This is a genomic window from Caulobacter sp. 602-2 (assembly GCF_011043625.1).
Taxonomy (GTDB): Bacteria; Pseudomonadota; Alphaproteobacteria; order Caulobacterales; family Caulobacteraceae; genus Caulobacter.
On record NZ_JAAKGT010000012.1, the window covers coordinates 1 to 56,226 of the forward strand.

A 56,226-nucleotide genomic window follows, 5' to 3' on the forward strand; every position below is an offset into this window, starting at 1 on the left:
GGGCGCGATGATCATCTTGATCAGCCGCAGGAAGATGTCGGTGATCAGCGACAGGCCCGAGGCGGCCGACTTGGCCCCTTCGGCGTCCAGGAACTGGTTGCAACCCCAGCCGACGAGCACCCCCAGCACCATCGCGCCGACGATCAGATAGGCGAAGCGTTTGTTCATAGGGTCTTCCGTTCCCCCTCGGCCGCGTGGCGACCGGGCCTGCTGAAGCGCCCTCCCAGCAGGCGCATTCGTTTCATGGACGCCCCGAGAGGGGGCATGTGGCGCCCCTTTTGGCCGAGCGTGGCGGCTTCGTCCATGCCCGGGGCGTCACAAAGGCGCAGGCTGGGGGCGCTATGCTCGCCCCAGGGCCGGGCCGCGCCCCGCTCTGGTCAGGCTGCGGCAAGGCTGATATAGGACGCCATGTCTAACCAAGAAAAAGCGATCGCCGTCGTCGAACGGCTCAACTCCGAATACGAACGCGCCGTCGAGGCGCTGCGCACCGCCCTTCGGGCCTATCTCGAAAATGGAACCCGCCCCGACCCGCAGATGCGGTTCGACGGCTCGTTCACCTATCCCGAGCTGCGCCTCACCTACGACCCCGAGGCCCTGCCGCCCAAGCTGGCGCGCTCGTTCGCCCGGGTCAGCCGTCCCGGCGTCTACTCGACCACGGTCACCAAGCCGGCCCAGTTCAAGGACTATCTGGTCGAGCAGCTTTCCCTGCTGATGGACGACTTCGACGTCGAGATCGAAGTCGCCCGCTCCGAGCAGGAGATCCCCTATCCCTACGTGCTGGACGCCAGCATCGACCTGAACCAGGCCGATGTGCGCAGCGAGGACATCGCCCGCTTCTTCCCGACCACGGACCTGGCCTTCATCGGCGACGAGATCGCCGACGGCGTCTGGAGCCCGGTGCTGGAAGACACCCGGCCGCTGGCCCTGTTCGACGGCCTGCGCACCGACTTCTCGCTGGCCCGCCTGCGCCACTACACCGGCGCTCCGGCCGAGCACGTGCAGCCGTTTATCCTGTTCACCAACTACCACCGCTACGTGGACGAGTTCGTCCGCTGGGGCGTGGAGCAGCTGAAGAAGCCCGATAGTCCGTACACGGCGCTGTCGTGCTCAGGCGGCGTGGTGGTCACGGCCGAGACGCCGAACGCCGAGCAGGCGATCGCCGACGGCGCCTGGCGCAAGCACCAGATGCCGGCCTACCACCTGATCGCCCCGAACGGTCAGGGCGTCAGCCTGGTCAACATCGGCGTCGGCCCGTCCAACGCCAAGACCATCTGCGACCACCTGGCGGTGCTGCGCCCGCAGGCCTGGCTGATGATCGGCCACTGCGGCGGCCTGCGCGACACCCAGACCATCGGCGACTACGTGCTGGCCCACGCCTATCTGCGCGACGACCACGTGCTGGACGTGGTGCTGCCGCCGGAGATCCCGGTGCCGTCGATCGCCGAGGTGCAGCGCGCCCTCTACGACGCGGCCAAGGCGATCAGCGGCGACACCGGCCAGGAGCTGAAGAAGCGCCTGCGCACCGGCACCGTGGTCACCACCGACGACCGCAACTGGGAACTGCGCCACAGCCTGTCGGCCCTGCGCTTCAACCAGAGCCGCGCGGTCGCCATCGACATGGAAAGCGCCACCATCGCCGCCCAGGGCTATCGCTTCCGGGTGCCGTACGGGACGCTGCTGTGCGTGTCGGACAAGCCGCTGCACGGCGAGATCAAGCTGCCGGGCCAGGCCAACGCCTTCTACGAGCGGGCGATCAGCCAGCACCTGCAGATCGGCATCCTGACCTGCAAGCTGCTGCACGAGGAAGGTCCCAACCTGCACTCGCGCAAGCTGCGCGCCTTCGACGAGCCGCCTTTCCGGTAAGGATCGGCGTCCGTCTGAAAACGACGAAGGGGCGGTGGTCATCCACCGCCCCTTTTTGCTGGTTGTCGCCCGAACCTACTGCGGGACGGAGAAGAGGATCGGGATCGTCACCTGGCCGCCGGCGGTGGGCTGGCCGTCCAGGGTCTTGGGCTGCATGCGGAAGATCTGGCTGAGCTGCATCGCCGCCTCGCCGAAGGCGTAGGGGCTGTCGCTCTGCCCCAGGACCCGGCAGTTCTCGAGATTGCCGGCGATGGCGACGGTGCAGGTGATGGTCGCCCGGCCGCCGGCCTTGGCCGTCACGGCGTCGGCCGGATAGAAGCGGGCCAGGTCGTTGGCGTCAGGCTTCTGTGCCCAGTCGGGGCGGGTGATCACGGCCGGTTCCAGGGCGGGGGCGGCGGGATTGGCGGCCCAGACCGCGCCGGCGGCCGTGGAGGCCAGCAGGGCGACGAGGGCCAGGCCCGCCTTGCGGCGCAGAGGGGTGACGGAGGCGGCGTTCAGCATGGTCAGTCTCTCCTTCAGGGGATGGGGCCCCGCCGCCGGCCAATGGCAGCCGAGCGGGGCGGTGTCGGCCGTCAGCACGGTGCTGAGCAGCGTTTCGGCATAGAGGCGGCGGGCGTGCGGATGGCGCTCGATCACCGCCGCGTCGCAGGCGATCTCCTGGTCGACCCGCAGGGCGCGGGCGGCCATGTGGACCAGCGGGTTGAACCAGCACAGGCATTGCAGGGCCACGGCCAGGCCGTTGATCGTGGCGTCGCCGCGCCGCAGGTGGACGTCCTCGTGAGCCAGGACCAGGGCGCGGGCCTCGCCTTCGAAACGGTCGGCGAAGTCGGCCGGCACGACGATGCGCGGCCGCAGCCAGCCCAGCACCAGCGGGCCCGCGTCGACATGCTGGCCGCGCAGCACCGAGGGGCTTTCATCGAGCGGCGTCAGTCGGCCGACGGCGCGCACGAAGCGGGCCTGGCGCACGGCAAACAGGCCCAGCGTCAAGACCACGCCGATCTCCCAGGCGACCAGGGCGATTGTGGTCAGGGCGGGGGCCTTGGCGGCCATCGGCGCGACGGCCTTGCCGGCGGTCGCGGCGAACGCCAACGCCGGCGCCATCACCGTGGTCGGCGCGGGGATCGGGATCAGGCTGACCAGGGCGCACAGCGGCGCGGCCAGCCACAGGGCGTAGGCCGCCAGCGGTCCGAAACGGCGGCGGACGGGCTTGCGCAGCAGCATGATCGCGACGATCGCCACGGCCAGAGCGAGGTTGGCGCGCAGAAGCGCCTCCAGGATCGCGCCGCTCATTTGGCGATCCTTTCGACCAGCGCCTTCAGTTCGGCGATGTCCTCGTCGGTCAGCTTGCCGGCGTCGGAGAACTGGGTGACCAGCGGCGCCAGGCGGCCCTCGAACAGCCGGTCGAGCAGGCCCTGGCTCTCGGCCTCGACATAGGCCCCGCGCGCGACCAGCGGCGCGTACTGGTAGCGGCGGCCCTCGGGCGTGGCGCCCACGGCCTTCTTCTTCACCAGGCGGCTGAGCAGCTGCTTGACCGTGCCTTCGGTCCAGCCGTTCGGCTCGCCGACCTCGGCGATGATCGCTTCGGAGGTCAGCGGGTTCTTCCGCCATAACGCCTCCATGATGACGCTCTCAGCCGTGCTGATCTTCATGGCCTCGCCCCTCCTTGTGGTCGATGACATCTGTCAACGTCGTAATCGTTGACAGATGTCATCGATGTGGTCAACCGGCGTTTTTCGAGGGGGCTAGAGTGCGCTCGCGGTGGACAGGGCCAGCATCAGGACCGGCAGCGCGACGCAGACGAGGAACCGCAGATCGTGCACGCCGAATTGATGCGCGCATAACGGGGTTACGCCAAGGGCGCTCGCGTGGCGGGAAGCGTTCGGCGCCGCGCCGGCGCCCTGCCTAGCGCGACACGCGATCTAGGAAGCCGACGATCCCCGCCGCCAGGCTCGGCTCCATCACCGCGCTCATGTGGTCGCCGGGCACGCGCTGGGCGCGGCCGTTGGGCAGCATGCCGGCCAGGGCCTCGGCCGAGCCGTTGTCGTCGTCGCGCTGGCCGGCGATGACCAGGGTCGGAACCTCGATGCGGGCGATGTCTTCCGCCGAGGTCGGGACGAAGGCGTTGAGCACGCCCAGCATCGCCTCGGGCTTGAGGTCGCTCGCCGCCATCATCGCCCGCACCCGGCGGCCGGCGCGGGGATCCTTGGCCTGGTCGCCGTTGCGGATGGCGTCCTCGAACATGGCCGCCCGTTCGCCCGCGCCCATCAGGCCCGAGGCGCCCATGCCCGCCAGGACGAGCCGTTCGGGGCGGGCGCCGCGCACCATCATCCGCACCGCCGTGCGCGCACCCAGCGAATAGCCGACCAGGTCGTAGTCGGTCAGGTGCAGGTGGGCGATCAGGGCCTGCTGGTCCATGGCCAGCACGTCGGCGGGCCAGGCGGCCGGATCGGTCGGCGCGTCCGAGCGGCCGTGGCCGCGCAGGTCGGGGGCGATCACCTTGCGACCGGCGCCGACCAGGGCCTGGACGATGCCGGGCAGGAACCAGTTGCTCTCGGCGCTGGCCAGGAAGCCGTGCAGCAGCAGGGTCGGCCAGCCCTCGCCCAGGGTGCGGTAGGCGATGGAGACGCCGTCGAAACTCTGGAATCGCTGGACCGCAAGCATGGCGGCACAATCTGCGCGGACGCACGATCCGTCCAGAGCCTTTAGCCTCACATGAGATCATGTGAGGCGTGAAAAAGGCTCTGAATCAAATACTTGCGGCGTGGCGTCCGCCGAAGCCGCTCATACTTTCGGCTGCCACGCCGTAGACTCTCGATTTCGTCACACGGTGCGACTACATGCACGCCATGACCCGTCACATCCCCCTGCAAGGCGTCGAGAACTTCCGCGACTATGGCGACTACGCCGCCGGGGCGGGGCGGTTGAAGAAAGGGCTGCTGTTCCGCGCCGCCCACCAGGCCGACGCCACCGACGAGGATCTGGCCGCGATGGCGGGCCTGGGCATCGTCACCATCGTGGATCTGCGCCGCGCGCCCGAGCGCCAGCGCGAGCCGTCGCGGCGCTGGAGCGGTTTCTCGGCCCAGGTGATCGACAACGACCTGGGCGGCGAGGGCGACGATCCCTGGCAGACCTTCCTGCGCGGCTGGGACCATTCGGAAGGCCCGCTGCGCGGCTACATGGTCGAGTCCTATCGCAGGAAGCCGTTCACCCCGCGCCACGTCGACCTCTTCAGGCGCTACTTCGCGGCGCTGGCCGAAGCCAAGGGGCCGGTGCTGATCCACTGCGCGGCCGGCAAGGACCGCACGGGGCTGCTGGCCGCGCTGACCCACCACCTGGCCGGCGTGTCGCGCGATGACCTGGTCGAGGACTATCTGGCTACCAACGATCCCGAACGCTACGCCCGCATAGGCGAGCGGATCGGCCGCTACCTGGCCGGCTACACCGGCTCGGTCCCGCCCGAGGCGGCGATCCGCGCGGCCCTGGCGGTGGAGGCCGAGTACATCCTGGCCTCGATCGAGGCCATCGAGGCCGCCCACGGCAGCATCGACGCCTATCTGGAGACGGTGCTGGGCGTGGATGCGGCGACCCGCGAGGCGATCCTGGCCCACATCCTGGACTGAGGCTTGGCGCCCCGCGCGATCTGGGATTTCGTGCCGGGATGCGCATCGAAACCCTTATCGACGGGCTGATCGCGGCCGCGCCGGAACTGGCGCCGAGGCTGGCCGAGCACTACGCCGACTACGACGAACGGCTGGACTACGTCTTCTTCTCCCACGACGTCGTTGCGCAGGCGATCGCCCTGCGCCGGGGCTCGCACGAGGATCGGGTTCGGCTGGCCGCCATGCTGGCGCTGATGGAGCAGGCCTGGGCGGAGGAAGGCGTCAGCCACGTCGACGCCGAGACGGTGGCCGTCATCGCGTTGTCGTTCCTGGAAAGCCTGGGTGATGAAGAACTGCAGGCCCTGAGGCCGATGCTCGGGCCCGAGATGGGGCGGGCGGCGGATCGCCATTATCTGCCGCAGCCTCCGCCCACCCTGCGCCAGCGGGGTGTGATGCTCCTGCATCGGATGTTCCTGGGGTTTCCCAAGAAGGCGTGACAAACGCTCGTTCGCGAGCGAGGCTCCGCTTCAGGGCTGCGTCAGACGGCCCGCAGCAGGGCGGACACCATGAGCGAGGTCTTGGACGGCGCGCCCGCGCGCCTGGGCGTCGAGTCGAAACCGGCGCGAAAACCGCTGACCCGGGGCGGGTGGTCCTGGGTGCTGCACCAGGGCTCGCGCGACGTCTATGTGGTGCTGGTCACCATCTACATCTTCGCTCCCTATTTTTCCGGCGTGCTGGTCGGCGACCCGGTGCGGGGCCAGGCCATGATGGCCCAGATCGCCACCACCTACGGCCTGATCGTCGCCCTGACCGCCCCGATCCTCGGCGCGGCGGTCGAAAAGTACGGCCCGCGCAAGCCGCTGGCCGCGACCCTGCTGACCCTGATGCTGCCCATGCTGATCGTGCTGTGGTGGGCGACGCCGGCCGGCGGACTGCCGCTGGCGGCGACGGCCGGGGCGCTGATCGTGCTGGGCGTGGCCTACAACTGGGGCGACGTGGCCGCCAATTCCCTGCTGCCCCGCGCCGCCGCCGAGCCCGGCCAGGCCTCGCTGCTGTCGGGGCTGGGCTATGTGTTCTCCAACGGCCTGTCGGTGCTGATGCTGATCCTGATGCTCTGGGGCTTCGTGCTGCCGGGGCAGGTCGACTGGCCGGGGATCCCCCAGGCGCCGCTGCTGGGGCTTTCGACCGGTCACCATGAGCCCAGCCGCCTGTCGGGGCCGCTGTCGGCGCTGATCATGGCGCTGGGGGCGATCCCGTTCCTGCTGTGGACGCCGGACGCGCCGCGCACCGGGCTTGGCGTCGGCGCGGCCTTCAAGGCGGGCCTTGCCCTGCTGCGCGACACCTTCGCCAACCTTCGCGGCCATCGCGACGTGGCGACCTTCCTCGCCGCGCGGATGCTCTATTGCGACGGGATGACGGCGCTTCTGGTGTTCGGCGGCCTGTTCGCGGCCGGGGTGATGGGCTGGGGCGCGCTGGAGATGCTGGTCTACGGCGTGTCGCTGAGCCTGGTCGGCGCGTTGGGCGGCTTCCTGGCGCCCAGGCTCGATCGCGTGCTGGGGCCCAAGCGCGCCGTGCAGATCGAGATCGCCGGCTGCCTGGCGGCGCTGATCTGCCTCTTGGGCATGCGGCCCGACCGCATCCTCTACGTCTTCGCCTATGACCCGGCAGGCCCCGCAGCGTGGGACGGACCGATCTATCGCACCTTGCCCGAGCTCTTCTATGTGGGCCTGGGCCTGATCATCGCCGTCTGCGTCACCGCCCAGTACGCGTCGAGCCGCACCTTGTTGGTGCGCCTGGCGCCGGCCGATCGCACGGCGGCCTTCTTCGGCCTCTACGCCCTGTCGGGCACGGCGACGGTGTGGCTGGGCTCGGCCCTGGTGGCGGCGGCGACGACGCTGTTCCACAGCCAGGTGGCGGGCTTCGTGCCGATCGTCGCGCTGATGGCCATGGGCGCCCTTGGCCTGTTCGCCGTCCGCGGCGGCGGGCGCGAGGCTTGAGGCGGGCCACGGACGCGCCTATCACCCCGCGATGCGCGACGTCGCCCTCATCGCCGCTCCCTGGCGCGACCCCCTGTGGGCCGCGGCTCCCTTTCGGGACGAGCCGTTCGCCTGCGCCCTGCTGTCGGGCGGTCCGGGCGAGCGGTGGTCCTATCTGCTGCGTGCGCCAGACCAGACCCTGGTCCTGGAGGCGTCCGATCGGCGCGATCCGTTCGCGGCCCTGGCCGACATGGTCGGACCCGCCCTGCCGGCCGATCCGGAGGGCCCGCCCTTCCAGGGCGGCGCCGTGGGCCTGGCCGCCTATGAGCTGGGCGACCGGGTCGAGGCCCTGAACCTGGCGCGGGGCGACTGGCCCGACCTGGTCTGCGCCCGCTATCCGGCCCTGCTGGCCTTCGACCACCTGCAGCGCACGGTCGTCGCCGTCGGTCGCGGCGAGGGAAGGGCGCAGGCGCAGGGCCGCGCCCGCGAGGCCCTGGCCTGGCTGGACGCACCGGCCCGCGACCCGTTCGAGGGACGTCTGTGCCAGGCGCTCGAAGCCGAGCCCCCGGCCGACTACGAGGCGGCGGTGGCCCAGGTGGTCCAGCGGATCCTGGACGGCGAGATCTTCCAGGCCAACATCGCCCGGGCCTGGCGCGGCCGCCTGGCGGGCGAGGCCGACCCCTTCGACCTGTTCGCCCGCCTGCGCGGCGCCAGCCCCGCGCCGTTCTCGGCCTATCTGCGCCTGCCGGGCCGGGCGATGGTGTCCAACTCGCCCGAGCGGTTCCTGAAAGTGCGCGGCGGCGAGATCGAGACCCGCCCGATCAAGGGCACCCGGCCGCGCGGCGCCAGTCCCGCCGAGGACCGCGCCCTGGCGTTCGAGCTGTCGGCCAGCGCCAAGGACCGGGCCGAGAACCTGATGATCGTCGACCTGATGCGCAACGACCTGGCCAGGGTCAGCCCGCCGGGCAGCGTGCGCACGCCGCAGCTCTTCAAGGTCGAGACCTTCGCCAACGTCCATCACCTGGTCTCGACGGTGGAGGGCCGGCTGAAGCCGGGCCTGGGCGTTTCCGACCTGCTGCAGGCGACCTTTCCGCCGGGCTCGATCACCGGCGCGCCCAAGGTGCAGGCGATGAAGGTGATCGCCCAGCTGGAGGGGCCGCGCGGGCCCTATTGCGGCTCGCTGTTCTGGGCCGGGTTCGACGGCGCCTTCGAGTCCAGCGTGCTGATCCGCACCGTGGCCCTGGCGCAGGACGACCAGGGCTGGCGGCTGGAGGCCAAGGCCGGGGCGGGCATCGTCGCCGACAGCGATCCGTTGTCCGAGCGGCTGGAGACCGAAGCCAAGATCGACGCCCTGCGCCGGGCGCTGACGGGGGAGGGGGCATGATCGCGCTGACCGACCGGGGCCTGCTGCTGGGCGATGGCCTGTTCGAGACCCTGCTGGCCGTCGACGGCCAGGTCCGTCACCTCGAAGCGCATCTGGACCGCATGGCGTCAGGCTGCGCGGTGCTGGGCCTGCCGGTCCTCGACCGCGAACAGGCCCGCGACCTGGTTCTCGCCGCGCCGGACAAGGCCGGGCTGACCGCCGGACGCGCCGCCGTGCGCCTGACCCTGACCGCCGGTTCGGGCGGGCGCGGCCTGGATCGGCCCGAGGCGCCGGCCTGCGTGCTGTTCGCCGCCGCCGCGCCCGCGCCGCCGGCCGGCGCGCCGGCGTCGGCCATCCTCGCGTCCGTGCGCCGCAACGAGGGCTCGCCGGCCTCGCGGCTGAAGACGCTGGCCTATCTCGACAACGTGCTGGCCCGGGCCCAGGCGCGCAACGCCGGCGCCGACGAGGCCCTGATGCTGGACAACCAGGGCCGCCTGGCCTGCGCCTCGGCGGGCAATCTGTTCTGGCTGGACGGGGACGTGCTGGCGACGCCGGCGCTGGACTGCGGCGTGCTGGCGGGGCTGGCGCGGGGGCGGGTGATGGACGCGGCCGCTCGCCTGGGGCTGAAGGTGCGCGAGGTCCACGCCGGGATCGAGGCCCTGGCCGGCGCCGATGCGGCCTTCCTGACCAACAGCCTGACGGGCGTGCGGCCCCTGGTGTCGCTGGACGGCCGCGCCCTCGGCGTCGATCCGCGCGTGGCGGCCCTGGCCGACGCGCTGGCCTAGGTCTTGAGCCACTCCACCGTTTCGGTGCGGCGCGGGCGCAGGAAGTAGGTCCGCCGGAAGGTGAACGAGGCTTTGTTCAGGCTGGTGGCGGGCGTGTAGTTGTAGCTGGTGGTGCTGACGATGACGCTGCTGCCGGCGGGCAGCACGCTGTCGGGGACGTTGGTCACCACGGCGGCGGCGGCCGGGCAGTCGGTCGGGCTGTTCTTGGGGGCGACCCAGGCCACGGTGTCCTTGCCCTTGCTGTCTGACACCACGCTGTAGAGGCACAGGCGCATGGGCGAGGCCGGGAACGGCTTCATCACCGCCAGGCTGATGTTGTAGATGTCGTTGACCCGGGTCTGGTTGATCTGGCCGTTCTGGGCGGCCATGTCGCCGATCAGCGAGGTGGCGTGGAACAGGCGTCGCTGGGCCATCATCGCCTGGGTCAGCTCGGCCATGCCGAAGTAGAACAGCAGCAGCAGCGGGGCCAGCAGGGCGAACTCGACGGCGACCGCGCCACGGACGTCGCGGGTGAAGCGGGGACGGCGCGGGGTCATGTGGGGCAGCTCACGGCGACGACGGCTTCGTTGTTGAACGGCTCGTTGGCGAAGGCGGTGGTGAAGCCGAGCGTCTTCTTGCCCTTCGAGGTCTCGATGACCGAGGCCAGCAGCGGCGTGATCACCGGCCAGTCGTAATAGGCGCGCACGACGACGAGCGAGCTGGCGCCGCCGGGATCCCAGCACATGGTGTTGGGCGTCGTCAGGCTGCTGGTCGAGGTGAAGGTCGACACCGTGCGCACGTCGACGCGCAGGCGGGTGCTGCAGTTGTCCTGCAGCCAGCTCATGCGCTGGCAGACCTTGGTCTTGAAGGCGGTGGCCGAGTTGTCGCTAGAGGTCTGGACTTGGCCCGTGCGGATCTCGCGGCCGGCGTCGATGACTGCGTTCTCCAGCATCATCGAGACGAAGAACACCAGCGCCAGTTCGATCAGGCCGAAGAACAGCAGCAGGAACGGCGCCAGCAGCAGGGCGAACTCGACGGCGGTCGCGCCGTCCTGCGCGCGCGCGAACCGGTGCAGCCGGCGGCGGACGGCCTGCCTCAGGCGGGCGTTGAGCGTGGCGGGAGGCTTCCCCATGGAGCGGTCCGAGTTTGCGACGAGGCCGACCATAGCGGCCGCTCCCTAACCGCGTCCTAAGCCGCTCCACGCGCGCTCATGCGTGCGTGGAGTCGTCTGATAAGGGGTCAGGGCTGGCCGGGCGCCGGGGCCGGCGCCGGTTCGGCGGCGGTCAGGGCGGTGCAGCGGCCGTCGCAGGCGTAGGCGGAAGCGTTCACGCCGCGCTGGACGGTCACGGCGTCGGCGGTGACGTCGGTCACCAGCACCTGGCCGCCGGCCAGCGGGCGGCCCTGGGCGTCGAAGGCGAACAGGGTGGTCACGCCCACGCGCTTGCCCAGGATCACCAGAGTGCGGTCGTTGATGACGCTGACGTCGGCGATCTGCGGGTCGCCGACCACGATCTCGCGGGCGGGCCCGCCGAGGGGCACCGTCGTCGCCTGGCCGGCGGCCACGGTCATGGTGCGGGTGGGCGCGGAGGCGGTCGGCGCGGCCGCCTGGGCCGCCACGGCGGCGCCGAAGAGGCTGAAAACGGCGGCGATGGCGAGCGAGAGGCGGCGCATGGCGGTCCTGTCGGAGCGAAATCTATGACTTCACCCTGACGAAGAATGGTCAATAAAAACCTAAGATCGGCCAGGGTGCGACAAGCTGCGCATCTGCGAATTCCTTGAGAATCAACGGGTTTCCGCGCTCGAATGGTGACGTGGTTAAGAGTTGATAATGGTAAACTTGAGTAAACCAAAAGAAAAATCGGCAGAATGTCTCGGTGTTTACTGCCGATTAATCGAGGTGGGCGAAATTGATCGTGTTTTCGGGGGTGAACAAGTCGCCATGGCTTGCAGGCCCAGCCAAGTTTTCTCAGCAGGAGATCAAGTCATGTCGAAGTTTGTCACGCGCTTCCTGAAGGACGAGTCGGGCGCCACGGCCATCGAATACGGCCTCATCATCGCCCTGATCGCCGTCGTCATCGTCGCCGCTTTCGGCGTCCTGCGTCCGGCCATCGAAGGCGCCTTCGAGCGTACCGCTGGTCAGCTGGACGCCGCCCAGTAAGGCTTGGACCGCTCAAGGGAGACGGCCGATGGTCGCCTTTATCGATCGTTTTCTGAATGACGAACGAGGCGCAACGGCCATCGAGTACGGCCTGATCGCGGCTCTGATGAGCCTGATCGTGGTCGCCGCCGTCCCCGTGCTTCGCGAACCCCTGCTCGGCGCTTTCGACCGGGTGCGGGGCCACCTCGACGCCGCAGGCAACTAGCGGCGAAGAGGCGGGAAGCCCAAAGGTCTTGAAGGGCCGCGACGTTCCGACGTCGCGGCCCTTCTTCTTTTCTGGTCTCGAATACAGAGAACACTGCGGCCAAGCCCGGCAACGATTGCTTCATCGGCGCCGGGATAGATTGGCGCAAGTCGAGGTTAGAGGCCCTGCCATGCAGACCCTGCAGATCCTTCCGCTGATCGTCTTCGCCGGCCTCGCCGTCGTCGCGGGCCTGAAGGACGTCACCAGCTACACCATTCCCAACTGGATCTCGCTGGCGCTGATCGCGGCCTTTCCGCTGGGCGCGGCGATGGGCGGGATCGGCTGGGCTTCGGCGGGCCTGTCGCTGGCCGTGGGTTTCGGCCTGCTGGTGGTCGGCATGATCATGTTCGCCCTGCGCTGGGTCGGCGGCGGCGACGCCAAGTTCCTGGCCGCCTGCGCGCTGTGGATGGGCGTGCCCGGCATCGCGCCGTTCCTGCTGACCACGGCCCTGGCCGGCGGCGCGCTGACCGTGGGCCTGATGAGCCTGCGCTCGGGCTGGCTGGCGCCGGTGATCGCCGGCGGTCCGGCCTGGGTGCGCCGTCTGGGCGACAAGAAGGGCGACGTTCCCTACGGCGTGGCGATCGCCGCCGGGGCCCTGGCCGCCCTGCCGCAAAGCGTCATCGGCCAAGCTTTGCTCAACTAGCTGCGGACCGCTCCCGGCTTTCGGGAGTCCGCGTCAGGCTGTCGCGGCTCGAAACGCCGTGGCGGCCTACTTCCTTTAGTGGCTGTTAACCATGGGCGCCGCAGTTTGCGATGCGGCCAGAACGGCTGTTCGATCCCTGCGTCCGGCGGAGTGAAGCTCTCCAGGCGCGCCGAACCCGTCCTGCCGACGCCAGAGCTCCGCCGCGCATGAACCCTGTCAGAATCATCATCGTGCTGGTCGCCGCCGTTTCGGCGATCGGCCTGGCCGTGCTGATGCAGAAAGCCCTGGGCGGCAAACCCGCCAAGTCGGAAGCGGTGGCTTCGGCGCCTGCGCCCACCCTTGACGCCAAGCCGATGACCCTCGTTCTGGTCGCCAAGCGCGACCTGGCGATCGGCACGCGCCTGACCAAGGACGACGTGGAGTGGAAGGCCTGGCCGGCCGACGCCGTCAGCCCCGTCTATCTCACCAACGGCGCGGCCCCGGTCGAACCGGCCAATGGCGCGGCCAAGGCGGTCAAGACCGTCGGCGAGGCCGCCGGCGTGCTGGGCGGCGGACCGCCCGAAGCCAGCGTCGAGGGCGCGATCGTTCGCGACCCGCTGCTGGCCGGCGAGCCCATCGTGGCCCGCAAGATCGTTCGCGGCGGCGAGGGCGGCTACCTCTCCGTCGTGCTGTCGCCCGGCGCCCGCGCCATGGCCGTTCCCGTCACCTCCGAGACCGCGGCCGGCGGCTTCATCCTGCCCGGCGACCGCGTCGACGTGCTGATGAGCCGCGACGCGCCCAACGCCGACACCAACGGCGGCGGCAAGCAGGTGGTCGCCGAGACCGTGCTGCAGAACATCCGCGTCCTCGCCCTCGACCAGGCCACCGCCGCCGAGAAGGACGCCAAGACCATCGTCGCCGCGACGGCCACCCTCGAGGTGCGACCGGCCGAGGCCGAGGCCCTGACCCGCGCCAAGGCGTCGGGCCCCGTCACCCTGGCGCTGCGCGCTTATACCGACCTGGGCGGCCCCTCCGGCGTCGCCGCCCCCACCCAGGACTCCACGGTCATCCGCATCAATCGCGGCGGACAGACCTCCAGCATCGCGGTGCGCCAATGATCCGCCGATCCGCCCTCGTCTCCCTCGCCGTCCTGGCGGCCCTGGCCCCGGCGGCCGCGGCTCATGCCGACGGCTATGCCGGCAACCGGGTCTACCGTCCGGCCCGCGCCGCGCCGCGCGCGCCGGCCCCGGTCGTCACCTATGCGCCGCAACCGGTCGCCGACCAGGTGCTGCGCGTCGACCTGACAGCCGGCCCCGACGCTCGGGTCCTGAACCTGCCGCGCGGCAAGTCGGCGATCATCGAGCTGCCGGTCGACGTGCGCGACATGCTGGTCACCAACCCGCAGGTGGCCGACGCGGTGCTGCGCAATCCGCGCCGCATCTACGTGCTGGGCGTGGGCAAGGGCTCGACCGACGCGGTGTTCTTCGACGCCGCCGGCCGCCGCCTGCTGTCGCTGGCCATCCGGGTCGACGAGGATTCCGGCCTGCTGCAGGACACCCTGCGCAAGGTGCTGCCCGACGCCCGCATCGAGGTGCAGCCGGTGCGCGACAGCGTGATCCTGACCGGTACGGTGGCCAACGCCTCTGACTCCAGCAAGGCCGTGCTGGTCGCCCAGCAGTTCGTCTCCAAGCCCGAGCAGGTGGTCAACATGCTCAGCATCGCCGGCAAGGACCAGGTGATGCTCAAGGTGCGGGTCGTCGAGGTCCAGCGCAACATCATCAAGCAGCTGGGCGTGTCGACCAGCAACCTGCTCAACGACGGCTTCAAGACCTATGGCCTGGGCCGCGAGAACACCTTCGCGGTCAACGGCGGCATGGTCGGCGGCGCCGACCTCTGCTACGGCCGCAACAACGTCCGCACGACGAACTACACCAACAACGCCTCGCTGACGAACAACGGCAGCGTGACGAGCGGCTCGACCGGGTCGACGACCGCCACCACCTCGACCAGCGTCAGCGTCACCGATCCGGTGACCGGCGCGGTCACCACCACGACCACCTCGTCGGGCAACAGCGGAACCTCGGGCAGCAGCAACTCGCTGACCGGCCTGGTCTCCAGCGCCGCCAGCACCGCCTACAGCATGGCCACCGGCAACAACCTCAACGCCTGTCTGCAGGCGTTCGAGCGGGTGGGCTTGATCCGCACCCTGGCCGAGCCGAACCTGACGGTCGTCTCCGGCGAGGCCGGCAAGTTCCTGGCCGGCGGCGAGTTCCCGGTGCCCACGGGCAGCGACGAGAACGGCCGCGTGACCATCGAATTCAAGCCCTACGGCGTGGGCCTGGGCTACACCCCGGTGGTGATGTCGGGCGGCCGCATCTCGCTGAAGCTGTCGACCGAGGTCTCGGAGCTGTCGAGCCTGGGGGCCTTCACCGTCTCCACCGGCACCAGCTCGACCCTGGTGGTGCCTGGCCTGTCGGTGCGCCGCGCCGAGACCACCGTGGAGCTGCCTTCGGGCGGCGCCCTGATGATCGCGGGCCTGCTGCACCAGCAGACCAAGGAGAACATCGACTCCCTGCCGGGCATGACCTCGCTGCCGATCCTGGGCTCGCTGTTCCGCTCGCGCGATTACCTGAATGGCGAGACCGAGCTGGTGGTGATCATCACCCCCTACATCGTCGACCCCACCCGGCCGCAGGATCAGCAGACGCCGGCCGACGGCCTGCAGATCGCCGGCGACATGAGCACCGTGCTGCTGGGCCGCCTGAACAAGGTGGTCAAGGCCCCCGCGGGCGCCAACGTCGAGCGGACCTACCAAGGTCCGGTCGGCTACGTGATCGAATAAGGACGCGGACCATGACGCGAGCCAAAACCTTCCGCGCCATCCTCGCCGGCGCCGGCCTTGCGGCCCTGGCCGCCTGCGCGTCGACCGAACGCGCGCCGCCGCCGGCCGCGGTGGCGATCACCCCGACCGAGCAATGGACCGACAAGGTCAAGGTCAGCGCCGCGCCCGACGAGGTGCTGCTGGCCGTGCACCCCGAGGGCCTGTCGCCGACCCAGGTGCGGGCGCTGGACTCGTTGCTGGCCCGGTTCACCGAGGCCGAGGCCAAGGAGCTGGTCGTGCTGGCGCCGGTGGGCGGACCCGAGGCCCCGGCCGCCGGCCGCATGGCCGCCGCCGCCCGCGCCTACCTCATCGACGCCGGCGCGCCGCGCTTCGCCGTCCGCATCGACTCCTACCCGTCCGACGGCGACAAGGCGCCGCCGCTGCGCGTGGGCTACCTGCGCCATGAGGTCGAGGTCCCGCGCTGCGGCTCCTGGGACAACCTGACAGCCACGCAGAGCAACCAGGCCTACGCCAACTTCGGCTGCGCCGTGACCGCCAACATCGCCTCGCAGGTGGCCAATCCCGCCGACCTTCAGGGCCCGCGCCGCGAGGACGCGGCCGACGCCATGCGCCGCGGCGTGGTCATGGGCAAGTATCGCGCCGGCGAGCCGACCGCGTCGCAGAAGGACACCCAGTCCGACGGCGCCGTTTCTCGGGTGGTGAAATGACGACCTTCCGGACCACCGATCCCGATCCCTTCGACCTGGGTTTCGAGGCCGACGACGAGTTCGCGCCGGTCGGCGGCGATCCGTGGCGCACGGCGCCCGCCCCGGCGGCGGCGGCCAGCGACCCGTTCGCCGACTTCCCGCCCGCCCGGCCTCGGCCGGAGAGCCGGCCCGAGCCCGCCCCGGGCCTCGCCAGCCTGGCGTCCAACCCGTTCGCCGACCTGGCCCCGCCGGTCCAGGAGGCGCCGCGCCCGGCGCCCGTGGCCGCGCCCGAGCCGGCCGCGATGGACTGGGGCGTCTCGGCGCATGACGAGATCCTGCCCGGCGTCGAGGCCGGCGTCGAGGCCGGCGTCGGCGAGGCCAGCGTGCCGCGCATCGCCATCCACGCCTTCGGCGTCCGCGCCGAGACCCTGGCGGTGATCGAGGCCGCGGCCGCCGATCGCCGGATGAACCGCGCCTCGGTCGTCACGCGTTCGGGCGGCCTGGAGGCGGCGGTCGACTTCTACCAGAACCAGCCGACCCCCTCGCTGGTGCTGGTCGAGACCATGGACTCGGCCCAGCGCATGCTGGCGCTGCTGGATGGCCTGGCCCAAGTCTGCGACCCCGGCACCAAGGTCGTGGTCATCGGCCAGACCAACGACATCGCCCTCTATCGCGAGCTGATGCGTCGCGGGGTCAGCGAGTACCTGACCCAGCCCAAGAGCCCGCTGCAGGTGATCCGCGCGGTCACCGCGCTCTATTCAGACCCGTCGGCGCCGTTCGTCGGCCGCCAGGTGGCCTTCGTCGGGGCCAAGGGGGGCGTTGGTTCCTCGACCCTGGCCCACAACTTCGCCTGGTCGATGGCCGAGCGGATGGAGGCGGCCACGGTCATCGTCGACCTGGACCTGCCGTTCGGCACCGCCGGCCTCGACTTCAACCAGGATCCGCTGCAAGGCGTGCTCGACGCGCTCAGCCAGCCCGAGCGCCTGGACCCGGTGCTGATGGACCGGATGATGGTCCGCTGCGGCGACCGCCTGTCGCTGCTGGCCGCCCCGGCCACGCTGGAGCAGGACTACGACATCGGCGCCGACGCCTACGAGGAAGTGACGCAGAAGATGCGCGGCGCCGCCCCGTTCGTGGTGCTGGACCTGCCGCACAGCTGGGCGCCCTGGACCCGCAAGGTGCTGGTCGGCAGCGACGACCTGGTCATCGTCGCCACGCCGGACCTGGCCAGCCTGCGCAACGCCAAGAACATCGTCGACCTGGTGCGCCAGGCGCGTCCCAACGACATCCCGCCGCGGCTGGTGCTGAACCAGGTCGGCGTGCCGGGGCGTCCGGAGATCCCGGTCAAGGACTTCGGCGAGGCGCTGGGCGTGACGCCGTCGCTGGTGCTGCCGTTCGATCCCAAGCTGTTCGGCCAGGCCGCCAATAACGGCCAGATGGTCGCCGAGGTGGCCCCCAAGTCGAAGGCGGCCGAGGGCGTCGATCACCTGGCGCGGCTGATCAGCCGTCGCGAGGCGCCGGCGGCCGCCAAGTCGGCCTCGATCCTGTCGGGTCTGTTCAAGAAGAAGTAGGGGCGAATGTTCGGCAAGCGCGATCAGGCCACCGTCACCGAGCGCCAGGCGCCGCCTCCCGCCCCCACCGGCGGGACGGCCATCGCCACGCGCCCGCAGCGCGTCGATCCCGCCGCGGCGCCGGCCGCCGCGCCCGCCAAGCCGTCCGCCGCGCCCAAGGCCACCCAGGGTCTGGAGCAGTTGCGCGCCGCCCAGGGGCAGCAGCAGACCACCACGATCGTCCGTGAGCAGAGCGACTACTACCACGCCACCAAGACGACGATCTTCAACGCCCTGCTCAACACCATCGACCTGTCGCAACTGGCCCAGCTGGACCAGAAGGCGGCGGCCGAGGAGATCCGCGACATCGTCGCCGAGCTGGTGGCGATCAAGAACGTCTCTATGTCGGTGTCCGAGCAGGAGCACCTGGTCCAGGACATCATCAACGACGTCCTCGGCTACGGCCCGCTGGAGCCGCTGCTGGCCCGCGACGACATCGCCGACATCATGGTCAACGGCGCCCACCGGGTGTTCATCGAAGTCGCCGGCAAGGTGCAGCTGACCAACGTCCGCTTCCGCGACAACCTGCAGCTGATGAACATCTGCCAGCGGATCGTCAGCCAGGTCGGCCGCCGGGTCGACGAAAGCTCGCCGATCTGCGACGCCCGCCTTCCCGACGGCAGCCGCGTCAACGTCATCGCGCCCCCCTTGGCGCTGGATGGTCCCACCCTGACCATCCGGAAGTTCAAGAAGGACAAGCTGACGATGAAGAACCTGGTGGAGTTTCTCTCCATCAGCCCCGAGGGCGCGCGCGTCCTCGGCGTCATCGGCGCCTGCCGCTGCAACGTCATCATCTCGGGCGGCACCGGCTCGGGCAAGACCACCTTGCTCAACACCATGACCGCCTTCATCGACCCCACCGAGCGGGTCGTGACCTGCGAGGACGCGGCCGAACTGCAGCTGCAGCAGCCGCACGTGGTGCGTCTGGAAACCCGTCCGCCCAACCTGGAAGGCCAGGGCGCGGTGACGATGCGCGATCTGGTCAAGAACTGCCTGCGGATGCGTCCCGAGCGGATCATCGTCGGCGAAGTCCGCGGCCCCGAGGCGTTCGACCTGCTGCAGGCCATGAACACCGGCCACGACGGCTCGATGGGCACGCTGCACGCCAACAGCCCGCGCGAGGCCATCAGCCGCGTCGAGAGCATGATCACCATGGGCGGCTACGGCCTGCCCTCGAAGACCATCAAGGAGATGATCGTCGGCTCGGTCGACGTGATCATCCAGGCCGCCCGCCTGCGCGACGGCAGCCGTCGCATCACCCACGTCACCGAGGTCGTCGGCCTGGAAGGCGACGTCATCGTCACCCAGGACCTGTTCGTCTACGAGATCACCGGCGAGGACGAGAACGGCAAGGTGCTGGGCAAGCACCGCTCGACCGGCATCGCCCGGCCGCGCTTCTGGGACCGCGCCCGCTACTACGGCCTCGAGCGCGAGCTGGCCGAAGCGCTGGACGCGGCGGAGTAGGGCGCGGCGATGTTCATCCTGATCGCGGTCCTCGGCTTCATCACCATCGCCGGGCTCGGCTTCGTGCTGACCGGCGGGGGCGAAAGCGCGGGCGCCAAGGCGGCCAAGCGCGCCCAGGTGATCGTCGGCGGCGGCGAGCGCCAGGCCGCGGCGCGGGCCAAGGTCGCGGCCAACACCCCCGACGCCCGCCGCAAGCAGATCCTCAAGACGCTCAAGGAGCAGGACCGCAAGCAGAAGAAGGCGACGCTGACGATCGCCGCCCGCCTGCGGGCCGCAGGTCTCGGCGAAAACGCCAAGATGTTCTGGATCATCAGCGGCGGGCTGGGGCTGTTCGTCACCCTGTTTCTGCTGATGCTGCGCCAGATGCCCCTGGTCGCCCTGGGCGCCGGCTTCGCCGCGGGCTTTGGCCTGCCGCGCTGGGTGATCGGCTTCATGGGCAAGCAGCGCACCAAGAAGTTCATCGACGCCTTCGCCGACGCCATCGACATCATCGTGCGCGGCATCAAGTCGGGCCTGCCGGTGCACGACTGCCTGAAGATCATCGGCAAGGAGAGCCCCGAGCCCCTGGCCGGCGAGTTCCGCACCCTGACCGAGAACATCGCCATGGGCATGCCCCTGGATACGGCGCTGGAGCGGCTCTACGAGCGCATGCCCACCGCCGAGGTGCGGTTCTTCGCGATCGTGCTCAACATCCAGCAGAAGACCGGCGGCAACCTGGCCGAGGCCCTGGGCAACCTCTCGACCGTGCTGCGCTCGCGCAAGCTGATGGCCGAGAAGATCAAGGCGCTGTCGGCCGAAGCCGTGGCCTCGGCCTTCATCATCGGCTGCCTGCCGCCCGGCGTGATGATCCTGATCACGGTCATCGCCCCCGAATACATGAGCACCCTGTTCACCGACCTGCGCGGCCGCCTGATGCTGCTGGCCGCGGCGATCTGGATGAGCATGGGCATCTTCATCATGCGCCGCATGATCAACTTCAAGTTCTAGGGAGGCGCGCGCATGGTCCAGATGCTGACCGATCCCTCCAACCTGCTGACCGCCTTCGTGGCGGTGGTGGTGTTCGCCACCATCATCACCCTGGCCGCGCCGGTGATGAACAGCAACGGCCTGGAAAGCCGCCTGAAGTCGGTGGCCAACCGTCGCGAGGAGCTGCGCCGCCGCTCGCGCGCGGCCATGGCCCAGAAGGGCGCCTCCGGCTCCAGCCTGCGCCACACCGACGAGGGCCTCTACAAGACCATCGTCGACCGCCTGCAGCTGTCGAAGCTGCTGGAGGACCCGAAGGTCGTCGACAAGCTGGCCCAGGCCGGCTTCCGCGGTCCCAAGCCGGTGTCGACCTTCTACTTCTTCCGCTTCGTGATGCCGTTCGTCTTCGCCCTGTTCGCGGCGGTCTACCTGTTCGGCATGAACGGGCTGGGCCTGCAGACGATCCAGAAGGTGGCGATCTGCGTCGGCGCGCTGACCGTCGGCTACTACGCGCCCAACCTCTACATCCAGAACGCCGCCCAGAAGCGGCGCGAGTCGATCGTCGCGGCCTTTCCCGACGCGCTGGACCTGCTGCTGATCTGCGTCGAGAGCGGCATGTCGATCGAGGCGGCCATCCAGAAGGTCAGCAACGAGGTCGGCGCCAGCTCGATGGAGCTGGCCGAGGAGCTTTCCCTGCTCACCGCCGAACTGTCCTACCTGCCCGACCGGCGCCTGGCCTATGAGGGCCTGGCCCGGCGCACCAACCATCCGGGCATCAAGTCGGTGGCCACGGCCATGATCCAGGCCGAGCGCTACGGCACGCCCCTGGGCGCGGCCCTGCGGGTGATGGCCAAGGAAAACCGCGAACTGCGCCTGTCGGCCGCCGAGAAGAAGGCGGCCAGCCTGCCGCCGAAGCTGACCGTGCCGATGATCGTGTTCTTCCTGCCGGTGCTGTTCATCGTCATCCTCGGCCCGGCGATCCTGAAGATCTCCGACACCATGGCCAAGAAGCCGGTCGGCTGAGCCTCCCCGAAAAGGCGACCCTCGCCGGCGCAGGTTCCGGCGAGGGTCAGTCAGGGGAAGGGGATCAGCCCGCCAGGCGCGGCTCGGGCTCGGCTTTCACGCCGGCCAGGAAGGCGGCGTGGCCGGGTAGGGACGCCGCCGTGCGCTCGGCGATGCGCGCCAGGTCATCCAGCCAGCCGTCGACCTGGGCGTCGGCGACCACTGCGGTCATCGGGTGGGGCGCGGCCGGGCTCAGGCCCTGGCCCAGCAGCACCTGCACCCAGCTGCTTTCCTTGAAGAGGTCCTCGTCGCGGCTGAACACCCGGCCGGAGCTGGCGAACAGCGCCATGCGTTCGGCCAGGCTTTCGGGGACCTCCATCGCCTTGCGGCTGGCCCAGAACGGCGTGTCCTCGCGCTGCGTGGCCTTGTAGTGCAGGACGAGAAAGTCACGGATGCAGGCGTACTCCTGCTCGGTCTGGCGGTTGAATTCGGCGGCCAGCAGCGGGTCGAAGCCCTGATCGGGAAACAGCGCCAAGAGGCGCGCCAGGCCCGATTGCACCAGGTGGATGCTGGTCGACTCCAGCGGCTCCATGAAGCCGGAGGCCAGGCCCAGGGCCACGACGTTGCGGTTCCAGCTTTTCTTGCGGCGGCCGGTGACGAAGGTCAGCAGGCGCGGCTCGGCTAAGGCCTCGCCCTCCAGGTTGTCCATCAGCGTGCGGGCCGCGGCGTCCTTGTCGGTCCAGGCGCTGGAGAACACGTGGCCGTTGCCGGTGCGGTGCTGCAGGGGGATGCGCCACTGCCAGCCGGCGTCGCGGGCGCAGGCGCGGGTGTAGGGAACCGGCGGGGCGGGATCGCGGCTGGGAACGGCCCAGGCGCTGTCCATCGGCAGCCACTTGCGCCAGTCCTCGTAGCCGGACTTCAGCGCCTCCTCGATCAGGAGGCCGCGAAAGCCCGAGCAGTCGATGAAGAGCTCGCCTTCGACCCGCCGCTCGCCCTCCAGGGTCACGGCGCGCAGGAAGCCGGTCTCGCCGTCCTGGTCGACGCCGACGATGCGGCCCTCGACGCGGCGGACGCCCCGCGCCTCGGCATGGGCGCGCAGGTGGCGGGCGTAGAGGGCGGCGTCGAAATGAAAGGCCCAGGTCAGGGGCTCGGCGCCGGCCGCGCTGGCGGCGCGTCCGAAGCGTTCGGCGCGGGCGGCCAGGGCGTTGGCCGACCAGGCCCAGAAGTCGTCGCTGGCGGTTCCGCGCCGGCGGGCGTCCAGCCAGTAGTGGTGGAAGGGCGTGACGCCCAGCGGCCGGCCGACGGGGCCGAAGGCGTGCATGTAGCGATGGCCGGGCGCCAGCCAGTCGACGAACTCGATGCCCAGCTTGATCGTGCCTTCGGTGGCGCGAAGGAAGGCGTCCTCGTCGAGGCCGATGAAGGCGTTGAAGTTGCGCAGCTGCGGGATCGAGGCCTCGCCGACCCCCACCGTGCCGATGGCCTCGGACTCCACCAGGCTGATGGCGACCGTGGGCCCCAGGGCGCGCGACAGCATCGCCGCGCTCATCCAGCCGGCCGTGCCGCCGCCGACGATGACGATCCTGCCGATGCGGTTTTCCGCCATGGCCTTGCGTCCTTGTCTCCCTACTAAAAGCAAAAAGCCCCGCCGGCGGACCGGCGGGGCTCTTCGAAGACGTGTTCGGGGCCTTAGAACTTGTAGGCGACGCCGAACATGTAGGTGGTGCCGTACTTCTGGTAGTCGATGGTCCGGCGCTTATCGCCGTTCTCGTAGGTCTTGAACGGCTCGTCGGTGATGTTGTTGGCTTGCAGCATCAGCGACAGGCCCTCGAGGCGGCCTTCGCGGAACTCGTAGCCGATCTGGGCGTCGAGCACCGATTCAGCGTCCACCGTACGGTAGATGCGCGAGGCCGACAGGCCGGCCACCTCGCCCAGGAACTTGCCGCGGTAGCGGTTGCTGATCCGGGCGTTGAAGCCGTTGTTCTCGTAGTAGAACGTGGTGTTGACCACCTTCTTCGACAGGCCGGGCATGTCGATCGGGTCCATGTTGTCTTCCAGCTTCACTTCGCTGTCGGTCAGCGAGGCGCTGAACTGCAGGCCGAAGTGGCGCAGGGGCTCCCACAGCAGGTCGCCCTGCAGCGAGGTCGAGAACTCGACGCCGCGGATGAAGCCGCCCTTGCCGTTGTCGGGACCGGTGACCAGGCCGACGGTGGTGCCGAGCGCGGCCTGCTGGGCCGGGGTCAGCAGGTAGGTGAAGGCCGCGAAGTCCTTGTAGCTCGACGAGTTCGAGTTCACGTAGTTCGACAGCTTCTTGTAGTAGGCGGCCACCGAGACATAGGCCGAGCGGCCGAAGTACTTCTCCAGCGACAGGTCGACGCCGTCGGCGATGTACGGACGCAGGCGCGGGTTGCCGCCATTGGCGCTGAAGTACGACTGGTTGGGGTTGGTCGAGGTCAGGTAGGCCGGGTTCTGGTTGAACGACTGGCTGGCGCGCAGTTCGTCCATCCGGGCGCGGGCCAGGGTGCGGGCCAGGCCGACGCGCAGCAGGGTCTCGTTGCTGAGGTCGAAGGTCAGGTTTAGGCTGGGCAGCACGTAGGTGAACTTGTCGCCGTCGTCGGTCGACATCGGGTTGGCGACGTTGTTGGGATCCACGGCCACGCCGGTCGAGAACTGGTCGGTGTAGACCACCTGGACGCCGGCGTTGCCGGTCACCGGGACGCCGCCCACCGTGCTGTCGATGCCGAACTTGGCGTAGGCCAGGTGAACCTCTTCGCGCACCGACCAGTTGCGGGTCTGCACGGCGGGGTTCTGGTCGGCGATCAGCGTGTAGACGCCGTTCTTCAGCAGATACATCGGATCATAGGCCAGCATGCCCTTGATGCCGATCATGTCGAGGCTGACCGTGCCCAGGATCGCCGCGGTCGGGATGGCGCGGCTGGTCGGGGCGCCGTCGGCGATGCGGCCGCCGAAGGTCAGGAAGCTTTCGTGCACTTCCTTGGACTTCTCACGCAGGCTGCCGTTGTAGGCGAACTCGACGCTGTTGATCGGGCCCCAGGACAGGTCGCGCTTGGCGGCCAGCTTGATGGCCTTCAGCTCGTCCTCGATTTCCGGGGTGTTGTAGAAGCCGGCCTGGGTCAGGGCCCCGCCGGCGGCGCCCGCGCCCCACCCTTGCGGGTCGGTCAGCACGATCTGGGCGGCGTTGGTGTAGTCCAGCGTCGAGCTGAACATGGTGCCCGCGCCCGGCGTGGTGCGGAAGCTCAAGGTGTCGGTCGCGCCGCTGCCGCTGGGGCCGGTGCCCGAATAGGACTCGAAGATCACGTCCTTGCGCTCGGCGTGCGACCACGAGAGGTCGGCGACCGCCGTCCAGCCGTTGTCGAACGTGTAGGCGGTGTTCCAGCCCAGCGAGGCCAGCTTGGCGTTGCGGGTGTTGAGGTCGTTGCGCATCACGCCCTTGACCCCGGTGTAGGTCCCGGCGGTCACGAAGCCGTCGGTGACGGTGTAGCCGGGCTGCAGCGTGGCCGAGCTCCAGTAGAGCGGCAGCTCGATGCCGCGCAGGATCTGCTTTTCCTTGAAGTCGGAATAGTAGGCGTCGAGCGCGGTGTGGAACTTGTCGTTCGGCTTGTACTCGAGCACGCCGATGACGCCGGTGCGCTTGAGGTTGTTGGACTGGTTGTAGGGCTTGGCGCCGCCGATCACCAGGTCGTTGGCCGTTCCCGTGGTCGGGTAGCCCCAGGCGTTGAAGCGGCGGCTCTGGGTGGGCGAGGAGATGTGCGAGGCCGAGATCGCCACGCCCACCGTGTCGTCGGCGAACTGGTCGACGAAGGTGGCGCTGAAGCGGCCGCCCTTGTCCTTGGCGTCGGGGTTCAGCTTCTTCTCGCCGTTCATCTCGTAGCGGGCGTTGGCCGAGATGACCGTCTTGCCGTAGTCGAGCGGGCGGATGGTGCGCAGGTCGACCGTGGCGGCCAGGCCCTGGCCGACGACGCCGGCGTCCGGGGTCTTGTAGACCACCACGCCGCTGAGGATTTCCGACGGATACTGGTCGAACTCGACGCCGCGGTTGTCGCTGGTCGAGACCTGCTCGCGGCCGTTCAGCAGCACGGTGTTGAAGTCGGGACCCAGGCCCCGGACCGAGATCGACTGCGCGCGGCCGTCCAGGCGCTGGGCGGTCAGGCCCGGCAGGCGGGCCAGCGACTCGGCGATCGAGGTGTCGGGCAGCTTGCCGATGTCTTCGGCCGAGACCGTCTCGACGATCGAGCTGGAGGCCTTCTTCAGGGCGATCGAGTTCTCGATCGAGGCCCGGATGCCGGTGACGGTGATTTCCTCGACGGCGTTGTCTTCGGTGGTCTGGCCGGCGGCCGGGGCCTGGGCGTAGGCCGCTCCGGCGGCCAGCAGCAGCGCCAGGCCGGTGGCGGCCCCGCTCATCAGCGCCGCGCGGCGCGGCTTGAATCGGATGTCCATGTGTTCCCTCCCGCAAGTTGGTCCGCGCGGTTCTCCCGCGCCGTGTTGCGCAAATTACTGCAAACGCATCGAGACTTTTGCAACTGAAAAATGGACGGATTGTCATGTTCCGCGACGTCAGGGTGCGAGATATCCATGTTTCAAAGGGTTTTTGCGGCTATTTCGCCACAGTGCGACAGGGCGTGGCGGGCTGATCGCGAGGCGAATGGATTGACAGTCTGCAAACGGCTTTGCAAATCTATGCAAAATTGACCTGGGCGACGCATCGTTCAGGATCGCGACGCTAGGGATGGAGGGGCAGGGGATGGACACCCGCAATCGGTGGGGGCGGCTGGCGGCCGCGCTCGGCTGCGCCGGCATGACCCTGGCCTCCGCCCCGGCCCTCGCCGCGCCGGCTTCCGAAGCCTTCCGCGACCGGCCTGCGCAGGACGAGGTGATCTATTTCGTGCTGGCCGACCGCTTCGCCAACGGCGATCCGGGCAATGATCGCGGCGGCCTGAAAGGCGACCGCCTGGCCACCGGCTACGACCCTGCCGACAAGGGCTTCTTCCACGGCGGCGACTTCAAGGGCCTGGCCGGCAAGCTCGACTATGTGCAGGGCTTGGGCGCGACCGCGATCTGGCTGGCGCCGATCTTCGTCAACAAGCCGGTGCAGGGTCCCAAGGGCCAGGAAAGCGCCGCCTATCACGGCTACTGGATCACCGACTTCACCGACGTCGACCCGCACCTGGGAACCAAGGCGGACTTCAAGGCCCTGGTCGACGCCGCCCATGCGCGGGGGATGAAGGTCTATCTCGACATCGTCATCAACCACACCGCCGACGTCATCAAGCTGAAGGAATGCGAGGGCCGTCGCTGCGAGTACCGCAGCAAGGCCGACTATCCGGTCAGCCGTCGCGGCGGCGTCTCGGGGGCGGCGATCAACGCCGGTTTCGCGGGCGACGCCGACGGTTCGGTGGAAAACTTCGCCAGGCTGACGCGGCCGGACTTCGCCTACACCCCGTACGTTCCGGCGGCCGAGGCCCGGGTCAAGAAGCCCGACTGGCTGAACGACCCGATCTATTATCATAACCGCGGCGAGAGCGATTTCGTCGGCGAGAGCTCGCTCTACGGCGACTTCGCCGGGCTGGACGATCTCTACACCGAGCACCCGCGCGTGGTGGCCGGCTTCATCGACGTCTATGGCCAGTGGATCGACGAGTTCGGGATCGACGGCTTCCGCGTCGACACCGCCCGCCACGTCAATCCGCAGTTCTGGCAGGCCTTCGTGCCGGCCATGCGCGAGCGCGCGGCCAGGCGCGGCATCCCCAACTTCCACATCTTCGCCGAGGTCGCCGATCCCGATCCGGTGGCCCTGGCCCGCTCGACCGTGGTCGACGGCTTTCCGGCCCCGCTGGACTTCGCCTTCCAGAAGGCCGCCGCCGAGGTCGTCTCCGGCAAGGCCGGCACCGACGCGCTGGCCAAGGTCTATGCCGCCGACGCGCTCTATCGCGGCGGCGAGGCGGCCGGCCCGCAGATCCCCACCTTCCTGGGCAACCACGACATGGGCCGCTTCGGCCGCCGGCTGCTGAAGGACAATCCCGACGCCTCCGACGCCGAGCTCGTCCAGCGCGCGACGCTGGCCCACGCCATGCTGATGTTCCTGCGCGGCGCCCCCACGCTGTATTACGGCGACGAGCAGGGCTTCACCGGCGACGGCGACGACAAGGACGCCCGCGAGGACATGTTCGCCAGCCAGGTGGCCGTCTACAACGACAACCGGCTGATCGGCGGCAAGGGCGGCTCGGCCGACCGCTATGACCCTTCCGCCCCGCTCTATCGCGCCCTTTCCGGCATGGCCAAGGCCCGCGCCGCCGAGCCCGCCCTGCGGTCCGGCCGCCAGGCGGTCCGCGCCGCCGGCGACAAGCCCGGCCTGCTGGCCGTCTCCCGCCTCTTCCAGGGCCGCGAAGCCCTGGTCCTGTTCAACACCGGCGCGGCGCCGGTGGACGCCCACGTCGAGGTCGAGACGACCTCGGCCGCCTGGCGCTCGGTGGTCGGGGCCTGCGCCCCGGCCGCCGCCGCGCCCGGCAGCTATCGCGTGACGCTCGCGCCGCTCGACTACAAGATCTGCGTCTCGGAGGGCGCGCACCAGTGACGACCGAAAGCTTGACCAAGCCCGCCGCGCATCCCGTTTCCGCAGCCGGCGCCGAGTGGTGGCGCGGCGCGGTGATCTATCAGGTCTATCCGCGCAGCTACGCCGACTCCAACGACGACGGCGTGGGCGACCTGCCGGGGATCACCGCGCGCCTTGAGCACATCGCTTCGCTGGGCGTGCAGGCGATCTGGCTGTCGCCGTTCTTCGCCTCGCCGATGAAGGACTTCGGCTACGACGTTTCGGACTATCGCGACGTCGACCCGATCTTCGGAACCCTGGCCGACTTCGACGCCCTGATCGACAAGGCCCATCGTCTGGACGTGAAGATCATCATCGATCTGGTGTTCTCGCACACCAGCGACGAGCACGCTTGGTTCGCCCAGAGCCGGGAAAGCCGGGATAATCCGTATGCGGACTGGTACGTCTGGGCCGACGCCAAGCCCGACGGCTCGCCGCCCAGCAACTGGCAGTCGGTGTTCGGCGGCCCGGCCTGGACCTGGGACGCCCGGCGCGGCCAGTACTACATGCACAACTTCCTGGCCTCGCAGCCGCAGCTGAACCTGCACAATCCCAAGGTCCAAGAAGCGCTGCTCGACGTCACCCGCTTCTGGCTGGAGCGCGGGGTCGACGGCTTCCGCTTCGACGCCATCAACTTCTCGATGCACGACCCGTCGCTGAAGGACAATCCGCCCCTGCCGCCGGGCGGCAAGCGCACCCGGCCGTTCGATTTCCAGGACAAGGTCCACAACCAGGGCCACCCGGACATCCCGAAGTTCCTGTCCCGCCTGCGGGCCCTGACCGACCAGTACGAGGGCCGGTTCTCGGTGGCCGAGATCGGCGGTGACAGGGCCGACGAGGAGATGAAGCGGTTCACGGCCGGCGAGGATCACCTCAACAGCGCCTACAGCTTCCTCTACCTCTATGCCGACGAGCTGCGCGAGGAGCTGGTGCGCGGCGGCGCGGCCGACTGGCCGGGCGCGCCGGGCGAGGGCTGGCCCTCCTGGACCTTCTCCAACCACGACGCGCCGCGGGCGGTGTCGCGCTGGGCCCGGGGCCGCGACCGCAAGGCCTTCGCCGAGATGGGCCTGCTTCTGCTGATGACGCTGCGCGGCAACGTCTTCGTCTACCAGGGCGAGGAGCTGGGCCTGCCCCAGGCCCACGTGCCGTTCGAGCGGCTCGTGGATCCCGAAGCCATCGCCAACTGGCCCCAGACCCTGGGCCGCGACGGCGCCCGCACGCCGATGCCGTGGACGGCCGCGGCGGCCAACGCCGGCTTCTCGACGGTGGAGCCGTGGCTGCCGGTCGATCCGGCCCACCTGCCGCTGTCGGTCGATGCGCAGGAGGCCGACGCGGCCTCGACCCTGCACGTCGCCCGCCGCCTGATCGGCCTGCGCGCGCAATGGCCGGCGCTGAAGACCGGCGGCATGCACCTTGTCGACACCAACACCCCGCTGCTGGTTTTCGAGCGCGGCGAGGGCGAGGCGGCGATGCTGTGCGTCTTCAACCTCGGCTTCGAGGCCGTGGCCTGGGACCTGCCGCAGGGCTGGACCGTGGTCGACAGCGTCAATCTCGGCGCGCCGGGCGCCGTGCCGCCGCTGGGCGGCCTGCTGGCGAAGCGGGGGTGATCTCTCACCCTGCCACCTATCCGCCCGTCATTCCCGCCCTTGTGGCGGGAATCCCTTTGTCAGCCGCAGGTGTGAGTGGGGCGGATCGCAAGCGATCCGCTTGCACCGCCTTTGCGAGCGGAGCCAGGGTTTCCCGCCACAAGGGCGGGAATGACGGGTTGAGAGGTGGGGGAAGGGCGAAGGGCTCTTCACCCCCCGCAGCTCTCGCGGATGATCAGATCCGTCGGCACCCGCTCGCTGCGGCTGGCGCCCTGGCCGCTCGCGTCCAGCAGTTTCGACACCATCAGCCGGCCAGCCTTGGCGGTGTCCTGCGAGATGGTCGACAGGGCCGGGCGCGAGTAGCGTGCGAAGGGCACGTCGTCGTAGCCGATCACCGAGACGTCGCCGGGCACCGACAGGCCCGCATGCTGCAGCGCGCGGATGGCGCCCAGCGCGATCAGGTCGGAGGCGGCGACGACGCCGTCGAACTTCACGCCGCGCTGAATGAGAGAGTCGATGCTGGCCTCGGCCGACTCGACCTCGAAGTGGGCCGGCACGATCAGGTCGGGATCCACGCCCAGGCCGAACTGTTCGACCGCGTCGAGATAGCCGCGGTGGCGCTGCATGGCTTCGGGCGCCTCGGTGTCGCCCAGGAAGACGATGCGCTTTCTCCCGAGACGGGCAAGGTGCAGCGTCGCGCGCTTGGCGCCCAGCGGGTTGTCGGAACCTACCGAGCAATAGGCCTGGTCGGGCAGTTGCGCGCCCCAGACCACGAAGCGGGCTTCCGTCTCGGCCAGGCGGTTGAAGGCGGTGTGCAGCCAGGACTGGCCCAGGAAGATCACCCCGTCGGCGCGGCTGGTGGTCATGGCCGCCGACAGGTCCTCGAAGCTGCCCGGGGCCACGTGACTGACCAGGATGTCGCAGCCGCGCTCGCGGGCGGCCTCGCCGACGCCGGCGAACAGTTCGAGGAAGAACGGATCCGACAGGCGCCCCTCGCGGTGCTGCGGACGCGGCACGACGATGGCGATCGTGCCCTCGGCGCCGATCGGGCCGGCGGGCATGTAGCGGCGGAACGGATAGTCCATCTCGCGCGCCAGCTTCCAGATCAGCTGCTTGGTGCGCTGGTTGACAGCGGGGCTGTCGTTCAGCGCCCGCGAGGCGGTGGAGATCGAGACGCCGGCCATCCTGGCCAGGTCTTCCAGACGCGTCGCCCCCTTGCTCACCGTATCCCGCCCCTGTCGTCCCTAGCGCCAAGGATTGCTGATGCAAAACTTGCCGCAAACTTTTTCACTGACCTGTTTAACGCATCGCCCGCCGTGCTTGGCAAGTGCGGCGAGGCGAGGTTTTCCGGAGTAGAAGCATGATCCTGCGCCTTCTCGCCGCGGCCGCCCTGGCCCTGGCGGCCTCGCCCGCGCTGGCGGCGGTCACGGCCGTCGCGACCTCGCCCGACAAGGTGCTGAGCGTGACGGTGACCACCGACAACGACGGCCAGCCGACCTATGCGGTCAGCCGTCTGGGCCGGCCGGTGATCGCCCCGTCCAAGCTGGGCTTCATCCTGGTCGACGCCCCCAAGCTGCAGCGCAATTTCGAGGTGACCGACCAGCAGACCCGCAGCGTCGACGAGACCTGGGACCTGCCCTGGGGCGAGCGCAAGAGCGTGCGCAACCGCTTCAACGAGCTGCGCGTGACCTTGGTCGAGAAGACCCCGCTGCACCGCAGGCTCGACGTGGTGTTCCGGCTCTATGACGACGGCCTGGGCTTCCGCTACGAGTTCCCCGAGCAGGCCAATCTGAAGACCGCCCGCATCGGCGAGGAGCTGACCGAGTTCTCCCTGGTCGACGAGGCCACGGCCTGGTGGATCCCGGCCTATGAGTGGAACCGCGAGGAATATCTCTACAACACCACGCCGGTCGAAGAGGTCAGCGTCGCCCAGACGCCGATGACCCTGCGCACCAAGGACGGCCTGCACGTGTCGCTCCACGAGGCCTCGCTGGTGGACTACGCCGGCATGAACCTGGCCCGCGCCCAGGATCGTCGCTTCAAGGCCAGCCTGACGCCGGGGATCGGCGAGGCCAAGGTCGAGCGCACGCTGCCGTTCCCCACGCCCTGGCGCACCCTGCAGATCGCCGACAGCGCCGGCGGCCTCGTGACCTCCAGCCTGATCCTCAATCTCAACGATCCCAACAAGCTGGGCGACGTCTCGTGGATCAAGCCGATGAAGTATGTCGGCGTCTGGTGGGAGATGCACCTCGACCACAAGACCTGGGGCTCGGGCCCCAAGCACGGCGCGACCAACGACAACGTCATGCGCCACATCGACTTCGCCGCCAAGCACGGCCTGGGCGGGGTGTTGGTCGAGGGCTGGAACAGGGGCTGGGACGGCGCCTGGTTCGCCGACGGCTCGGAGTTCAGCTTCACTGAATCCTATCCGGACTTCGATCTTGCGAAGCTCACCGACTACGCCCGCAAGAAGGGCGTGGTGCTGATCGGCCACCACGAGACCGCCGGCAACACTGTCGTCTACGAGCGCCAGATGGATGCGGCCTTCGACCTCTACAAGTCGGTCGGCGTGCCGGCGGTGAAGACCGGCTATGTCGCCGACGCCGGCGGCGCCCAGGTGCTGGGGGCGGACGGCAAGACCCACTTTGCCTGGCACGAAAGCCAGGCCATGGCCGAGCATCACCTGCGGGTGCTGGAGGCGGCCGCCAAGCGGCAGATCGCCATCAACGCCCACGAGCCGATCAAGGACACCGGCCTGCGCCGCACCTATCCCAACTGGATCAGCCGTGAGGGCGCGCGGGGTATGGAGTTCAGCGCCTGGGGCCAGCCGGGCAATCCGCCCGAGCACGAGGCCAACCTGGTCTTCACCCGCCTGCTCGCCGGGCCGATGGACTACACGCCGGGTATCTTCGGCATGAAGACCAAGGCCCCCGACGGCGTGGCCACCACCTGGGCCAAGCAGCTGGCGCTGTATGTCGTGATCTACAGCCCGATCCAGATGGCCGCCGACCTGCTCGAGAACTACGAGGCCAATCCTGCGCCCTTCAAGTTCATCGAGGACGTGCCGGTCGACTGGGCCGACACCAAGGTGATCAATGGCGAAATCGGCGACTTCGTCACCATCGCCCGCAAGGACCGCAAGAGCGACGACTGGTACCTGGGCGCGATCAGCGACGAGCAGGGCCGGGTGCTCTCCGCGCCGCTGTCGTTCCTGGATCCGGGCCGCAAGTACCGCGCCGAGATCTATCGCGACGGCGACAAGGCCGACTGGAAGACCGCCCCGCAGGACATCGTCATCGAGTCCCGCGAGGTGACGGCGGCCGATACGCTGACCTTGAAACTGGCCCCCGGCGGCGGCCAGGCGATCCGCTTCGTGGCGCTGAAGCGGTAGAGCTCTTCAATTGTCATCCCGGCCGTAGCGAAGCGGAGCGCCGGGGATCTCCCGCGGATGATCCGTCCAGCGTGGGAGATCCCGGCTCTGCGGGCCGCGCGCGGCCCTCCGGCCGGGATGACAAGATAAGGGGAGGGCGCCCTACCCGAACACCAGCGACCGGTGCGCGCCCACCCCCGCCAGCACGCCGTCGGCCGAGGCCAGGGTGGCGTTGTGGTTGGCCCGCGCTGCGTCGCCGGCGGCGAACACGCCCGGCACGCTGGTCGCCTTCCAGTCGTCGACGCTGATCAGCGGCCCCAGCGGGCCGTCCTCCAGCGCGCAGCCGAGTTGCTCGGCCAGCGGGCTGGCCATGCGCACGGTGGGCGAGGCGAAGATCGCCTCGATGGCGACGATGCGGCCGTCGGCCAGGCGAGCGCCGCAAAGCTTCGGCTCGTCGCCCAGCAGTTCGACCACCGGAACCTCCTCGATCGCCACGCCGCGCGCGGCCAGTTTCTCGCGGGTCTCAGCGTCGATCGCCAGGCCTTGGCTGAACAGGGTGGTGGGGCCCCAGTCGGGGATCATCTGGGCCTTGTGCAGGTCCATCGCGCCGCTGGCCAGCACGCCCAGCCGTCGGTCGCGCGCCTCGTAGCCGTGGCAGTAGGGGCAGTGCAGCACGCTGGCGCCCCAGCGGGGCTTCAGGCCCGGAATGTCGGGCAACTGGTCGGCGACGCCGGTGGCCAGCACCAGGCGTTTGCTCCGCAGGGTGCGGCCGTCGCCCAGGGCCATGGCGAAGCCTTCGCCCTCTTGGCTTGCGTCGCGGGCCTCGCCCTCGACGAACGACACGGTGGGATAGGCCGCCAGCTGCCGGCGGGCCTCGCGCAGGATGTCGAACGGCGCCTTGCCGTCCTGGCCGAGGAAGCCGTGCGAGGCGTCGGCGAAGCGGTTGCGCGGCAGGCCCGCGTCGACCACCAGCACGTCGCGGCGGGCGCGGGCCAGCTGCATGGCGGCGGACAGGCCGGCGAAGCTGCCGCCGACGACGATGACGTCATGATTCATGATGAGGGTCCTTGCAGCCCGCCGCCGCCAGTACGACGCGGCGCGGGCCGATCTGGGCGGCCAGGTCCGCCAGGGTGATCTTGGAAAGGCGCTCGTCCAGCAGGCGGCGGGCCTGGGCCACCGCGTCGTCGAGGGCGGCGTTGACCGCCTGCTCGACCAGGCAGCCGGGGCTTTCCTCGGCCTTGCCCAGCGCCAGCAGCGGCTCGTCCAGCGCCGCCTGGATGTCGGCCAGGGTGACGGCGTCGAGCGGTTTCAGCAGGGTCCAGCCGCCGCCGTGGCCCTTGGTCGAGCCGACGATGCCGGCGTCGCGAAGCCCTGCGAAGGTGCGGCGGATGACCACCGGATTGGTCGCGGCCCACGAGGCCAGGACTTCCGAGGTCAGGGCCTTGTCGGCCTGCTCGGCCATGTGCAGCAGCACGTGCAGGGCGACGGAGAGGCGGCTGTTCCGTTTCATGTAATTATATATGTTACGTGATGGGGCGAGGCGCAAGGGGCGCTCACCTCATCCCGTCATTCCCGCCCTTGTGGCGGGAAGCCCTCTGTCAGCCGCAAGGGCGGGTGGGCGGATCGCTGGCGATCCGCTGGCGTCTCACGTTTCAGCGGAACCAGGGTTTCCCGCCACAAGGGCGGGAATGACGGGAGGGTGATGCAAATTTATGAGAATTGTTGCCAGATAAGGGTGGTCGTCATCTCGGGGAGACCGCGCGGGTGCCAAGTGGCGGGCTCGTTTGGGCGTCATTTCGGCCCACAAGAGCAGACAAAACCCCACTTCCTCATTGCATCACTCCCCGCCCCATGCGCAAATGCGCGTCGAAAAGCGCATTGCAAATATTTGCGCAAACGGCCGGGGAAACCGGCGGCGTCAAGGCGGGGAAGCGATGACCAAGGCCAGGCTGAGCCTCTTCCAGATCTGGAACATGTGCTTCGGGTTCTTCGGGATCCAGATCGGCTTTGGCCTGCAGAACGCCAACACCAGCCGCATCTTCCAGACCCTCGGCGTCGAGATCGACCACCTGGCCATCCTGTGGATCGCCGCCCCGGCCACGGGCCTCCTGGTGCAGCCGATCATCGGCCACCTGTCCGACAAGACCTGGGGCCGGCTGGGCCGCCGGCGGCCCTACTTCTTCTGGGGCGCGATCCTGACCACGGCCGCCCTGATCCTGATGCCCAACTCGCCCACGCTGTGGATCGCGGCCTCGGCGCTGTGGATCATGGACGCCTCGATCAACATCACCATGGAGCCGTTCCGGGCCTTCGTCGGCGACAACCTGCCCGACGAGCAGCGCGCGACCGGCTACGCGATGCAGAGCTTCTTCATCGGCATCGGCGCCGTGCTGGCCTCGTGCCTGCCTTGGATCCTGACCAACTGGCTGGACGTGGCCAACACCGCCCCGGCCGGCCAGATCCCGCCGTCGGTGCGCATCGCCTTCTATGTCGGCGGGGCGGCGCTGCTGGCCTCGGTGCTGTGGACCGTCTTCTCCACCCGCGAGTACTCGCCCGAGCAGATGGCGGCCTTCGAGGCCGCGCAAGCCGCCGCCAAGGGCGAGGCCGTCTCGGCCGAGGCGGGTCCGGGGCGCGCGGTTTCCGCCTACCTGACCGGCGGCGCGATCTGGACGGTCGCCGGCCTGGCGGTCGCGGCGGGCGTCTATGCCGCCAAGCTGGAGAAGGAGCTCTACGTACTGGCCGCCCTGATCGGCGGCTTTGGCCTGGCGCAACTGGCCGCCGGCCAGCTGAAGCGGGCGGGGCGTACGGCAAACGGCTTTTCCGAGGTGGTCGAGGACCTCTTCGCCATGCCCGCCACGATGAAGCAGCTGGCGGTGGTGCAGTTCTTCTCGTGGTTTGGCCTGTTCGCCATGTGGATCTACACCACCCCCGCCGTGGCGGCCTTCCACTACGGCGCGTCGGACGCCACCTCGGCCGCCTACAACGCCGGGGCCGACTGGGTGGGGGTGCTGTTCGGCGTCTACAACGGCGTGGCGGCCCTGGCGGCCCTGCTGATCCCGGTGATCGCGCGCCTTTTCAGCCGCCGCGTCGCCCACGCCCTGTGCCTGGTGCTGGGCGGGCTTGGCCTGCTCTCATTCCTGGCGGTCCGCGATCCGAAGCTGCTGGTGATCGGCATGGTCGGCGTCGGCTTCGCCTGGAGCTCGATCCTGTCGTCGCCCTATTCGATCCTGTCGGGCTCGGTGCCGGGGCGGAAGATGGGCGTCTACATGGGCATCTTCAATTTCTTCATCGTCATCCCGCAGCTGCTGGCCGCCACGGTGCTGGGCCTGCTGCTCAAGACCTTCTTCGGCGGCCAGGCGATCTATGCGCTCGTGCTGGGCGCGGCCTCGTTCCTGATCGCCGCGGTTTCCGTCTTCGCCGTCAACGACCCGGGCGAGCCCAAGCGGCTGGCCAAGTCTGCTTCGTGAGGCCCCTCATGCGTACCCTCAAGACCCTGATCCTGGCCGCCTCGGCCCTGACTGCAACCACGTCGCTGGCCCAGGCCGCCGAGCCCGCCGCCAAGCCGACGACCACCTGGGCCTATTCGGCCAAGACCGCCGTCGGCGCCTCGTACGAGGCCTATGTCGACGGCGCCTACAAGGACGGCGGCCCGACCGGCGCGGTGTCGAAGGTGTGGTTCTCGGTCGCCGACGGCGTGCTGACCGAAACCATGTACGGCCTGATCCACGAGGCCCAGATCAAGCAGATGCGGATCGCCGTGAAGACCGCCGACGGGCTCGCCGTCGAGGGGCGCGACACGACCGCCAGGACTGAATATCTGTATACGGATAAAAAGGGCCGTCCGCTGTCGCCGGCCTACAAGATCACCACCACCGACAAGGCCGGCCGCTTCGTCATCGAGAAGCGGATCTTCACCGATCCCGATCGCCACGCCCTGTTCCTGCGGGTGACGATCAAGGCGCTGAAGGGCTCGGTGACGCCGTTCCTGGTGCTGGAGCCGCACATGGCCAACACCGGCGGAGGCGACGTCGGCTCGGCCGGCGCCCAGGCGCTGACGGCGGGCGAGGGCAAGGTCTATCTGACCCTGCGCGGCGACCGCCCCTTCGCCAAGGCCGCCGCCGCCAAGCTGGAAGGCGATGACGCGTTGAAGATCCTCGGCGAGGACGGCGTGCTGGCCGGCGACTCCGAAGCCAAGGGCGCGATCGTGCTGGCCGCCCAGCTGCCGACCCAGGCCTCGGGCGTGGCCACCTACGACTTCGCCATCGGCTTCGGCGCCGATCCGGGCGCCTCGGCCCAGACGGCCATGGCCAGCCTGAAGACGGGCTATGACGAGGTGCTGGCCCGCTACAACGGCGAGGGCGCCCATGTGGGCTGGAGCGACTACATCGCGTCGCTGACCGAACTGCCGCGCGTGGCCAAGGAAAGCGCCGACGGCGGCAAGCTGGCCTATGCCAGCGCCCTGATGCTGAAGGTGCAGGAAGACCGCACCTATGCCGGGGCCCTGATCGCCTCGCTGTCCAACCCCTGGGGCGACACGGTGGACGCAGGCAAGCCCTCGACCGGCTATAAGGCCGTCTGGCCGCGCGACTTCTACCAGTGCGCCATGGCGCTTGCGGCCCTGGGCGACAAGCAGACGCCGCTGGCGGCCTTCCACTACCTGCCCACCGTGCAGGTCGGCGAGAAGACCCCGGGCAACAAGGGCGCCGGCGGCTGGTTCCTGCAGAAGACCGAGGTGGACGGCACGCCCGAGTGGGTCGGCGTCCAACTGGACCAGACGGCCATGCCGATCATGCTGGGCTGGAAGCTGTGGAAGCTGGGCTGGCTCTCCGAGCCCGACCTGAAGGCCTACTACGCCCGCATGATCAAGCCGGCCGCCGACTTCCTGGTCGACGGCGGCAAGGTCGGCATCGGCTGGAACAAGGCCACGATCGTTCCGCCCTACACCCAGCAGGAACGCTGGGAGGAGCAGGACGGCCACTCGCCCTCGACCACGGCCGCGGTGATCGCGGGCCTGGTCACCGCCGGCGAGATCGCCGACCTGGCCCGCGACGCCAAGTCGGGCGACCGCTACCGCGAAACCGCCGACGCCTATTCGGCCAAGGTCGAGGCGCGGATGTTCACCACCAGCGGCAAGTTCGGCGACGGCAGCTACTTCATGCGCCTGAACAAGAACGAGGACCCCAACGACAAGGCCCCGATCGGCGCGGCCAACGGCCAGATCGCCCCGCCCGAGGACGAGGTGGTCGACGGCGGCTTCCTGGAACTGGTGCGCTACGGCGTGCGCCGGGCCGACGACAGCCACATCGTCGGCAGCCTGCCCGAACTGGACGACACGGCCCGCGAGGACATGTACCGCGTGCGCTACGATTTCAGCTTCCCCGGTGTGAAGGGCGAGTTCCCCGGCTGGCGGCGCTACGACGTCGACGGCTATGGCGAGGACGCCAAGACCGGCGGCAACTATGGCGAGGGCGGGGAGATGTCGCCCGGCCAGCGCGGCCGGGTGTGGCCGATCTTCACCGGCGAACGCGGCCATTACGAGCTGGCCCTGGCCGCCGAGAAGGGCAAGCCGAGCAAGGCCCAGATCGCCGCCATCCGCGCCCGCTACGTCAAGGGCATCGAGCTGTTCGCCAATGACGGCCTGCTGATCCCCGAACAGGTGTGGGACGGCGTCGGCGCCAAGACCCGTCATCCGTATGTCACCGGCGAGGGCACGGATTCGGCTACGCCGCTGGCCTGGTCGCACGCCGAGTACCTGAAACTGCTGCGCTCGCTGGCCGACGGCCAGGTGTGGGACCGCTATGAGCCCGTGGCGGCGAGGTACGCCAAGTAGGGGGCATCTGCTGGCTTCCCACTCGGTCCGTCTTCCCCCGCGAAGGCGGGGGCCCAAGCTGACCTCCCGGAAGGGGCGCGGCGGTTGATAGTCTGCCGTCTCGGCTTGGATCCCCGCCTGCGCGGGGAAGCTCGGTGAGAAGCTGGCTCAGGCTTTGGACCATTTGCCCAGGCCACGGCCTCGGCTAGGTTTCCACCCCGGGAGGAACGCCATGACCGGTCAGCCGATCACGCTGAGGCTGCGCATCCAGGATCCGGTTCCTGGCGTGGCCTACAGCCTGCAGGACAAGAAGAACCACCCCGTGGGGCCGGTGGTCGCGGGCGACGCCTCCCTGGCCTTCGACGTATCCTTGCGCGTCGCGCCGGGGCCGCGGTTCCTGGGCGAGTTCGTGCGCAGCGAGGGACCCAGCCGGCGCTTCGTCTACATCGCCATCGGAACCTCGGCCGGCGATCACGGCTCGACCTGGAGCCGCAGGGCCAAGATCGACATCCACACGATCCCGGCCGACCTGCTGGCGAAGGCGCTGGAGGGCGCGGTGCTCGAGGTCCTGCTGCCCGGCCGCGCCAAGGACGGCGGCCCGGCCTGCGCGACGGTGGTTCCGCTCCTGGCCTGGCGCGTCGCGGACTGAAGGTCCGGCGCGCCGCCCGCCTTTCTTCGGTCGTCGACTCCGGCTAAGAACGGAGCATGAACGACGCCGTCGACCCCTACCTGATCCTCGCCCTGGTGTTCCTGCTCGCCGCCGCCGGCGCGGCGGTCTGGGCGATCGTGGCCCAGCGCAAGGCCGCCGCCGCCCAGCAGGAGGCCTGGCGGCTCTCCGCTCAGCTGGAGCAGGCGCTGGAGCGCCATCGCCACCTGGAAGACCAGTCGGCGACCCAGATCGAGCTGATCCGCGCCCAGGCCGAAAAGAGCGCTCATGCCGTGGCCGAGCAGCTGATCAAGCGGGCCGACGAGAACGCCAAGAGCCGCGACCAGCTGACCCACGCGCGCCTGGAGGCCCAGCTCAAGCCGGTGGCCGAGACCCTCGCCAAGTTCGAGGCCCAGGTCACCGCCGTCGAGAAGGTGCGCGCCGAGGAGACCGGCGGCCTGAAAGCCCAGATCGCCGCCCTGATGGAGGCCTCGACCGCCACCCAGACCGAGGCCCGCAAGCTGTCGGCCGCCCTGCGCCGCGGCGCCGGCGTGCAGGGCCGCTGGGGCGAGCAGATGCTGCGCAACGTTCTGGAGATGGCGGGTCTCAAGCACGGCGTCGACTTCACCGAGCAGGTCCAGCTGGACGGCGGCCGCATCCGTCCCGACGTGGTGGTGCGCATGCCGCGCAACGCCGCCTTCGTCATCGACGCCAAGTGCTCGCTGACCGCCTATCTGGAAGCCCAGGACGCGGCCGACGACGTCACCCGCGAGGCCGCCTACCTGCGTCACGCCGCCTCCCTGCGCACGCATATCCAGCAACTTTCGGCCAAGGCCTACTGGGACGCGCTGGAGGTCTCGCCCGACTTCGTGGCGATGTTCGTGCCCGGCGACGGCATCCTGGCCGCCGCCCTCGAGCGCGCGCCCGAACTGATGACCGAGGCGATGGAGAAGCGGGTGATCATCGCCACGCCCTCGACCCTGTTCGCCCTCTGCAAGGCCGTGTCCTACGGCTGGCGCGTCGAGGAGCAGGCCAAGAACGCCGTCGAGGTCGCCGCCCTGGGCCGCGAGCTCTACAAGCGGGTCGCCGACATGGGCGGCCACGTGGCCGGCATGGGCCGTTCGCTGTCGGCCGCCGTCGACAAGTACAACGCCTTCGTCGGCTCGCTGGAGAGCCGGGTGCTGCCCAAGGCGCGCGAGTTCGAGAAGCTGAAGGTCGAGCACGGCGGCAAGGGCATCGAGGAACTGGCGGGGGTCGACACCGCCGTGCGGCCGGTCACCAAGCTGGAAATCTCGCAAGCTGATGAAGGGGTGGGACAAAACCCCGCCTTGACCCTCGGAAACGGGACGCCTACCTGAGTCCCGTTATGGCCATCCGTCGCATCCTCACCATCGACAACGCCGCCGACCTGGCGACGCTGAAGCAGATATCCAAGCCCGTCGAGGCCGTCACCGACGAGCTGCGCGTCCTCATGGACGACATGCTGGAGACCATGTACGAGGCGCCCGGCATCGGCCTGGCCGCCGTGCAGGTCGGCGAGCCCGTGCGCATCATCGTCATGGACCTGGCCCGCGAGGGCGAGGAGCCGGAGCCGCGCTTCTTCGTCAATCCGGAGCTGTTCGACCCGTCCGAAGAGCTGTTCGTCTACGAGGAGGGCTGCCTGTCGGTGCCCGACTACTACGACGCCGTCGAACGTCCGGCCCGGATCAAGGTGCGCTACCTGAACTATCAGGGCGAGAAGGTGGAAGAAGAGGCCGAGGGCCTGTTCGCCGTCTGCATCCAGCACGAGATGGACCACCTGGAGGGCGTGCTGTTCATCGACTACCTGTCGCGCCTGCGCCGCGATCGCGCCATGGCCAAGGCCAAGAAGGCCCGCCGCGCGGCCTGATCCGCCAGCGTCCAGCCGCAAGAACAGCCCCGGTCCGAAAGGCCGGGGCTTTTTCTTTGCCCGCCCCGTCGCCTATGGTCGTGGGGCGGGGACGCGGGGGCGTGCGATGGCGAAGAGTTCGTGGCGGGCGTCGAACGCCCTGGCGCTGGTCGTTGGCGCGGGAGCGCTGGCCGGCTGCACCTTCGTGGACGAGCCCCGGCGCGACGCCCGCGAGTTCCTGGCGGCGACGCCGGCCGATCAGATCATGTGCATCATCAGTCCCGACGATGCCGGCGAGATCTGGTTCTCGACCGCCGCCCATCAGTTCCAGCTGGTCATCGCCCAGTCGCGCGTCGGCGACCTGGCCAAGTGCAACGTCTGGCTCCGCAGCCTGCCGCTCCATTACGTCAGGGGCGACACCAACATCACCTTCGTGATGGACGGCTGCCGCGTCGCTCGCTCCTACACGCTCGAGGCTCCGAACCAGGGGATGGTCGATGTCGCCAACAAGGGGTGCGGGCGCCGGTCCGATTTCACCCTGGTCGAACACGAAGCCGGTTTGCCCCACTACCGAATTACCCTGCGGGAGGAGCAGGGCGGCGACTAGGTTGCGTCAGCTTCCGCTTCCCCCGCGCGGCTCCACGCGCTAACCCGCATCCCCGATGCCCCAGTCCGTACGCACCGCCTATCGTGAGCGTCTCGCCGCCGGCGAGATCCGCCCCGATGTCGCCCAGGCCGCCGCCATCGACGCCTTGGCCCGCCTGGAATCCGATCTCGACAACGCCGGCGAGCCCAGCTTCTCGTTCTTCGGCCGCAAGCCCAAGAGCCAGCGCGGGCTCTACATCTGGGGGCCGGTCGGGCGCGGCAAGTCGATGGTCATGGACCTGTTCTTCGACAGCGCCCCGGTGCACCGCAAGCGCCGCGTGCACTTCCACGTCTTCATGGCCGAGGTGCACGCCCACATCGACGCCTGGCGCAAGGGCGACGGCGCCGAGCGCAAGGCGCGTTTTGGCCGCCACAAGGGCGACGACCCGATCGCGCCGACGGCCGAACTGATCGCGGGCGAGGCGAGGCTTCTCTGCTTCGACGAGCTGCAGGTCACCGACATCGCCGACGCCATGATCCTGGGCCGGCTGTTCGAGGCGCTGTTCGCCGAGGGCGTGACCCTGGTGGCCACGTCCAACCGTCCGCCCGACGACCTCTACAAGGACGGCCTCAACCGCCAGCTCTTCACCCCCTTCATCGCCATGCTGAAGGAGAAGATGGAGGTGGTGGCCGTGCGCGGGCCGGTGGACTTCCGCCTGGATCGCCTGCGGGCCGGCCGCACCTGGCTGTCGCCCGTCGACAAGACCACCGAGGCCGAGTTCGACACGCTGTGGGCCGACATGCTGGACGGCGCCGAAGAGACCGGCGCGACGCTGGAGGTGATGGGCCGCAAGCTGCGCCTGCCGCGCGCGGCCGGCGGCCTGGTGCGCAGCTCGTTCGCCAGCCTGTGCCAGCAGGCGCTGGGGCCGCAGGACTACCTGGCCCTGGCCGAGCGGTTCCACACCATCTTCCTGGAAGACATTCCGCTTCTCATTCCCGAAAAGCGCGACGCGGCAAAGCGCTTCAACACCCTGATCGACGCCCTCTACGAGGCCGACGCCAAGCTGGTGGCCCTGGCCGCCGGCGAGCCCGAGGCGCTGTACCCGGCCGGCGACGGCTCTTTCGAGTTCGAGCGGACGGTGTCGCGCCTGCAGGAGATGCGCTCGGCGGACTATGTGGGGCGGGTGCGGGACTAGAGATCTGAAACCTCTCCCATAGGGAGAGGGAGGGATCTAGAACGCCCGGTCCAGCGAGACCGTGAACCGGCAGGCCAGTCCCTCCAGCGCGTAGTCGATCGCCACCTGCCCGCGCAGTTCGGCGCCGATGCTGCGTTCGATCAGGCGTGAGCCGAAGCCCCGGCGGGCGGGGGCGACGACGGGCGGGCCGCCTTCCTCGCGCCATTCGAACACCAGCGCGTCGGACGGCTCGACCCGCCAGTCCAGCAGCAGCCGGCCGGCCTCGCTGCTCAGCGCGCCGTACTTGGCGGCGTTGGTGGCCAGTTCGTGGAACACCATGCCCAGCGACAGGGCGACGCGCGCGGGCAGATTGACGTCCGGGCCGTGCATGACGATGCGCGCGGGATCGTACGGCGCCAGTTCCTGGGCCAGGATCGGGCGCAGGCCGGCGCCCGCCCACTGGCTGTCGGTCAGGGCGTTGTGGGTCTGCGACAGGGCCAGCAGCCGCGCCTCGAAGGCGCGCACGAAGGTCTCGGGCCTGTCGACGCCGCGCAGGGTCTGGCGGGCGATGGCCTGCACGGTGGCCAGGGTGTTCTTGACGCGATGGTTCAGCTCGTCGAGCAGCAGGCGCTGCTGCTCGCCGGCCAGCACCTTTTCCGTGACGTCCGAGCCCTCGACCAGCACGCCGGAGACCGAGCCGTCCGGCTCGACGATCGGCTGGTAGATGAAGTCGAGAAAGCGGTCTTCCAGCGGACCGTCTGGCGTGCGCTGCAACGCGACCTTGATCTCGCGGCCGATGAAGGCCTCGGCGGTGGCGGTCACCCTGTCGAGCAGGGCCACGAAGCCCTGTTCCACCACCTCGGGCAGGGCCTCGCGCAGCGGCAGGCCGACCACGTCGCGCCAGCCGATCAGTTGGCCGTAGGCGTTGTTGACCAGGTCGAAGCGGTGCTCGGGGCCGCGCAGCACGGCCATGAAGCTGGGGGCCTGCATGAACAGGCGCCGCAGGTCGTCGTTCTGGGCCCCGGCCGCCCCGGCCCGCAGCAGCACGTCGTCCTGCAGCATGGTCATCTCGCCCCTGCCGAACGCCACTTCCTTCAGGCGCTGGATGGCGGTGACGTCCTGGGTGTGCTGGACGATGTAGGCGGTCCTGCCGTCTGGGCCGGGAATCGGGGTGTGGGTGGCGCTCCAGATGCGGTCCTCGAACCCGCCGCCCAGGTGGGCCGGGCGCTCGATGGCGTAGGGGATCAGCGGCAGGTGATCGACCCTGCCCAGGTCGCGGGCGCGCAGCAGCGAGCTCTCCAGCCGCTCGCGCGACTCCCCCTGGCTGGGGAAGGCGTCGAACAACGCGACGCCGTCGAGTTCGACCCAACTGCGGCCGACCGTGTCGAGATAGGCCTGGTTGGCGGCCACGTAGCGCAGCCCGCGATCGAGCATCATGTACGGGGTCGGCAGACGATCGAACACCGTCGCGAAATCGATCGGTCCGGTCATCGCCTGAACATCATCCCCAACAAGCAGCCAGCGATAACGCAAGCTTGGCTTGAGAGGTTCCTTCTTTCTCCCGAAGGGCGAAATGCGAACGTATCTCAAGTAACGGCCGTTTCGTTGACACCCCGGCGCTCGCGCTTAAAAGCGTCCCGCAACGCACAAATCCACAGGTTGGACGTAAATATGACCGAGACGAGCCGGGGGCTCCCTGAGCGTCCGCTGTCGCCGCACCTCCAGGTCTGGCGCTGGCACATCACCATGGCGTGCTCGATCCTGCACCGCGCCAGCCTGTTCGCCCTCTATGTCGGCGTCCTGCTCCTGGCCGGTTGGGCACTGGCCCTGGCCTCGGGCCCCGAGCACTACGCCTGCTACACCGGCGTGCTGGGCTCGCTGCTGGGCAAGCTGGTGCTGTTCGGCATCACCGTCGCGGTCTTCTACAACGTCGCCTACATCGTCCGTCAGAGCTTCTGGGACCTGGGCAAGGGCTTCGATCCGAAGACGGCCAACCTGACCGGCGTGGTCGTGATCGCGTTCGCGATCGTCGCCGCCGTCGTCACCTGGATCATCGCCTTCGCGACCGGAGCGATCTGACCATGAGCACCTCCAAGAGCCAATTCCGTACCCCGCTGTCGCGCGCGCGCGGCCTGGGCGCGTCGCACCACGGCGTGGGCCATTTCATCGCCGAGCGCGTTTCGGGCCTGGCCCTGATCCCGCTGTTCCTGTGGGGCGCCTTCGCCGGCATCCGCCTGGCCGGCGCCGACTTCGACACGGTCGCCGCCTGGGTGGCGATCCCGATCAACGCCGTCCTGCTGTCGCTGCTCTTCATCGCCCTGCTGGTGCATCTGAAGAACGCCATCCAGGTGGTCATCGAGGACTATGTCGAGGCGTTCGCCCCGAAGGCCGCCCTCGTCATCGGCAACCTCTTCGTCTGCATGCTCGCGGGCGCCGCCGGGATCGTCTCGATCCTGAAGATCGCCTTCACCGGAGCCCTTTGATGTCGGCCTACACGTTCATCGACCACAAGTTCGACGTCGTCGTCGTGGGCGCCGGCGGCTCGGGCCTCCGCGCCGCGCTCGGCGCCGCCCAGGCCGGCCTCAAGACCGCCTGCATCACCAAGGTGTTCCCGACCCGCAGCCACACCGTGGCGGCCCAGGGCGGCATCTCGGCCAGCCTCGGCAACATGGGCCAGGACGACTGGCGCTGGCACATGTTCGACACCGTCAAGGGTTCGGACTGGCTGGGCGACCAGGACGCCATCGAGTACCTGACCCGCAACGCTCCGGCGGCGGTCTATGAACTCGAGCACTGGGGCGTGCCGTTCTCGCGCACGGCCGAGGGCAAGATCTACCAGCGCGCCTTCGGCGGCATGACCAAGAACTTCGGCGAAGGTCCGATCCAGCGCACCTGCGCGGCGGCCGACCGCACCGGTCACGCCATGCTGCACACGATGTACGGCCAGTCGCTGGCCCACGACACCGAGTTCTTCATCGAGTACTTCGCCCTCGACCTGATCATGGAAGACGGCGCCTGCCGCGGCGTGACCGCGTGGAAGCTCGACGACGGCACCCTGCACCGCTTCCAGGCCCAGACCGTGATCCTGGCCACCGGCGGCTACGGCCGGGCCTACTTCTCGGCCACCTCGGCCCACACCTGCACGGGCGACGGCAACGCCATGGCGCTGCGCGCCGGCCTGCCGCTGCAGGACATGGAATTCGTGCAGTTCCACCCCACCGGCATCTACGGCGCCGGCTGCCTGATCACCGAAGGCGCCCGCGGCGAAGGCGGCTACCTGACCAACTCGGAAGGCGAGCGCTTCATGGAGCGCTACGCTCCGTCGGTTAAGGACCTGGCGCCCCGCGACATGGTCAGCCGCGCGATGACCATCGAGATCCGCGAAGGTCGCGGCGTCGGTCCCAACAAGGACCACATCTTCCTGCACCTCGACCACCTGGATCCCAAGATCCTGGCCGAGCGCCTGCCGGGCATCTCGGAAACCGCCAAGGTGTTCGCCGGCGTCGACGTGACCAAGGCGCCGATCCCGGTGCTGCCGACCGTCCACTACAACATGGGCGGCATCCCGACGAACTATCACGGTGAAGTCGTCACCAAGTCGGGCGACAACCCCGACCAGGTGATCCCGGGCCTGATGGCCGTGGGCGAAGCCGCCTGCGTGTCGGTGCACGGCGCCAACCGCCTGGGCTCCAACTCGCTGATCGATCTCGTGGTGTTCGGCCGCGCGGCCGGCCTGCGCTGCGCCGAGGTCCTGACCCCCGGCGCCAAGCAGCCGGAACTGAAGGCCAGCCAGACCGAAGCCCACATCGAGCGCTTCGACCGCATGCGCAACGCCAACGGCTCGACCCCGACCGCTGAACTGCGCCTCGAAATGCAGAAGGCGATGCAGGAAGACGCCGCCGTGTTCCGCACCGGCGAGAGCCTGGACAGCGGCGTGGCCCGCCTGCAGGCCGTCTGGGACAAGAAGGGCGACGTCAAGGTCTCCGACCGCGGTCTGGTGTGGAACACCGACCTGATGGAGACCCTGGAGTTCGACAACCTCATCGGCCAGGCGGTCGTGACGGTGAACGGCGCGGCCAACCGCACCGAAAGCCGCGGCGCCCACGCCCGCGAGGACTTCTCCGAGCGTAACGACACCGAGTGGATGAAGCACACCCTGGCCTGGCTCGACAACGAGACCGGCAAGGTCAGCATCGATTTCCGTCCGGTGCACAACTACACGATGTCGACCGACATCGATTACATCCCGCCGAAGCAACGGGTTTACTAAGGGAACGCAGATGGTCCAGCTCTCTCTTCCCAAGAACTCCCGCGTTCAGAGCGGCAAGCACTGGCCGGCCCCGGCCGGCGCCAAGAACGTGCGCTCGTTCAAGATCTACCGCTACGATCCCGAAACCGGGATGAACCCGCGGTGGGACACCTATGACGTCGACGTCGACGCCTGCGGTCCCATGGTCCTGGACGCGCTGCTCTACATCAAGAACACCATCGACCCGACCCTGGCCTTCCGCCGGTCGTGCCGCGAGGGTGTCTGCGGCTCCTGCGCGATGAACATCGGCGGCCGCAACACCCTGGCCTGCACGCACGGCCACGGCGAGGTGCCCGGCAAGGCCGTGCAGATTAGCCCGCTGCCGCACGCGCCGGTGGTCAAGGACCTGATCCCGGACCTGACGCTGTTCTACGCCCAGTACGCCTCGATCGAGCCGTGGCTGCACACCACGACCCCCGAGCCGCAGAAGGAATGGCGCCAGGCCCCGGAAGACCGCGAGAAGCTCGACGGTCTCTACGAGTGCATCCTGTGCGCCTGCTGCTCGACCTCGTGCCCCAGCTACTGGTGGAACGGCGAGAAGTACCTGGGCCCCGCGGCCCTGCTGCACGCCTACCGCTGGCTGATCGACAGCCGCGATGAAGCCACCGGCGAGCGCCTCGACGACCTCGAGGACCCGTTCAAGCTCTATCGCTGCCACACGATCATGAACTGCGCCCAGGTCTGCCCGAAGGGTCTGAACCCGGCCAAGGCCATCGCCTCGATCAAGAAGATGCTGGTGGAGCGGGTGGTCTGACGACCCCTCGCGCCTTCGGTCTCGCCGCATTCCTGTGGGGCGCGGCCGAGGGCTTCCTGTTCTTCGTCGTTCCGGACGTGCTCATAAGCCTCGTCGCTCTGCGGCGAGGCTTTCGCATGGGGGCCATGGCCAGCCTGGCCGCGGCCCTGGGGGCGATGGTCGGCGGGGCCTTGATGTGGCTGTGGAGCGCCAATGCGCCGGATGCGGCGCGCAAAGCGGTGGCGGCCGTGCCGTCGGTCTCCGACGCCATGATCGACAAGGCCCGCGCCGACATGGCCCGCGAGGGCTGGATCCTGGCCAGCCTGAAGGGGCCGCTGACCTCGACGCCCTACAAGGTCTATGCGGCGCTGGCCCCGCAGGCGGGCGCCGGCCTGCCGGCTTTCGCCGCCGCCGCCCTGCCTGTTCGCCTGCCGCGCTTTCTGCTCGTGGCGGCGGCGTTTTCGCTGATCGGCGCCATCATGCGCGGGCGGGCCGGTCCGAAGATCACCCTCGGCGTCTTCACGGCGGGCTGGGTGCTGTTCTATGGCTGGTTCTGGGCGACCCGTCCCGGCTAGCGTCGGCTTGCAAAAGATGACGGGGTCGTCAATTTTGTTCCGTGCGGGAGACAAACGCGTTGAGTGAAGCGGTCGTGAGCGATCCGAAGGCCAAGGTGGTGATCGTCGGCGCCGGCCATGCCGGCGGTTCGGCCGCCGCCTTCCTGCGCCAGTACGGCCACGAGGGCCCGATCGTGCTGATCGGCGAGGAGCCGCTGCTGCCCTACCAGCGTCCGCCGCTCTCCAAGGCCTGGCTGAAGGGCGAGGCCGACGCCGACAGCTTGGCCCTCAAGCCGCAGGACTGGTACGCCGAGGCCAATGTCGCGCTGCGCCTGCAGGGCGTGGCGACCAGCCTCAACCGCGGCGACCGCACCGTGACCCTCGCCTCGGGCGAGGTGATCACCTACGATTTTCTGATCCTGGCCACCGGCGCGCGCGCGCGCGAACTGCCGATCCCGGGCGCGGATCTGGCCGGCGTGCTGGCCCTGCGCACGGCGGCCGACGCCGAGGCGCTGAAGGCCGCGCTAGGGCAGGGCAAGCGCCTGGCCGTGGTCGGCGGCGGCTATGTCGGCCTGGAGGCGGCGGCTTCGGCCCGCGCCCTGGGCGCGGAGGCCACGATCATCGAGCGCGAGAGCCGGGTCCTGGCCCGCGTGGCCTGCGACACGCTGTCGACCTTCTTCCAGGACTATCACGGCGCCCGTGGCGTGGCGTTCGAGCTCAACGCCAATGTCGAGGCCTTCGAAGGCGAGGGCGGCCATGTCACCGGGGTGCGCCTGAAGGGCGGGCAGGTCGTGGCCTGCGACGCGGCTCTGGTGGGCGTGGGCGCCCATCCCAATGTCGAGCTGGCCCAGGACGCGGGCCTGGAATGCACGGGCGGCATCGTCGTGGATCTCGAGGCTCGCACCAGCGACCCGCGCGTCTTCGCCATTGGCGATGTCACCCACCGGCCGCTGCCGCTGTACGAGCGCCAGTTCCGCCTCGAAAGCGTGCCCAACGCCCTGGAGCAGGCCAAGCAGGCCGCCGCCGCCATCGTCGGCCGCGCCGGGCCCTCGCCGGAGGTGCCGTGGTTCTGGTCCGACCAGTACGACCTCAAGCTCCAGATCGCCGGCCTGCCGTTCGACGCCGACAGCACCATCGTGCGCGGCGACGTGGCCGCCGCCAAGTTCGCCGTCTTCCACCTCAAGGGCGACCTCGTCCAGGCCGTGGAAGCCGTCAACGCGCCGCCCGAGTTCATGGCCGGCAAACAATTGATCGCCAAGCGGACGCCCGTGTCTAAGACAAAGCTCGCGGATCCGGCGATATCCATGAAGGAAGTGGCGGCCTGAAGCCGCCCAGAGAGTGCAGGGGAACCATGGCCAAGATCACCTACATCGAATTCGACGGGACCGAGCACGTCCTCGACGTCAAGCCGGGCCTGACGGTCATGGAAGGCGCCGTGAAGAACAACGTCCCCGGCATCGACGCCGATTGCGGCGGCGCCTGCGCCTGCGCGACCTGCCACGTCTATGTGGACGACGCCTGGACCGACAAGACCGGCGACAAGTCGGCCATGGAGGAGTCGATGCTCGACTTCGCCGAGAACGTCGAACCCAACAGCCGCCTGTCCTGCCAGATCAAGGTCAGCGACGCCCTGGACGGCCTGGTCGTGCGCCTGCCGGAAAGCCAGCACTGAGGCGTCCTGGGGCAGGGCGCCGGAGACGGCGCGCCCGCCGCCCGGCCGCTTCTTCCCCGCCCGCCCGTCCATGAGGCGGGCGGCATGCTGTCGAGGGTCTCTTGAAGTTCAAGCCAATCTATCTCGGCGTGGCGGCCGCGCTGCTGGTCGCGGGCGTCGTCGACGCGCGGGGCTTCGGCCTCGCCAAGGGCGATTTCCGCGGCTTTGGCTCGCTGCTGGAGTGGAAGCCCAAGTGCATCGAGCCCGTGCGTCCCTACGGCAAGGACCCGCGGGCGCTGCGCGCCTACATGCGCGAAGTCGATGACTGGAGCGCCTGCGTCGACAGGCAGGCGGAGGCCGACGCGGCCTACGCCGTCGAACAGGTGCAGGACGGCCGCGACAAGGCCCTGCGCCGCATGCGCGAGCAGGTTCTTCTCGGTTACTGAGGGATCGCGCCCGGCTCCAGGAACGCGTGGCGCGAGCCTCGCGGAATGGCCTCAGTCCTGCTCTACGGCGCGCTTGCGAGATTTGCGCCAGTTGTTCAGGGCGTCGTAGGCGCTTTCAAAATGAAGCGGAACGTCGACCAGATAGTCGTTGAAGCAGGCCGCCTTCAGAACATACTCGTACATCGTGTCCGGGACGATGTGCTCGGGCGGCTTGCGGCTGCTTCGCGTGTAGGTGCGCGTCCCATCTGCCAGATGCGCCATCATGGCGAGATCCGACATCGTGCGCTCCTCGCAGTTCAGCTCAACCAGCTGAAGGGATAGGTCGGCGTTGAAGGTGGTCTCGGTGAAGGCCATCGTGATCCAGACCGTCTTCAAGTTCTCACCCCTCAGGGTGGACTGGTCCATGTAGACGCCAAAAGTGTTGGCGGCGGTCACCATGCGCCATTCCCCCGCGCATACGGGCGTGGCGGCGATCATTGCGGCCGCGAACGCCGCCCCGAATATCCAGCGCATACTGCCACTCCAGTTCAATGGCCGTCCAACTGGGGTGCTCCCAATCGACGTCCCCCTGCCATCCACCGTGCTCGCGCGCGGCCGAGCGTCGACGCGATCGAGCAGGTCGAATCAACTTGAGCGTACAGCGCAAAGCGCGCTGCTCATCTCGCTAAGCCGCGCGGTTGGCTTGGAAATTCATCTGTCGAGGAAAGTGGTGGTGCCGCCTAGGTGACTCGAACACCTGACCTACGCATTACGAATGAGGTGCGTGCGACTACGGCGCTCTACGTCCATGCACGTCGATGTATCGTAAGTTGCTGATCCAAAAGGAATATGTGGATCGTTCGTGCGGGCATCTACGGCGCTCGACGGCCAACCACGAGCTCGCTTGCTTCCATATTGCTTCCACGCAGGGCGTCCGTAAGGAAGCTTGGGAAAGGAGCAAAGCATGCCAAAACGAACGAGCCTTCGCCTCACCAAGCGGATCATTGATGATGCGAAGCCGGACAGTCAAACATGGGATAGCGAAGTTCCTGGCTTTGGCGTTCGGCGGACGGCAGCCGGTACACGGTCGTTCATCTATGCCTACCGGACGCGAAGTGGTCAGCAGCGGAAAATGGCGCTGGGAGGCTACCCGGCGCTCACCGTAGAGGCTGCCCGGAGCATCGCCCGCGAGCATGCGGTGAAGATCGCGCGTGGTGAAGACCCGGCGGCCGAGCGTCGAGCTCAAAGGCAAGCCGAGACGCTCGCCGACATGGTGGTCCACTACTGCGACGAGTACGGGCCTAACGTCAGGCTCAAGGCGCGATCCATCCGGGACGCCCGCCAGGTGCTTGTCGCCCACGCCCTCCCGAAGTTCGGCAAGACCCGTATCGCGGACTTCCGGCCCGACGACATTCGCCGCATCCACGGCGATGCTCAGGACCGCGCCGGCCCTTACCAGGCGAACCGACTCCTCGCTGCGCTGAGCAGGATCTTCAACCTCGCGATCGAACAAGAGGTGAGGGCGACCAACCCCTGCAAGGGGGTGAAGAAGTTTCCCGAGGAGGAGCGCTGGAGAAATCTCTCGACCGAAGAGGTGCGACGCCTTCTGGAGGCCTGCGATCGCTGTCCCTACGAGGATGGTGCGAACGCCATCCGCCTGCTGTTGTTCACCGGCGCGCGCCTCCAAGAAGTGCTGAGGGCCGAGTGGTCGATGTTCGATCTTTCCGCTGGCGTCTGGGAAAAGCCGTCGAGCCACACAAAGACCAAGAGGCTCCACCGGGTTGAGCTAGCCGGGCCATCGCTGGACCTACTTCGGCGCATGAGGGGCGAGGATCTGGCGGGGAAGTACCTCTTCCCGGGAAGACCTGGCGGGTACGGGGCGGTGAACCCACGGACGGACTTGAAGCGTCCTTGGTCGTGGCTGATCCGAGAAGCTGCTCTCTCCGACGTCAGGCTTCATGACCTACGTCGAACGACGGCAAGCTTCATGCTCGATCAGAACGCGCCGCTGGTCACCATTGGTAAGGCGCTCGGCCACACCCAGGTGGCGACCACTCAGCGGTACGCTCAGCTTCGGTCTACCGCGCAAAGAAACGCGCTAGAGGGAGCTGGCTTGGCGATGGTTCGTTCTCTAACTTAACACGAACTTCACATCTTCTTGCGGCTGCAGCGTCGTAAAAATAGATTTTTGGTGGCTGAAGGCGTGCCGGCGTATTGGTTTAGCCTAATAGAGACACGCCTTTCTTTGGGTATAAGTGCATATATGTGGGCGGGTTGTGGGGGATTATTTCAGGAGTCTATCGTCTATAAATCGATATATGGCGATATGGGGTTCTTCCCCCCCCTGTGGCTACAGTGACTAATTGTGGGCCGCAACTGAGGCTAAGGCCTCAGTTGGCGTGCGAGCCTTGCGCCGCTGAGTAACGCGTGAGGACGAAGTCCCATACCTGATGGACTTTTGCATCCCAGAGATCCTGGGGGTACGGCTCCTCGGGGAGATCGTTCAGCTTCACGCGAATTTCAGACCAAACCGCGCCTCGAGACTGCTGATTGCCGGTCCAGTTCACGGCCTTAACAAGCTCGTCCAGCCGGACCAGCAGGCGTCGGGCGACCGCTTTGACTTCGGCCTCCTGGGTCTTTGTCAGCTTAGGCTCCGGGGTCGTGAGCAGGTCGAAGATGGCCAACTCCTCCTCGGATAGCTCCTCGCGGGCTGCACGCTGCTGCTCTTGGTTCAACCCGGCTATGAGCGTCTGTAGGGCCTCAAAGAAGCGCTCGGGGTCGATCGCACCCGAGTTGTACTCGGCAATCAGCTTTTCCAGACGCTCGACTAACGGGATGCGCGTGGGGTTGGCTTGAGCCATACTCTGAACTTGCTCTTCGGCCTCTTCGCGCATGCGCTCGACAGTGACCCTGGGGCTTTGCTCAAAGAGCTGGGCAAGGGCCTCGAAGTCGATGCCCGACAAGTCCACGCGACCCTCTGGGGTGTCGCCCTCGACGATCGGCGTCAGGATCGCAACGCCTTCCAGCCGCTCGTCGATGATCTCGGCAATGCGGTCGGAGATGGCCGAGATGTCAATCGGACCCAACTTGGCCTTCACGGCATCTGACAGAGTGTGCAGGACCGCCACGGGCTTCATGAAGGGTGCAGCACGCTCGTCGGGCAAGATGGCTTTGTAGGCATTCGTGACCGCTGCCGTCAGGCGCAGGAACTCCCTGCGCCGGTCGTCTGGTGCCACCAGCGTTTCGACGGCGCCTGAGATGAGCTTGAGCCTGTCGAAGCTCTTCTGCGAGGCGCCACCTATTGCATCCGCATCGACGCCCAGCGGCTCTGCAAAAGCCCGTGCGGCCCTCAACGCTTCCTCAAGGGCGCCAATGAGTGCTTCCTTGCCTTCGATAGGCTCGCGCCCATCCTCGCCGCTTCGACCTCCTGCATAGACCGCCAGGGCCTTCTGGAGGTTATTAAACACACCCACGTAGTCGACGATAACGCCCGAGGTCTTGCCTTCCGCCCTGCGATTGGCGCGGGCGATGGTCTGCATGAGCGTGTGGTTCTTCATCGGTTTGTCGAGGTAGACCGTGCCGATCGAGGGCACGTCGAAGCCTGTGATCCACATGGCGCAGACGAACACCAGCCGCAGCGGGTCGTCCTTGTCCTTGAACTTGGCCTCCAGGTCCTCCTTCTGCATCCGCTCGCGGTGGGGCAGGATGTCGAGGCCCTTCTTCTTGAGGTCGTCGATTTCGTTCTGGCCCTGGCTAACAACCACCGCCATGTCGAGTTCACGCAGCCATTGTAGGCGGTCGACGATCGCGGCGCCTTCCGCCTCGTGCGCGGTCTTGAGTTTGACCTCGTCCTCGGCGATCCGCCGGGCGACGGACGCCTTCACGCGGTCGTGCATGGCGACGGCGGTGGCCTTGTCGATCGCCACGAACATCGCCTTGCCCCTATAGCCGCGCTGGGCGAAGTGGAGCGCCACGTCGTCGGCTACCTTATCGAGACGGTCGGGCGCGGTGATGAGCGTGTATTGGCGGGCGAACTGGCGCTGGAGTTTCTTCTCCTGCTCCTCGTCGAGCATGGCCGCCTCCAGGAGGTCGTCCAGCTCTTCCCTCAGGGCACCAGCGTCCATCTGCAGCTCGGGCTTGCGGGCCTCGTAGTATAGCGGAACCGTCGCGCCATCGCGCACCGACTGCGCGAAGTCGTACTTGGACACGTAGCCGCCGAAGACCTCGCTGGTCTTGCTGTCCGCGCCCTGGATCAGCGGGGTCCCGGTGAACCCGATGAAGGCTGCGTTGGGCAAAGCCGTCCGCATGTTGGCCGCGAGCTGATCGTACTGGCTCCGGTGGGCTTCGTCGGTGATTACGATGATGTCCGAGCGGTCGGAAAGGACCGGCATGGGTTCGCGCTCGGCGGTCGAGAACTTCTGGATCAGCGTGAAGACGTAGCGCTCATTGCCCGCCAGCAGCGTCTTGAGGTGATTGCGGCTGCCCGCCTGAGCCTGGTCGATGTTCTTGGTGAGGGCGCCTGACGATGCGAACTGTCCGGCGATCTGGTCGTCCAGTTCGGTGCGATCGGTGACGATGACGAAGGTGTAGTTGCCGCCCAGCCGCCGCAGGACCTTCTCTGCGAACATCACCATCGAAAGGCTCTTGCCCGAGCCTTGCGTGTGCCAGAACACGCCGAGCTTTCCCTGGTTGTCAGCGATGTCCTCCACGGCCTGGATGGCGCGGTTTACGCCCAGCACCTGGTGGTATTTGCCGATGATCTTGCGCAGGCCGCCGGGGACCTCGTCGAAGAGGATGAAGTTCTCGATCAGGTCGAGGAAGCGGGCAGGCTCGCAAGTTGCCCGCAGCATCGTTTCCAGGCTCGAGTCCTCGGGCCCGTCTTCGTCGAGCTTCATCCAGGGGGCGTAGAACTCGTAAGGGGCGTGGCTCGCCCCCATCACCGACTCCAGGCCGTTGGAGAGCAACACGAAGCCGTTGGCGTCGAACAGGCGGGGCACTGTGTCTCGGTAGTCTCGCAGGTTCTTCTCGTAGGCATCGGCAATTGGGCAGGTGGGAGCCTTCCATTCGGCTAGGAGCAGGGGCAGGCCGTTGACGAAGCCGATCGTGTCGGGTCGGCGCTTGTGGAGTACGCCTTCGACCCAGACCTGGCTTGCCACCAGGAAGTCGTTCGCCAACGGGTCTTTCCAGTCGATTACGCGAACGGTCAGGTCCTCAAACTTGTCGTTGTCCTTTCGTACCCGGACGCGCACGCCGTCGACCAAGAAGCCGTGCACCTCGCGATTGGCGTTGGGCGCAAGGGTGCCCGTGCGGTCCTTCGTCAGGGCCTCCTCAGCCAACTTCAACGCCTCGGCGGGGAGATCGGGATTGAGCTTCGCCAACGCTGCCTGCAGCCGCGCTGGGAGCCAGGTCTGGCGGAAGCTCGTCCGGCCTGTCGGGTTCGACGGGCCGGGCTGCTCGGACATGAGGTTCGCGTGCGTCCAGCCCACCTCCTGCAGGAGGCCGAGCGCAGGCTGCTCGATGACGCCGTCTTCGGAGGCGATGGTCCCGGTCAGTGAGGGTGCCATTAGGCCTCGTCTGCCTCCTCTGGGCCCGAGTCGTCGGTCTCGTGCACCTGAGCTTCGTTGCCGTCGCTCAGGGCCAAGGCGTAGGGCTTGAAGATGCTGTAAAATCGCTCGAGTTGCTCAACGATCCACGCCTGCTGGGCTGGCCAATCGGTCTCGTTGGTCGGGTTCGTGTTCTCTCGGTAGAGTGCG

The 56,226-nt window shown here is 68.7% G+C and carries 50 protein-coding genes and 2 pseudogenes (1 of these 52 only partly in view); 36 read left to right on the forward strand and 16 right to left on the reverse strand.

The annotated features are described in order from the left end of the window. Positions 1 to 168: pseudogene (locus G5B46_RS19915) on the reverse strand (dicarboxylate/amino acid:cation symporter); the annotation flags it as partial. Between the two features lie 240 nt (positions 169 to 408). Here G5B46_RS19915 and G5B46_RS19920 point away from each other — a divergent pair. Continuing rightward, the gene (locus G5B46_RS19920) at positions 409 to 1,863 is read left to right on the forward strand and encodes an AMP nucleosidase (protein ID WP_165261756.1); all 1,455 of its coding nucleotides are present in this window, start codon (positions 409 to 411) and stop codon (positions 1,861 to 1,863) included. Between the two features lie 75 nt (positions 1,864 to 1,938). On the opposite strand, the gene G5B46_RS19925 is transcribed toward G5B46_RS19920, so the two are convergent. The 3 genes from G5B46_RS19925 to G5B46_RS19935 all read right to left on the reverse strand — a co-directional run bounded on the left by G5B46_RS19925 (position 1,939) and on the right by G5B46_RS19935 (position 4,524). After that, positions 1,939 to 3,153 carry a TonB family protein gene (locus G5B46_RS19925; protein ID WP_165261758.1) on the reverse strand — a complete coding sequence of 405 codons (1,215 nt, stop codon included), beginning with the start codon at positions 3,151 to 3,153 and terminating at the stop codon, positions 1,939 to 1,941. Next, a complete protein-coding gene (locus tag G5B46_RS19930; protein WP_165261760.1) occupies positions 3,150 to 3,512 on the reverse strand; it encodes a BlaI/MecI/CopY family transcriptional regulator in 363 nt (120 codons plus the stop codon). The genes G5B46_RS19925 and G5B46_RS19930 overlap by 4 nt, the downstream gene beginning before the upstream one ends. Before the next feature lie 253 nt (positions 3,513 to 3,765). Continuing rightward, on the reverse strand, positions 3,766 to 4,524 hold the full coding sequence (locus tag G5B46_RS19935) for an alpha/beta fold hydrolase (protein ID WP_165261762.1): 759 nt from the start codon (positions 4,522 to 4,524) through the stop codon (positions 3,766 to 3,768). Positions 4,525 to 4,709: 185 nt separating this feature from the next. On the opposite strand from G5B46_RS19935, the gene G5B46_RS19940 reads away from it, so the two are divergent. From G5B46_RS19940 to G5B46_RS19960, 5 genes are all read left to right on the forward strand, one after another. Then, positions 4,710 to 5,483, forward strand: a complete 774-nt coding sequence (locus tag G5B46_RS19940; RefSeq protein WP_165261764.1) for a tyrosine-protein phosphatase — start codon at positions 4,710 to 4,712, stop codon at positions 5,481 to 5,483. A gap of 38 nt (positions 5,484 to 5,521) precedes the next feature. Then, a complete protein-coding gene (locus G5B46_RS19945) occupies positions 5,522 to 5,959 on the forward strand; it encodes a hypothetical protein (RefSeq protein WP_165261766.1) in 438 nt (145 codons plus the stop codon). A gap of 69 nt (positions 5,960 to 6,028) precedes the next feature. Then, complete coding sequence (locus G5B46_RS19950) at positions 6,029 to 7,459, forward strand: MFS transporter (protein WP_165261768.1); 1,431 nt, start codon at positions 6,029 to 6,031, stop codon at positions 7,457 to 7,459. Positions 7,460 to 7,490: 31 nt separating this feature from the next. Further along, entirely contained in the window at positions 7,491 to 8,822 is a 1,332-nt protein-coding gene (gene pabB, locus G5B46_RS19955) for an aminodeoxychorismate synthase, component I (protein WP_165261770.1), read from the forward strand. Next, positions 8,819 to 9,586, forward strand: coding sequence for an aminotransferase class IV (locus tag G5B46_RS19960; RefSeq protein WP_165261772.1), 768 nt, complete (start codon positions 8,819 to 8,821; stop codon positions 9,584 to 9,586). Before pabB ends, G5B46_RS19960 begins: the two co-directional genes overlap by 4 nt. On the opposite strand, the gene G5B46_RS19965 is transcribed toward G5B46_RS19960, so the two are convergent. The 3 genes from G5B46_RS19965 to G5B46_RS19975 all read right to left on the reverse strand — a co-directional run bounded on the left by G5B46_RS19965 (position 9,583) and on the right by G5B46_RS19975 (position 11,236). Beyond that, positions 9,583 to 10,122, reverse strand: a complete 540-nt coding sequence (locus G5B46_RS19965) for a TadE/TadG family type IV pilus assembly protein (RefSeq protein ID WP_165261774.1) — start codon at positions 10,120 to 10,122, stop codon at positions 9,583 to 9,585. The two genes, G5B46_RS19960 and G5B46_RS19965, sit on opposite strands and share 4 nt — an antisense overlap. Further along, complete coding sequence (locus tag G5B46_RS19970) at positions 10,119 to 10,697, reverse strand: TadE/TadG family type IV pilus assembly protein (protein WP_165261776.1); 579 nt, start codon at positions 10,695 to 10,697, stop codon at positions 10,119 to 10,121. The genes G5B46_RS19965 and G5B46_RS19970 overlap by 4 nt, the downstream gene beginning before the upstream one ends. A gap of 107 nt (positions 10,698 to 10,804) precedes the next feature. Next, positions 10,805 to 11,236, reverse strand: coding sequence for a pilus assembly protein N-terminal domain-containing protein (locus G5B46_RS19975; protein WP_165261778.1), 432 nt, complete (start codon positions 11,234 to 11,236; stop codon positions 10,805 to 10,807). A 313-nt stretch (positions 11,237 to 11,549) separates the two neighbouring features. Between G5B46_RS19975 and G5B46_RS19980 the strand changes: the two genes are divergently transcribed. From G5B46_RS19980 to G5B46_RS20025, 10 genes are all read left to right on the forward strand, one after another. After that, complete coding sequence (locus G5B46_RS19980) at positions 11,550 to 11,723, forward strand: Flp family type IVb pilin (RefSeq protein ID WP_165261780.1); 174 nt, start codon at positions 11,550 to 11,552, stop codon at positions 11,721 to 11,723. 28 nt (positions 11,724 to 11,751) lie between these two features. After that, positions 11,752 to 11,928 (forward strand): Flp family type IVb pilin, encoded by a 177-nt coding sequence (locus tag G5B46_RS19985; RefSeq protein ID WP_165261782.1) that lies wholly within the window; start codon positions 11,752 to 11,754, stop codon positions 11,926 to 11,928. A 169-nt stretch (positions 11,929 to 12,097) separates the two neighbouring features. Continuing rightward, positions 12,098 to 12,610 carry a prepilin peptidase gene (locus G5B46_RS19990; RefSeq protein WP_165261784.1) on the forward strand — a complete coding sequence of 171 codons (513 nt, stop codon included), beginning with the start codon at positions 12,098 to 12,100 and terminating at the stop codon, positions 12,608 to 12,610. A 206-nt stretch (positions 12,611 to 12,816) separates the two neighbouring features. Further along, positions 12,817 to 13,707 (forward strand): Flp pilus assembly protein CpaB, encoded by an 891-nt coding sequence (gene cpaB, locus G5B46_RS19995; RefSeq protein WP_165261786.1) that lies wholly within the window; start codon positions 12,817 to 12,819, stop codon positions 13,705 to 13,707. Beyond that, positions 13,704 to 15,431 (forward strand): type II and III secretion system protein family protein, encoded by a 1,728-nt coding sequence (locus G5B46_RS20000; RefSeq protein WP_165261788.1) that lies wholly within the window; start codon positions 13,704 to 13,706, stop codon positions 15,429 to 15,431. The genes cpaB and G5B46_RS20000 overlap by 4 nt, the downstream gene beginning before the upstream one ends. A gap of 11 nt (positions 15,432 to 15,442) precedes the next feature. Then, positions 15,443 to 16,138, forward strand: coding sequence for a CpaD family pilus assembly lipoprotein (locus G5B46_RS20005; RefSeq protein WP_165261790.1), 696 nt, complete (start codon positions 15,443 to 15,445; stop codon positions 16,136 to 16,138). Continuing rightward, positions 16,135 to 17,688, forward strand: a complete 1,554-nt coding sequence (locus G5B46_RS20010) for a CpaE family protein (protein WP_165261792.1) — start codon at positions 16,135 to 16,137, stop codon at positions 17,686 to 17,688. The genes G5B46_RS20005 and G5B46_RS20010 overlap by 4 nt, the downstream gene beginning before the upstream one ends. A gap of 6 nt (positions 17,689 to 17,694) precedes the next feature. Then, positions 17,695 to 19,191: a CpaF family protein gene (locus tag G5B46_RS20015; RefSeq protein ID WP_165261794.1), complete on the forward strand. Its 1,497-nt coding sequence runs from the start codon at positions 17,695 to 17,697 to the stop codon at positions 19,189 to 19,191. Positions 19,192 to 19,200: 9 nt separating this feature from the next. After that, the gene (locus tag G5B46_RS20020) at positions 19,201 to 20,178 is read left to right on the forward strand and encodes a type II secretion system F family protein (RefSeq protein ID WP_165261796.1); all 978 of its coding nucleotides are present in this window, start codon (positions 19,201 to 19,203) and stop codon (positions 20,176 to 20,178) included. Between the two features lie 12 nt (positions 20,179 to 20,190). After that, positions 20,191 to 21,177, forward strand: coding sequence for a type II secretion system F family protein (locus G5B46_RS20025; protein ID WP_165261798.1), 987 nt, complete (start codon positions 20,191 to 20,193; stop codon positions 21,175 to 21,177). Between the two features lie 64 nt (positions 21,178 to 21,241). Here the strand turns inward: G5B46_RS20025 and G5B46_RS20030 are convergent, their stop codons facing one another. Continuing rightward, positions 21,242 to 22,759, reverse strand: a complete 1,518-nt coding sequence (locus G5B46_RS20030; RefSeq protein WP_165261800.1) for a tryptophan halogenase family protein — start codon at positions 22,757 to 22,759, stop codon at positions 21,242 to 21,244. 83 nt (positions 22,760 to 22,842) lie between these two features. Then, positions 22,843 to 25,611, reverse strand: a complete 2,769-nt coding sequence (locus G5B46_RS20035; protein ID WP_165261802.1) for a TonB-dependent receptor — start codon at positions 25,609 to 25,611, stop codon at positions 22,843 to 22,845. Between the two features lie 304 nt (positions 25,612 to 25,915). On the opposite strand from G5B46_RS20035, the gene G5B46_RS20040 reads away from it, so the two are divergent. Both G5B46_RS20040 and G5B46_RS20045 read left to right on the forward strand, forming a co-directional pair. Then, the gene (locus G5B46_RS20040; protein WP_165261804.1) at positions 25,916 to 27,745 is read left to right on the forward strand and encodes an alpha-amylase family glycosyl hydrolase; all 1,830 of its coding nucleotides are present in this window, start codon (positions 25,916 to 25,918) and stop codon (positions 27,743 to 27,745) included. Beyond that, positions 27,742 to 29,370, forward strand: a complete 1,629-nt coding sequence (locus G5B46_RS20045; protein ID WP_165261806.1) for an alpha-amylase family glycosyl hydrolase — start codon at positions 27,742 to 27,744, stop codon at positions 29,368 to 29,370. Before G5B46_RS20040 ends, G5B46_RS20045 begins: the two co-directional genes overlap by 4 nt. A 188-nt stretch (positions 29,371 to 29,558) precedes the next feature. Here the strand turns inward: G5B46_RS20045 and G5B46_RS20050 are convergent, their stop codons facing one another. Further along, positions 29,559 to 30,572, reverse strand: coding sequence for a LacI family DNA-binding transcriptional regulator (locus G5B46_RS20050; RefSeq protein WP_101718651.1), 1,014 nt, complete (start codon positions 30,570 to 30,572; stop codon positions 29,559 to 29,561). A 137-nt stretch (positions 30,573 to 30,709) separates the two neighbouring features. On the opposite strand from G5B46_RS20050, the gene G5B46_RS20055 reads away from it, so the two are divergent. Then, positions 30,710 to 32,740, forward strand: coding sequence for a glycoside hydrolase family 97 protein (locus tag G5B46_RS20055; protein ID WP_165261808.1), 2,031 nt, complete (start codon positions 30,710 to 30,712; stop codon positions 32,738 to 32,740). A 141-nt stretch (positions 32,741 to 32,881) separates the two neighbouring features. Here G5B46_RS20055 and G5B46_RS20060 read toward each other — a convergent pair whose 3' ends face one another. Next, positions 32,882 to 33,775: an NAD(P)/FAD-dependent oxidoreductase gene (locus G5B46_RS20060; RefSeq protein WP_165261810.1), complete on the reverse strand. Its 894-nt coding sequence runs from the start codon at positions 33,773 to 33,775 to the stop codon at positions 32,882 to 32,884. Further along, positions 33,765 to 34,229 (reverse strand): Rrf2 family transcriptional regulator, encoded by a 465-nt coding sequence (locus G5B46_RS20065; RefSeq protein WP_165261812.1) that lies wholly within the window; start codon positions 34,227 to 34,229, stop codon positions 33,765 to 33,767. Before G5B46_RS20065 ends, G5B46_RS20060 begins: the two co-directional genes overlap by 11 nt. 20 nt (positions 34,230 to 34,249) lie before the next feature. On the opposite strand from G5B46_RS20065, the pseudogene G5B46_RS24540 reads away from it, so the two are divergent. The 8 genes and pseudogenes from G5B46_RS24540 to zapE all read left to right on the forward strand — a co-directional run. After that, a pseudogene (locus G5B46_RS24540) lies at positions 34,250 to 34,419 on the forward strand (hypothetical protein); the annotation flags it as partial. A gap of 234 nt (positions 34,420 to 34,653) precedes the next feature. Then, positions 34,654 to 36,186 carry an MFS transporter gene (locus tag G5B46_RS20070; RefSeq protein ID WP_165261814.1) on the forward strand — a complete coding sequence of 511 codons (1,533 nt, stop codon included), beginning with the start codon at positions 34,654 to 34,656 and terminating at the stop codon, positions 36,184 to 36,186. An 8-nt stretch (positions 36,187 to 36,194) separates the two neighbouring features. Beyond that, the gene (locus G5B46_RS20075; protein WP_165261816.1) at positions 36,195 to 38,549 is read left to right on the forward strand and encodes a glucan 1,4-alpha-glucosidase; all 2,355 of its coding nucleotides are present in this window, start codon (positions 36,195 to 36,197) and stop codon (positions 38,547 to 38,549) included. A gap of 211 nt (positions 38,550 to 38,760) precedes the next feature. Further along, positions 38,761 to 39,177 carry a DUF5990 family protein gene (locus G5B46_RS20080; RefSeq protein ID WP_165261818.1) on the forward strand — a complete coding sequence of 139 codons (417 nt, stop codon included), beginning with the start codon at positions 38,761 to 38,763 and terminating at the stop codon, positions 39,175 to 39,177. 56 nt (positions 39,178 to 39,233) lie between these two features. Beyond that, a complete protein-coding gene (gene rmuC / locus G5B46_RS20085; protein WP_165261820.1) occupies positions 39,234 to 40,532 on the forward strand; it encodes a DNA recombination protein RmuC in 1,299 nt (432 codons plus the stop codon). A gap of 8 nt (positions 40,533 to 40,540) precedes the next feature. Further along, complete coding sequence (gene def, locus G5B46_RS20090) at positions 40,541 to 41,062, forward strand: peptide deformylase (protein WP_165261822.1); 522 nt, start codon at positions 40,541 to 40,543, stop codon at positions 41,060 to 41,062. 106 nt (positions 41,063 to 41,168) lie between these two features. Beyond that, positions 41,169 to 41,648, forward strand: a complete 480-nt coding sequence (locus G5B46_RS20095; RefSeq protein WP_165261824.1) for a hypothetical protein — start codon at positions 41,169 to 41,171, stop codon at positions 41,646 to 41,648. A gap of 55 nt (positions 41,649 to 41,703) precedes the next feature. Then, positions 41,704 to 42,822 (forward strand): cell division protein ZapE, encoded by a 1,119-nt coding sequence (gene zapE / locus G5B46_RS20100; RefSeq protein WP_165261826.1) that lies wholly within the window; start codon positions 41,704 to 41,706, stop codon positions 42,820 to 42,822. Positions 42,823 to 42,858: 36 nt separating this feature from the next. Here zapE and G5B46_RS20105 read toward each other — a convergent pair whose 3' ends face one another. Further along, a complete protein-coding gene (locus tag G5B46_RS20105) occupies positions 42,859 to 44,292 on the reverse strand; it encodes an HWE histidine kinase domain-containing protein (protein WP_165261828.1) in 1,434 nt (477 codons plus the stop codon). Between the two features lie 180 nt (positions 44,293 to 44,472). On the opposite strand from G5B46_RS20105, the gene sdhC reads away from it, so the two are divergent. From sdhC to G5B46_RS20145, 8 genes are all read left to right on the forward strand, one after another. Next, on the forward strand, positions 44,473 to 44,880 hold the full coding sequence (sdhC, locus tag G5B46_RS20110; protein ID WP_165261830.1) for a succinate dehydrogenase, cytochrome b556 subunit: 408 nt from the start codon (positions 44,473 to 44,475) through the stop codon (positions 44,878 to 44,880). A gap of 2 nt (positions 44,881 to 44,882) precedes the next feature. Then, positions 44,883 to 45,284 (forward strand): succinate dehydrogenase, hydrophobic membrane anchor protein, encoded by a 402-nt coding sequence (gene sdhD, locus G5B46_RS20115; protein ID WP_165261832.1) that lies wholly within the window; start codon positions 44,883 to 44,885, stop codon positions 45,282 to 45,284. Continuing rightward, positions 45,284 to 47,071, forward strand: coding sequence for a succinate dehydrogenase flavoprotein subunit (sdhA, locus tag G5B46_RS20120; protein ID WP_165261834.1), 1,788 nt, complete (start codon positions 45,284 to 45,286; stop codon positions 47,069 to 47,071). Before sdhD ends, sdhA begins: the two co-directional genes overlap by 1 nt. Positions 47,072 to 47,081: 10 nt before the next feature. Then, positions 47,082 to 47,864, forward strand: coding sequence for a succinate dehydrogenase iron-sulfur subunit (locus G5B46_RS20125; RefSeq protein ID WP_101713980.1), 783 nt, complete (start codon positions 47,082 to 47,084; stop codon positions 47,862 to 47,864). Between the two features lie 116 nt (positions 47,865 to 47,980). Next, positions 47,981 to 48,418, forward strand: coding sequence for a hypothetical protein (locus tag G5B46_RS20130; protein ID WP_165261836.1), 438 nt, complete (start codon positions 47,981 to 47,983; stop codon positions 48,416 to 48,418). A 74-nt stretch (positions 48,419 to 48,492) separates the two neighbouring features. Continuing rightward, positions 48,493 to 49,722, forward strand: coding sequence for an FAD-dependent oxidoreductase (locus tag G5B46_RS20135; RefSeq protein WP_165261838.1), 1,230 nt, complete (start codon positions 48,493 to 48,495; stop codon positions 49,720 to 49,722). A 26-nt stretch (positions 49,723 to 49,748) separates the two neighbouring features. Next, positions 49,749 to 50,069 (forward strand): 2Fe-2S iron-sulfur cluster-binding protein, encoded by a 321-nt coding sequence (locus G5B46_RS20140; protein ID WP_101713977.1) that lies wholly within the window; start codon positions 49,749 to 49,751, stop codon positions 50,067 to 50,069. 101 nt (positions 50,070 to 50,170) lie between these two features. Continuing rightward, positions 50,171 to 50,494, forward strand: a complete 324-nt coding sequence (locus G5B46_RS20145) for a hypothetical protein (RefSeq protein ID WP_165261840.1) — start codon at positions 50,171 to 50,173, stop codon at positions 50,492 to 50,494. A gap of 51 nt (positions 50,495 to 50,545) precedes the next feature. Here the strand turns inward: G5B46_RS20145 and G5B46_RS20150 are convergent, their stop codons facing one another. Beyond that, complete coding sequence (locus G5B46_RS20150; protein ID WP_165261842.1) at positions 50,546 to 51,007, reverse strand: surface-adhesin E family protein; 462 nt, start codon at positions 51,005 to 51,007, stop codon at positions 50,546 to 50,548. 430 nt (positions 51,008 to 51,437) lie between these two features. Here G5B46_RS20150 and G5B46_RS20155 point away from each other — a divergent pair, with 430 nt between their 5' ends. Further along, positions 51,438 to 52,613 carry a site-specific integrase gene (locus tag G5B46_RS20155; protein ID WP_165261844.1) on the forward strand — a complete coding sequence of 392 codons (1,176 nt, stop codon included), beginning with the start codon at positions 51,438 to 51,440 and terminating at the stop codon, positions 52,611 to 52,613. A gap of 250 nt (positions 52,614 to 52,863) precedes the next feature. Here G5B46_RS20155 and G5B46_RS20160 read toward each other — a convergent pair whose 3' ends face one another. Together G5B46_RS20160 and G5B46_RS24865 are read right to left on the reverse strand one after the other, a co-directional pair. Next, positions 52,864 to 56,037: a type I restriction endonuclease subunit R gene (locus G5B46_RS20160; protein WP_165261846.1), complete on the reverse strand. Its 3,174-nt coding sequence runs from the start codon at positions 56,035 to 56,037 to the stop codon at positions 52,864 to 52,866. Beyond that, positions 56,037 to 56,226, reverse strand: partial view of a DUF4268 domain-containing protein gene (locus G5B46_RS24865; protein ID WP_165261847.1) — the 3' end only. 824 nt of this gene lie beyond the right edge of the window; the window shows 190 of its 1,014 coding nt (coding positions 825–1,014); the start codon falls outside the window, past its right edge; it ends in the stop codon at positions 56,037 to 56,039. Before G5B46_RS24865 ends, G5B46_RS20160 begins: the two co-directional genes overlap by 1 nt.

Coding starts and splice junctions, on each gene's coding strand:
- G5B46_RS19920 (WP_165261756.1), top strand. CDS start 409: ATGTCTAACCAAGAAAAAGCGATCGCCGTCGTCGAACGGCTCAACTCC.
- G5B46_RS19925 (WP_165261758.1), bottom strand. CDS start 3,153: ATGAGCGGCGCGATCCTGGAGGCGCTTCTGCGCGCCAACCTCGCTCTG.
- G5B46_RS19930 (WP_165261760.1), bottom strand. CDS start 3,512: ATGAAGATCAGCACGGCTGAGAGCGTCATCATGGAGGCGTTATGGCGG.
- G5B46_RS19935 (WP_165261762.1), bottom strand. CDS start 4,524: ATGCTTGCGGTCCAGCGATTCCAGAGTTTCGACGGCGTCTCCATCGCC.
- G5B46_RS19940 (WP_165261764.1), top strand. CDS start 4,710: ATGACCCGTCACATCCCCCTGCAAGGCGTCGAGAACTTCCGCGACTAT.
- G5B46_RS19945 (WP_165261766.1), top strand. CDS start 5,522: ATGCGCATCGAAACCCTTATCGACGGGCTGATCGCGGCCGCGCCGGAA.
- G5B46_RS19950 (WP_165261768.1), top strand. CDS start 6,029: ATGAGCGAGGTCTTGGACGGCGCGCCCGCGCGCCTGGGCGTCGAGTCG.
- pabB (WP_165261770.1), top strand. CDS start 7,491: ATGCGCGACGTCGCCCTCATCGCCGCTCCCTGGCGCGACCCCCTGTGG.
- G5B46_RS19960 (WP_165261772.1), top strand. CDS start 8,819: ATGATCGCGCTGACCGACCGGGGCCTGCTGCTGGGCGATGGCCTGTTC.
- G5B46_RS19965 (WP_165261774.1), bottom strand. CDS start 10,122: ATGACCCCGCGCCGTCCCCGCTTCACCCGCGACGTCCGTGGCGCGGTC.
- G5B46_RS19970 (WP_165261776.1), bottom strand. CDS start 10,697: ATGGGGAAGCCTCCCGCCACGCTCAACGCCCGCCTGAGGCAGGCCGTC.
- G5B46_RS19975 (WP_165261778.1), bottom strand. CDS start 11,236: ATGCGCCGCCTCTCGCTCGCCATCGCCGCCGTTTTCAGCCTCTTCGGC.
- G5B46_RS19980 (WP_165261780.1), top strand. CDS start 11,550: ATGTCGAAGTTTGTCACGCGCTTCCTGAAGGACGAGTCGGGCGCCACG.
- G5B46_RS19985 (WP_165261782.1), top strand. CDS start 11,752: ATGGTCGCCTTTATCGATCGTTTTCTGAATGACGAACGAGGCGCAACG.
- G5B46_RS19990 (WP_165261784.1), top strand. CDS start 12,098: ATGCAGACCCTGCAGATCCTTCCGCTGATCGTCTTCGCCGGCCTCGCC.
- cpaB (WP_165261786.1), top strand. CDS start 12,817: ATGAACCCTGTCAGAATCATCATCGTGCTGGTCGCCGCCGTTTCGGCG.
- G5B46_RS20000 (WP_165261788.1), top strand. CDS start 13,704: ATGATCCGCCGATCCGCCCTCGTCTCCCTCGCCGTCCTGGCGGCCCTG.
- G5B46_RS20005 (WP_165261790.1), top strand. CDS start 15,443: ATGACGCGAGCCAAAACCTTCCGCGCCATCCTCGCCGGCGCCGGCCTT.
- G5B46_RS20010 (WP_165261792.1), top strand. CDS start 16,135: ATGACGACCTTCCGGACCACCGATCCCGATCCCTTCGACCTGGGTTTC.
- G5B46_RS20015 (WP_165261794.1), top strand. CDS start 17,695: ATGTTCGGCAAGCGCGATCAGGCCACCGTCACCGAGCGCCAGGCGCCG.
- G5B46_RS20020 (WP_165261796.1), top strand. CDS start 19,201: ATGTTCATCCTGATCGCGGTCCTCGGCTTCATCACCATCGCCGGGCTC.
- G5B46_RS20025 (WP_165261798.1), top strand. CDS start 20,191: ATGGTCCAGATGCTGACCGATCCCTCCAACCTGCTGACCGCCTTCGTG.
- G5B46_RS20030 (WP_165261800.1), bottom strand. CDS start 22,759: ATGGCGGAAAACCGCATCGGCAGGATCGTCATCGTCGGCGGCGGCACG.
- G5B46_RS20035 (WP_165261802.1), bottom strand. CDS start 25,611: ATGGACATCCGATTCAAGCCGCGCCGCGCGGCGCTGATGAGCGGGGCC.
- G5B46_RS20040 (WP_165261804.1), top strand. CDS start 25,916: ATGGACACCCGCAATCGGTGGGGGCGGCTGGCGGCCGCGCTCGGCTGC.
- G5B46_RS20055 (WP_165261808.1), top strand. CDS start 30,710: ATGATCCTGCGCCTTCTCGCCGCGGCCGCCCTGGCCCTGGCGGCCTCG.
- G5B46_RS20060 (WP_165261810.1), bottom strand. CDS start 33,775: ATGAATCATGACGTCATCGTCGTCGGCGGCAGCTTCGCCGGCCTGTCC.
- G5B46_RS20065 (WP_165261812.1), bottom strand. CDS start 34,229: ATGAAACGGAACAGCCGCCTCTCCGTCGCCCTGCACGTGCTGCTGCAC.
- G5B46_RS20070 (WP_165261814.1), top strand. CDS start 34,654: ATGACCAAGGCCAGGCTGAGCCTCTTCCAGATCTGGAACATGTGCTTC.
- G5B46_RS20075 (WP_165261816.1), top strand. CDS start 36,195: ATGCGTACCCTCAAGACCCTGATCCTGGCCGCCTCGGCCCTGACTGCA.
- G5B46_RS20080 (WP_165261818.1), top strand. CDS start 38,761: ATGACCGGTCAGCCGATCACGCTGAGGCTGCGCATCCAGGATCCGGTT.
- rmuC (WP_165261820.1), top strand. CDS start 39,234: ATGAACGACGCCGTCGACCCCTACCTGATCCTCGCCCTGGTGTTCCTG.
- def (WP_165261822.1), top strand. CDS start 40,541: ATGGCCATCCGTCGCATCCTCACCATCGACAACGCCGCCGACCTGGCG.
- G5B46_RS20095 (WP_165261824.1), top strand. CDS start 41,169: ATGGCGAAGAGTTCGTGGCGGGCGTCGAACGCCCTGGCGCTGGTCGTT.
- zapE (WP_165261826.1), top strand. CDS start 41,704: ATGCCCCAGTCCGTACGCACCGCCTATCGTGAGCGTCTCGCCGCCGGC.
- G5B46_RS20105 (WP_165261828.1), bottom strand. CDS start 44,292: ATGACCGGACCGATCGATTTCGCGACGGTGTTCGATCGTCTGCCGACC.
- sdhC (WP_165261830.1), top strand. CDS start 44,473: ATGACCGAGACGAGCCGGGGGCTCCCTGAGCGTCCGCTGTCGCCGCAC.
- sdhD (WP_165261832.1), top strand. CDS start 44,883: ATGAGCACCTCCAAGAGCCAATTCCGTACCCCGCTGTCGCGCGCGCGC.
- sdhA (WP_165261834.1), top strand. CDS start 45,284: ATGTCGGCCTACACGTTCATCGACCACAAGTTCGACGTCGTCGTCGTG.
- G5B46_RS20125 (WP_101713980.1), top strand. CDS start 47,082: ATGGTCCAGCTCTCTCTTCCCAAGAACTCCCGCGTTCAGAGCGGCAAG.
- G5B46_RS20130 (WP_165261836.1), top strand. CDS start 47,981: ATGGGGGCCATGGCCAGCCTGGCCGCGGCCCTGGGGGCGATGGTCGGC.
- G5B46_RS20140 (WP_101713977.1), top strand. CDS start 49,749: ATGGCCAAGATCACCTACATCGAATTCGACGGGACCGAGCACGTCCTC.
- G5B46_RS20150 (WP_165261842.1), bottom strand. CDS start 51,007: ATGCGCTGGATATTCGGGGCGGCGTTCGCGGCCGCAATGATCGCCGCC.
- G5B46_RS20155 (WP_165261844.1), top strand. CDS start 51,438: ATGCCAAAACGAACGAGCCTTCGCCTCACCAAGCGGATCATTGATGAT.
- G5B46_RS20160 (WP_165261846.1), bottom strand. CDS start 56,037: ATGGCACCCTCACTGACCGGGACCATCGCCTCCGAAGACGGCGTCATC.